Here is a 43,506-nt window from a genome sequence, read left to right as displayed (position 1 = left end):
ATCCATGATCATAAAATTATAACCCTCGATCGTGGCCGAATCCCTGATCTTCTTGATGAGCCGTGCCATGTGCTCTCCAATTGAGGCGGCGCTAATTCACCGGTTTGTCCTGTGCGTCATAGAGCCGTACGAAGAATGCGTCGCCCGCAAGGATGCGGTCGACCGCATATAGTAACGGCCCAATCCACCGTCTTGGAAGGCCCCCCATTCCCGATTCTCACGTGCTGGGATGAGTGAGACGGACAGGTTGACCTTGGTGGGCGAGTGAATCACAAACGACGGGTCATCCGCCGGGCGGTTCTTCTGCCACCACAACCAAGCACCTTCGTACGTACTTGCGAATGGGAACTCATCGCACTGCTCTATGGCAGGGTTCCAGGGAACCGGGGTTCCAGTTCGCCATTTGGTGCCGTTGCTGGCGGCCCGGTAGCGGGCACACGTGTTCACCGGCCGGTCTCGGTTCCGGTTGGTTCTTGCGGCTTCCTGCTTGGCTGATTCAATCGCGCGATGGGCGATCGGGGTGACACTGGGGCGAGCAGAGGCTGTGTGACCGCCGTGGTCGAGGACGGGGCGTGTGCCTCGGCCCAAGAAGGGGTGACCGACAGGCTGACAATCATGGTCGCCGACAGTCCCGCAGCAGCGGTTCGCACCATCCGCCGTCTACGGGTCCTGTGAAGCGGTAAGGAGGGAGACCCAGCGTGCATCCCTGCTGGTGGAGCCAATCAACACCTCTTCGCGTCCTGCGAGTGGCTCGTGCCGGGCACGAGATACTCGTACCCATGTTTGACATGAAGAGGTTATTGATCGATTCGACCAGAAGAAAGAATCTTGACAGGAGTGGGTATTAGTGGTCAAATCGGCTTTTCCGTTCGCGTCCGATGGGTTGGCCGCGTTCGCCGCTACCGGCCCTGACTCCGCCAGGCGGGGGCGCAGGGAAGGTCCGACCGCAAACTGTCGCCATCCTCACCCACGTCCTGATCGTCCACCGGAACCAGGGAACGTCACGTAGCCGCTCACCGCGGGCCGCTGATGCCTCTGGCCAGGGGCGCGCGCCAGCCGTACCGCATGGCGAGGATGCGGAAGGCGAAGGCGAGCACGGCCGACGACAGGGTGGCGATGAATCCCCGCACGTCCAGGGCGTACAGCACGGCCATCGCCGTCGAGCCGAGCATCGCCGGTACGGCGTAGAGCTGGCGGTCGTAGAGCAGGGTGGGGCGTTCGCCGGACAGGACGTCTCGGATGACGCCGCCGCCGACCGCCGTACAGACCCCGAGGAACACGGCGTGCGGCGGCGCGAGGCCGTGGTGCAGCGCCTTGGCGGTGCCGACCGCGCAGAACAGGCCGAGCCCCGCCGCGTCGAAGACCATCACGCCGGGCATCGCCCGCTCGACCTGCGGATGCCAGAAGAAGGCGATGGCGGTGGCCGCGATCGGCACGAGGAGATAACCCATGTCCCGGAACGCGGCGGGCTGCACGCCGATGAACAGATCGCGCATGACGCCGCCGCCGACCGCCGTGAAGAACGCGAGCACCGCCATGCCGACCACGTCGAGCCGTTTGCGCACGCCCTGTAGTGCGCCGGACAGGGCGAAAACGAAGATTCCGGCAAGGTCGAGCAGGGGGGACACGGCTGCTAATTCTCCCACAAGCTCCCATAAGCCGTTTCCCCGCGACCTGGCCGCCGACTCCCTTAAAGGACGGGAGGTGTGCTGCTCGCGGAGGCCGTACGGGCTGAGCGTCCCCCTGTGACGCCCGCCGCCCAGAGCGCTATGCCGATGTAGAGGACCTGCTCGGGGATGCGTTGCCACAGCGGGGTCGCCGCCTCGCCCGCCAGGGTCACCCCGGCCAGCGCGGCGTGGATGTTGGCCGGAAGCATGAGCACGAACAGGAACGCCAGGCAGATCCCGGCAGCCCGCCGGGTGGCCGGGAGCACGAGGCCCACCGCCCCGGCCAACTCCAGGACGCCGGTCAGGTAGACCACGAAGGCGGGGAACGGGACGAACGGCGGGACCATGGCCACCATGTCGGCGTGGTTCGGCATGACGGTCACATCTGACGGGACGAAGTGGGCACTGGCCGTCATCACGAGCATGACGGCCAGGCCGTGCGCGGCGCTTGCGCGCCAGGTGGTGAAGCGGGCCAGACCGAGCAGCGCGCCCGACAGGCGGAAGCACAGCGTGGCCACGACGAGAACAATCAGAGTCATGGAATCCCCCCCTTTGGATAACTATGCTATCCAATATTGGACAGTGAAGCTACCCAATAAATGAGAGACACTCGGCGGCCGTCCATCCGTACGGGCCGGGCGCGGCCTGGCTGCGGGCGGCCGTCGGCGGTGTCGGCCCTGCTCAAGGAGATCGAGGACCTGGGTTTGTGACTCCCAGCTCCCTGGATTTCCTTCGCCTGCGGATGACGGCCGCTGCGGCGACGACGAGGGAGATCAGGAGCAGGAGGAATCCGCCGGCCGAGATGGAGCCGTAGCGGATCAGCGTGGACTCGTCCCACTGCGCGGCCCTGATCGGTGGAGGCGGCGGGCCGCCGAAGCGGGCAGAGGGCTCCACCGCATACGTGCCCGGGACGGCCGAGTCGGGCGAACTGCTCAGCTCGTCGGCCTGCTTGAGCGCTTGGGCGGGGTTGAGCATGCCGTTGCCGACCGTGGGCTGGTATCCGCCACTGGGGCGGTTCCGTACCGACGCTGCGAGGGCCTGAGCCACGGCCCCAGGCGACATCTCAGGATATTTCTCCTTGATCAGCGCCGCCGTGCCGGCCACCCACGCGGCGGCAACGGGCGAACCGTCGATGTACCACCCGCCCTGGTTGCCGTCGCCCGTGGCGTACACCCGTGTCCCAGGCGCCGACAGCAGCACGGTGTCGTTGCGTGCCGACCTCTTGCCGAGCCATCGGCCCTTGTCGTCGGTGGCGCCGACGACGATCACACCCGGAATCGCGGCGGGAAAGGAGAGTGCCTCATGCGGGGCCGGCTTCCCTTCGGAGGTCACCAGTCGCTGCGCACTGGTCACGATGACGACGTTCTTCCGCAGGGCATAGCCGATCGCCCGCATCATTTCGCGGGAGAGGGACCCGCGCTCTTCCTCGACGAGGACGACCTTCGCGCCGTGATCGGTGGCATAGCGGATGCCGGCGGCGACCTTGTCCAGCGAGTCGACCTTGACGAACTTCCGGTGCGTGGCGATCGACGAGGGCCGCACCCGGACCGAGAGGATCGTCGCGGCGGGCGCGATCCCCTTGATCGGCTGCCCCGAGATCGTGCTTCTTCCTGCGATCATCGAGGCGAGCAGGGTTCCGAAGCGTGGGTCGGACTCCGCTCTCTTGACCAGGTCTGGAGCCACCCGCAGCCGGCCGGTCAGCTCGCGGAGCTCCGGATCCACCCCGTCGGACAGGATCGCGATCGTGACGCCCCTGCCGGTGGCGAGGTCGTGCGCGGCCTGCAGATCCCCGGCGAGCTGTCCCAGCACGTCGTCGGCCGCGGCGGGGGTGGCCGGTACGGCGGGCAGGAGGACGGCCGCCGCCAGCAGGAGAAGCACCCGTTTCAGCACGTGACGACCCCCTTCACCGCGCACGGCTCCGCCTCGGTCTGCAACTGCAGGCCTATCTGCGAGGCGATCGGGTTGCCGTACATGAGCGGCCCCGACATGCCCGACTCGCTCTTCGGCCGCCCGTCGGCGTACCCGGCCGCAATGAAGATCAGATAGTTGGCGGACCCCATCGTCATGAGGTGTTGGCGGGCGGCGTCGCGGAATCGAGCCGACAGCGTGCCGGGGAAGGCCGCGGCGCGCACCCCATAGTGCCAAATTTGAGAGGAGAGAGCCTCCGACGCCTTCCGCATGGTCGCCTCGTCGGGAAACACGGCGATGCCGATCGTGGTCACCAGCGTCCGGGTGCTGTCCAGGTAGCTGGCGCGCAGCACGGCCCTGCAGCCGTTGGCGATGGCGACCTCCGCGATCTCCGCGTCAAGGGCCTCCGCGCAGGGCGCCTCCGGAGCGATCCCCACCCGGACGGCCGGCTCTTTCCTTCCGAACAAGCCGGAATACTCGACGGTCGCAGGGAAGATCTCCCCCGCGGGCCGGGTGCGCCATCGCAGCGCGATCTCCTGAACCGACGCGGCGCGCAGCTCGGCGTCGGTCGGCGGCCGATCGAGCTCCCGCTTGACCTCGATCGCGCCGTACACCCCAGCGCTGAGACCGAGAACAGCGGCAAGACCAAGGGCCGGCCACAGCCGCCATGATCTCCTCCCAGGAGGCGGGCCGTCAGGCGGCTCGAAGGAGATGGTTTCGCTCACGGAGGGCGAGAATAGTGATCAACTCTCGGCGACACCAGAGGGGAACCGAGGTTCAGCCCGGTGCCGGGTCGCGTCGACCATCCGACTGAACGTACGGTGACGTGTGCGGCAGGCGGGACGGCCCGGTTTTGTCGGAGTGCTCGGCTACGTTCCGGACTCATGAACGACCGTTCCCCCGACGGCGAAGCCGTGTGGGCGCAGCACAGCAGGCTGCGGGTGGTGCCGCCGGTCCAGCCCCGCAAGCTGGCGAAGGTCCCCTTCGTCGAGCTGGCGGACGGCCGGCTGCAGGGCGTGGTGTCGAGCGGCTCGGATATCAGCCGGGTCTACGTCTCCTCCATCGCCGCCGGCACCCACAACTACAACTGCAGCACCAACAACAACCGCCCCTGCGGGGGGCTGTACGGCTCGCCGTGCAAGCACCTGCGGTCTCTCGCCGCTGAGGCCGTGCTCCAGTACGGCCCCGGCCGGGTGGCCCGTTACCTCCGGGTGGACGTCCCGGACGGCGCCGAGCTGATCGACTGCCTGACCGGTGCGCACGAGCCCGCCCCCGCCGCCATGGTGTTCAGCCGTTTCCTGCGCCACCTGGCCTACCTGGAGGTGCCGACAACCACCATGCCGATCCCCGAGATGCACTGGTTCCCGGCCGAGGAGGCGGTCCGCTGATGCTCGCCGTACAGCTGGCCGAACTGCTCGACCATCACCCGGAGGGCGCGGGGGAGGCGCTCGCCCTGGTTGACGGGTTCGACGACACCCTGGTGCACGGCCTTGCCCGGCTCGCAGACGAGCGGGCCGACGCGCTGGCGGCCCTGGCAGGGGCGTTCGCGACGACCCCGATCGGCGAGCGACTCGCCGAGGCGGCGGCCGAGGTCGCCTCCGGCTCGATCGCCGAGGAGCACCTGACCGCGCTCGCGGGCGGCCGGGCCGCGCTGTTCGGCGCGGTGCACGACGCCCTGCTCGCCGATTTGGACGCGGCGCTGGGACGCGAGCGCGGACCCTGGCAGCCCACCCAGGAGACCGCGCCGGAACCCGGGCCGTACGGCGCCGCCAACCCGCTCGGCGGGGTCCGGTCCTGGCTGCGCGAGCTGGCCATCACCGGGTGGCGCGGCGTCGACCATGACCTCGTCTCCGCCGTGGACCAGATCGTCGAGGCGCTGACGGCCGCACCGGGACAGCGCAGGCTCGCCGTGCTGCTGGACGGTTTCGCGGCCGAGCTGCGCGCATCCTGCCCGATCGCCGCGATGGAGCACCTGCCGGTACGGCGCTGGGCCGACCTGTGGACCCGTGCCGTGCTGCTGGCGCAGGACGGCGTGCCGCCCGGCGAGCCACCGCGGCCGGTCGGCATGGTGTCGGGGCGGCTGCTGGTCCTCGGCGTGGACGTGCACGAGCACGGCACCGCGGTCCAGTTCCAGGTCCACGCCGTCCTCGAACCCGCCGACGGTGGCCCGGCCCGGCTGGTGCGGACCGGCGTCACCGCGGCCAAGGTCGACACCATCGTCGGGCCCGCGCTGTGGAAGCTGGTGCACGAGCACAAGATGCTGCTGGCCGCGCTGGCCGACCGCCGGTCCCTGGAGGTCACCGATCTGCCCCTGCTCGACAGCGGAGACCTGGTCTGGCACGACGACCGGGCGCTTCTGGGCAAGCCGGCCGACCCGTTCACCACCGCACGGCTGCACCTCGCGGGCGCGCTCGCCCCGGCGGCGCCGCCCCTGGACCGGGTCCCGGTACGGATCGCGGAACCCGTGCTGGTGGAGGGCTACAAGGTGACCGGGGACGGCTCGTTCGATCTGGGCGGATCGGTGATCACCGTGGACATCGGGCGGCTGCCCTCCTGCGGCCCGCTCACGCCGAAGCTGGTCGCGGGCTCCTCCGCGTGCGTCGGGCTGGTCCGCTGGGACGGCGGGCGCTGGCTGCTGCAGCCGCTCGCCGTACAGACGAAGGTCAAACGGGAGACGGTCGACGTCGGCACCGGCGACTGGGCCCGGGGTCCCACCGATCCCAAGGTGGTGAAGGCCGAGGCCAGGGCGGGAGACGCGGTCGCGGTGCTGCGTGAGCGAGCCGGACGGTTGCTGCGGAAATGAGTGATCACATCTCGATCGATGACCACGACGGCGCGGAGCGGAACCGGCGTCAGGTGCTGTACTGGCGGCTGCTCGCCCGGCTCTTCGACCACGAGGAGCAGCCCGCGCTGGAGACCGCCAGCATGGCGGTCGTCGGTGATCTCGGCCTGCCTGCCGCGGTGCTCGACCCCTCGGTCTCGGTCGACTCGCTGGTGCAGCGCTTCCCCGAGCTGGCCGCCGAGTTCCGGGACCTGCTCGCGCCGGGCGCTCCAGGTGGCGAGGTGCGCAGGGCCGCGCTGATCTCGAAGCTGCTGCTCAACGTCTTCGCCACCGGTACGGGCGACGTCACCGCCACGCGGCTCGCGACCTGGCAGCAGGACGCCGCCTGGTTCAAGCAGGCCATGTGCGGCGGGCAGGGCCCGGGCGCGGGAACCGGGTCCACTGCTGGGTCCACTGCTGGGCAAGGGGCGGGATTCGCCGCAGGACAGGGCGCGGGATCACCCGCCGGACTCGGGGCCGCCGCGGGGGCGGGCGCCGGATTCGGTGCGGGACCCGGCGCGGGATTCGGTGCGGGGTTCGGCGCGGGCGACGGGATCGGTGCCGAACTGGCCCGCGCGCTGGCCGACCTGGAGGGCGACCTGGTCAGCCGGATGCGGCTGCGTGAGGTTCTGGCGGACCCGGCCCTGGCCAGGCGGCTCACGCCGAGCATGTCGCTCGTCGAGCAGTTGCTGCGGGACAAGTCCAACCTGTCGGGCGTGGCGCTGGCCAACGCCAAGGCGCTGATCCGCAGATATGTGGACGAGGTCGCCCAGGTGCTGCGCACGCAGGTCGAGAAGGCCAGCGTGGGGGAGATCGATCGGTCGGTGCCGCCCAAGCGGGTGTTCCGCAACCTCGACCTGGACCGGACGATCTGGAAGAACCTCACCAACTACAGCCCCGAGGACCAGCGACTCTACGTCGACAAGCTGTATTACCGGCGCACCGCCCGGCGGACCACCCCGGCACGCCTGATCGTGGTCGTCGACCAGTCCGGCTCCATGGTCGACGCGATGGTGAACTGCACCATCCTGGCGTCGATCTTCGCCGGGCTGCCCAAGGTCGACGTGCACCTCGTCGCGTACGACACCCGGGCGCTCGACCTCACCCCGTGGGTGCACGACCCGTTCGAGGTGCTGCTGCGCACCCAGCTCGGCGGCGGTACCGACGGCACGGCGGCCCTGGCCCTCGCGCAGCCGACGGTCGCCGACCCGCGCAACACCGTGGTCGTGTGGATCTCGGACTTCTACGAGTGGAACTGCGACGGCGTCTACGCCGGCCTGGAGGCGCTGCACCGCTCCGGCGTACGGCTCATCCCGGTGGGCTCGGTGAGCAGCGGCGGCCAGCAGAGCGTGAACCCGTGGTTCCGGCAGAAGCTCAAGGACCTCGGCGCGCCGGTCATCTCCGGCCACATCCGGAAACTCGTGTTCGAACTGAAGAACTTTCTTGCTTAGGAGACTTTGATGACCAATGAGATGACCAATGAGATGCTGCGTGCGCCCGCCGAGGTGAAGTACGCGGCGGAGCTCGACTGGCTGGAGTCGATCGACGACGGGCCCAAGCCGTTCTCCTGGCGGCTCAGCCCCCGGATGGTGCGGCTGTTCGTGCTCGGCTCCGAGCGCTCCGACGGCCTGGACCGGGAGATCCCGCAGAAGTGGTTCGGCGACCGCGGTTTCGTCGAGCGCAGCATCGTGACGCTCGCGTCCGACCGCGGCCTGCTGCTGATCGGCGATCCCGGAACCGGCAAGAGCTGGCTGGCCGAGTTGCTCGCCGCGGCGATCTGCCGCAACTCCACGCTGGTCGTGCAGGGTACGGCCGGCACCACCGAGGACCACATCAAGTATTCGTGGAACGTCTCGACGGTGATCGCCAAGGGCCAGTCGCGTGAGTCGATGATCCCCTCGCCCATCATGACGGCGATGGAGCAGGGCGTGATCGGCCGGTTCGAGGAACTGACCCGCTCGACCAGCGACGTGCAGGACGCGCTGATCTCGATCCTGTCCGAGAAGTACGTCTCCATCCCGGAGCTGGACACCGACAACACCGTGTTCGCCAGGCCCGGATTTTCGATCATCGCGACCGCCAACAGCCGCGACCGGGGGGTGAACGACCTGTCCTCGGCGCTGAAGCGACGGTTCAACTTCGTCCGGATCCCCGTGGTGACCAGCAAGACCAGCGAGGCGGAGATCGTCCGCTTCCGCACCGCCGAGCTGCTGCGCCGCCACCGGATCGAGTTGGACGTGCCGCCCACGCTGCTGGACATCCTGCTGCAGAGTTTCGCCGACCTGCGCGCCGCGGCGGCCTCGGCCACCAGCGAGGACGAGAAGCTGGAGTCGGCGCTGTCCACCGCCGAGCAGATCGGCGTGCTGGAGGACGCCATCCTGCACAGCCACTTCTTCGGCGACCGGACGCTGCGCGCCGAGACCCTCGGCGGCTCGCTGGTGGGTTCGCTGGCCCGGCGTGCCCCGGAGGACCTGGCGATCCTCAACAAGTACTGGCATGGGGTCGTCGAACCGCGCAGCCAGAAGGACGGCGGCGAGTGGACGAGCTTCCTCGAGGGTGGCCGCCAGACGATCTCCACCCTGTCATGAGCGCTGACATGAGTCCTGTCGTGACCACGTTCGACGCCCTGCGCGGGCAACTCCTCGACGCCGCCGAGGCGTTCTCCGGCGGCGGGGACACCTTGTCGGGCATCCTGGCGGGCATGGTCGACGACGTCGACCGGATGCTGCGCGAGGAACTCGAGATCTTCCCGGTGTGCCACCACTCCCCGGCATCCGCCCTGGCCATGACCCGCCGGCTGCGCACCAAGCGGCCCAAGGTCGTCTACCTGGAGTTGTGTGAGGATCTGCGTCCGCTCCTGGACGAGCTGCGCAACTGCCGCCTGCCGGTGGCGCTGCAGGCGTTCGCCACCCAGCTCGACGGCTTCCCGCCCGGCTCCGGTCCGCTCAGCGTGGTGGCGCCGGTCACCGAGGCGTCGGCCGAATACCAGGCGATCGCGTACGCGCTGGACACGCCCGGCGTCGAGCTGGTCCTGGTCGACCGTTCGGTGGACCACGTCTTCCAGTGGCTGCCCGGGGAGCCGGACGGCACGGCGTCCTCCGGTGTGGAGGGGGTGGACGGCGAGGAGGCGGCTCTGCACGGGGACGCCGTCGGCGTCGAGATCGGCGACCTGCGGCCCCGCTTCGCCGAACTGGAGGCCCACCTGCTGCACCACGGCAAGGTCCGGCACTGGTCGGAGTGGTGGGACCAGTACGTCGAGCAGCCGCTGACCGGGGCGGACTACGACACCTACCGGCAGGCCATGGCGCTGATCGGCAGCCTGTTCCGGCGGCTGCGTCCCACCGAGGACGACCGGCTGGCGATCGACGAGGAACGCGAACGCTACATGTGGACGCGGATCCGCGAGCACCTCACCGCCTCCGGCGCCGACCCGGCCGACTGCCTGTACGTGTGCGGGGCCTTCCACGCCGTCAGCCGGGTCGCCGAGTTCGGCCTGGCGGCCGACGCGCCGCCGTACGCGATCAGCCCGCGTACCGGAACCCGCTGGCTGTACGGACTCATCCCATCCAGCCACTCGGCCATCGAGGCCCAGTTCGGCCTGGCCCAGGGATCGGTGTCGATCGCAGCCGCGACCTGGGCCAAGGCGGGCAGGCGCGGGGGCGTCACGCCGTACCGGCTGGAGGGGCAGCAGGGCGGGCGCACCCGTACCAAGACCGTCAAGACCGTCAAGGGTTCCGAGCCCCCCGCGACCGCCGGACCGGCCGGCGACCGGCTGTCGGGCTTCCTGGCCGCCCCGCCCGTGCTCGACGGCCTGGACGAGGACGAGCTGCGCGGCTGGTGCGTCGACATCGTGCGGCTGGCCCGCCGGGGCGGCTACCTCGCCAGCACGGCCGACGCCATCGCCGTGTTCGAGACGTCGATCCTGCTCGCCGGCCTGCGCGGCCGGGCCAGGCCCACGCCGTACGACTTCGCGGACGCGGCGGTGACCTGCATCGAGAAGGACGTCGTGCCGGGCCGCCGGGACGTCCGCCGCCTGTGCGAGATCCTGCTGGGCGGCGATCGGATCGGTGCGGTCGGCTACGACGCGCTCCCGCCGCTCGCCCGCGACGTGTACGACCGGCTGGAGCCGCTGGGCCTGGACCTGAGCCGGCGCACCCAGCAGCGGGTGCTGCTCGACCTGAAGGCGAACCCGGAGCTGGAACCGTGCTCGGACGTGCTGTGGAAGCTGCGCTACCTGCTGCCCGACGGCGCGGTCCGGCCGATCATGGGGGTGCGCCGCCTCGGCGAGCGGCCGATCCAGGAGAGCTGGGACCTGGCGATCGGCCGGCACCAGCGGTCGATCATCGAGCTGGGCTATGAGGGCGTCACCGTCGAGCAGGTGCTGGAGCAGCGGCTGCGCCGCACGGTGTGGGAGCCGCAGGCCACCGCCGGGGTCGCGCTCACGGCCGTGGCGGACGCGATCCTCTACCTGGGCGGCCGTCGGTTCGCCGACGAGTTCGGCAACCGGGCGGTCGAGTTGCTGGCCACCGAGCGCACGGTCGACGACGCCCCCGAGGTGCTGCGCCGGATCAGACGCCTGCTGGCCCATTACCGGGCCACGGAGCCGGAGCTGCCGGCCTGGTGCGAGGCGTTCGTCACGGTCGGTTACGCGCACTACTGCACCTTGCTGCCGACCGCGTTCGCCGACGACGACACGGGTGTGCGCCAGGTCGGCGCCATGCTCGGCTTCCTGTTCACGCTGGAGAGCCTCGCGCTGTCGCTGGGCTGCGACCGGGCCCAGCTCGAGCTCGCCGTACGGCAGTCGCACCCGGAGGCCCCCGCCAAGGTCGCGCTGCTATGGGCGGCCAAGACGCAGCTGGGCCTGCTGCCGCGGGACGAGCTGCGGGCCCGGTGCGACGAACTGCTGTCCAACCCGCTCGTCGTCCCCGCTTTCCCGCTCTACCTGAGCGGGTTCGTCCAGGCGCTCGAACCCGTCCCGGCCCTCGCACCGTTCGTGGTCGAGGCGTTGTCGAAGGCGTTCGCGCGACTGCCCGACCCCGTCCTGCTGCCGTGGTTGCCGACGCTGATCATGACGCTGCGCAAGCACGTGCCGGAGCTGGTGCCCGTGCTCGTCCGAGAGGCGGGCCGCACCTTCCCCGGCGGGCTGGCCGAGCTGGACGCGTGGACCCCGCCGTGGGAACGGCCTGCCGTACCGATCCGGCAGGGCCGACAGACCGGGGAGGCCGGGGCGGCACCCGGGCGGAGCGGGCCGGCGGCCGCCCTGCTGGCCCGGCACCCGCAGGCGTGCGACGCCGTGGCGGCCCTGCTCGGCTGCCCCGCGGAATGGCCTGCGGCCGAAGTGCCGGAGCCAGGACAGGTCGAGGTCCGGGAGCTGCTCGCCCGCCATCCGACCACGACGGGCGCGATCGCCGCCCTGCTCGACCGCTGACCTCGGCGGCCGCTGCGCTGTATGGGCCCTCCCTCGAGGTGTGGACGCCTTGGATCGGATGATGGGTTCGGGGCAGGAACGTCGTCTCGCCGCGGATCCGTGGGCTCACCCGTACGACCACTTCCGATCGCGACGAGGGAGGGGCCCGGATGGCCGGTGAGGAGAACAGGGTGTGAGCAGGGGGCATCGGACGGTTCCGCATACCGTCGACACGGTGATTGAGGCGTGGGCGGACACCCGGGAGGAGTGCCTGGCCGAGGTGGTACGGGCGCTGGTGGAGGCCTTCGCCGACATCGGCGAGGTGGTGCCGGACGACAGCGCCGAGTTCGCCTTGGACGAGGAGACCGACGAAGAGCTCCTCCTCACGGTGCTGGATGAGGTGATCTACCAGGTCGAGGTGTACGGCCGGGTCGCGGTGGACGTGTCGGTCGACGAGTGGACGGGCGCGACCGAGGGGCAGATCGAGGTGCGGCTGGCCACCATCCCGATGGGAGCGGTCGATCAGGTGGGCGCCATGCCGACGGCCGTCGCGGTGAACGGGTTGCGGTTCGGGCGGGAGGCCGGGATGTGGCGCGCCCACGTCGTGGTCGACGTCTGACCGCTGCGTCCGTGAAACGCCCGAATCCAGCCCTTGACCACGCCGATCGGCGTCACCTTGGCCGCGTTTCTGGCGAGTCGGGCGTTTCCGGCGAGTCGGCCGGGCCTACGCGAAATCGTCGCGGTCCACATCGGCCTTCGACATCGCCTCCTTGAGCCTGGCGGCCATCTCGGTGTCCTGCTGTCGCTCCAGGTCCTCGGGCCGGGTGCCTGCCGCCTGCTTCGACAGGGCCAGGTCGTTCTGGTCGGTCTTGGGCGCGTTCTCCTCGGGGGTGGTCATCCGCTTTACTCCTCCTGTTATCCGGGTGTTTCGCCTCCTGCGCGTACCCGGAAGGCGACGGGACATGCACACCCGGCGCCATCAGGACCTCGGCAGGAACCAGGCCCTTTCAGGCGACGGGACGCGGGCGGTTGCCCGGTTGATACCCCGGGGGGTACGTTACGGACATGGAGTTGAACGAGGCCATGGTCGGCGATGCGCTGACGCGTCTGCGGCGCGCACACGGTCAGCTCGCCGGCGTAATCGGAATGATCGAGGCGGGGGAGGACTGCGCGAAGGTGCTGACCCAGCTCGCCGCGGTCTCCAAGGCGCTCGATCGGGCCGGCTTCAAGCTGGTCGCCACCGGCCTGCGGCACTGCCAGGCCGCCCAGGAGCGCGGCGAGCAGGCCCCGATGAGCGTGGCAGAGCTGGAGAAGCTGTTCTTGGCGCTCGCATAAGCGGATCTGGTTGGCAAATCCCGCTTTCCTGTGACCTCTGTATACCCCCGGGGGTAATTTCCTCTGCTCCCGCAGCTGTCCTGGCCGCTTCATGTGGCAAAGATACCCCCCGGGGTATGTGAATGAGAGTGAGATAATCAATGACCGCAAATGCCGGGTCCTCCGCGGTTGACGTCACCACGGCCCGTGCGCTGATCGCGTCCAACCCCGATGTGCTCGTCGTCGACGTGCGGACCGCCGCGGAGTTCGAGACCGCGCACATCGACGGCGCGATCAACCTGCCGCTCGACCAGGTGGACGCCCACCTGCGCCAAATCGTCGCCGACGCCGGCGGCCGGTTGTTGCTGATCTGCCAGTCGGGCAACCGTGCCACCCAGGCGCAGAAGAGCCTCTGCGAGGCGGGGTTGCCCGGCACGGTCGTGTTGTCCGGCGGGATGAACTCCTGGATCACCTCCGGAGCGCCGGTCATCCGCGGCAGGCAGAAGTGGAGCCTGGAGCGTCAGGTGCGCCTGGTCGCGGGCGGCATCGTGCTGGCGTCCATCGTGGCCGACCTGTGGCTGCCGGGGGCACGGTTCGTCGGCGCCTTCATCGGCGCGGGCCTGGTCTTCGCCTCGCTGACGGACACCTGTGCGATGGGAATGATCCTGTCCAGATTGCCCTACAACCGCGGCAGGGCCGATGCCGCCGAGGCGCTGGCCTGCATCGTCAAGCCCGCCCGCTCCCGGACCTGACCCTCGCTCCGCCGTGCCGTACGGCGGAGAAGTCTGTCTCCCATATACCCCCGGGGGTAAGAAGGAAAGGCAATGACATGCTCACCGTGACCCTCGCCGGCGCCGTGGTGGTCGGCCTGACGCTCGGGCTGTTCGGCGGCGGCGGGTCGATCCTCACCGTGCCGCTGCTCGTCTACGTCGCGGGCGTCCCGGCCAGGTCGGCGATCGCCATGTCCCTGCTCATGGTGGGGGTGACCAGCGCGGTCAGCGCCGTCGGGCATGCCAGGGCAGGGCGGATCCGGTGGAAGACCGGGCTGATCTTCGGCGCCGCCGGCATGGCGGGCGCCTACGGCGGCGGCCTGCTCGGCCCGCACCTGCCCGAGGCGCTGCTGCTGGCCGCGTTCGCGCTGATGATGGTGGCCACCGCGATCGCGATGCTCCGTGGCCGCAGGACGCCGGAGCATGCCTCGGACCGCGTGGACCTGCCGATCCCGCACGTGCTGGTCGAGGGCGTGATCGTCGGTGTGGTCACCGGGCTGGTCGGCGCGGGCGGCGGCTTCCTGGTGGTCCCCGCGCTGGTGCTGCTCGGCGGCCTGCCGATGAGCGTCGCCGTCGGCACCTCGCTGATCGTCATCGCCATGAAGTCGTTCGCCGGCTTCGCCGGTTATCTGCAAAGCGTCCCCATCGACTGGTCGCTCACCCTGTCCGTCACCGCTGCCGCGGTCGTCGGCGGACTCATCGGCGGGCAACTCGCCGGGCGGATCCAGGCCGACCGCTTGCGTATGGCCTTCGGCTGGTTTGTCCTGGTAATGGGTGCTTTCGTGCTGATTCAGCAGGTGTCACCGTCGCTGCTCCACTCGGCGTACGGCCCGGCCGCGCTGGTCGCCGCCGGACTGCTGGTGCTGGTGGGGGTGGCCGTCGCCGCGCACCTGCGCTTCGCGCCTTGGGGACGCCGTCGGACGTACGAGGGTCCGCCGCCATCTCGCCCGACGGCCGGTGCGGGGCCGAGGACGGACGACACCCGCGATGACCATCTGTGGAATATACCCCCCGGGGTATTGCGTTCACCCGATACAGGAGGAAATTGAATGATCTTCACGCAGTACTATCTGGACTGCCTGTCCCAGGCGTCGTACCTGATCGGCGACGAGACCAGCGGCCGTGCCGTCGTGGTCGACCCCAGGCGCGACGTGTCGGAGTACGTCGCCGACGCCGAGGCGCACGGACTGCGGATCGAGGGAGTGATCAACACTCACTTCCACGCCGACTTCGTCGCCGGACACCTGGAGCTGGCCGCCCGCACCGGCGCCTGGATCGGCTACGGTCACCGCGCCGAGGCCGAATATCCCATCCGCAAGCTCACCGACGGTGAGCGCGTCGAACTCGGCGACGTCGTGCTGGAGATCATGGAGACACCGGGCCACACCCCTGAGTCGATCAGCGTCGTCGTGTACGAGCACGCCGGCGACGCCGTGCCGTACGGCGTGCTGACCGGCGACGCGCTGTTCATCGGCGATGTGGGACGCCCGGACCTGCTGGCCTCATTCGGCGTCACCGCCGACCAGCTCGGCCGGATGTTGTACGACAGCGTCCAGCGCAAGCTGATGGCACTGGACGACGCAGTGCGGGTCTTCCCCGCCCACGGCGCCGGCTCGGCCTGCGGCAAGAACCTGTCCACCGACCGGTGGTCGACGATCGGCCGGCAGCGCCTGAGCAACTACGCGTGCGCGCCGATGAGCGAGGAGGAGTTCCTGGCCATCGTCACCGAGGGCCAGCCGTCCGCGCCCGGCTACTTCGTCTACGACGCCGTGCTCAACCGGAAGAACCGCGAACTGTTCGGCACCGGCGCGGATGCCCGGCCGCTGCCGGTGGAGGAGGTCCTGGCCAGGCGGGCGGCCGGCGCGGTCGTGGTCGACGCCCGGGACGCCCAGGAGTTCGCGCTCGCCCACCTGAAGGGCTCGATCAATGTCTCCGCCGACGGCCGTTTCGCCGAACGGGCAGGCATGGTCGTCGAACCCGGCAGCGAGATCATCGTGGTCGCGCCGCAGGGCCGGGAGGACGAGGTCGTCACCCGCCTGGCCAGGATCGGCTTCGACACCGTCACCGGCTATCTGAGCGACCCGGAGGCCGCGTTCCTCACCGTCCCCGGAGAGATCGCCCACTCCACCAGGGTGACCGTCGCCGGGCTGCGACAGGCCCTGGACGGGGACGAGCCGCCCGTGCTGCTCGACGTGCGCAACGCCGGGGAGGTCGCGGGCGGGGCCATCGAACCCTCGCTGCACATCCCGCTCGCCGAACTGGCCGCGCGCCTGGCGGAGGTCCCGGCCGACCACCCGGTCGTGGTCTACTGCGCCGGCGGCGCCCGCTCGGCCATCGCCGCCAGCCTGCTCACGCACCGCGGGCGGGAGGGGGTGTCGGACCTGCTCGGCGGCTATGACGCCTGGCAGCGCGCCCTCGCCCCCGCATAGGCCCCGTGATCGCATTCCCCGGCGCCCGCCCCGGGGGAGTGGGGGACGACCAGCGGGAATGAGAGCGGAAGGGAGTTTCACCGGGGCGTTTCGCAGGAGGTGACGGGCATGCTCGTCTGTGAGGTCATGAGCAGTCCGGCGGTCACCTTCCGCCCCGGCGACGCGGTGCGTCAGGCGATCCACGCGCTCTACGACAACCACATCACGGCCGCCCCCGTGCTGGGCGACCATGGCGAACTGGTCGGGATGGTGAGCGAGATCGACCTGCTCTGCGGGGAGTTCGCCTCCGGGGCCTCCCCGAAACGGGTTGGGGACGTCATGTCACGCACCCTGGTCACCGTCGCGGAGACCACCGAAGCGGCCACGCTGATCGACCTGATGGTGCACAAGAGAATCAAGACCGTGCCGGTGCTCCGCGATGTCGAACTCGTCGGCATCGTCACGCGCCGGGACCTCATGGCCGTGCTCACGAGGGACCGTGACTGACTTCTCGCCGGCCGCCGGCGATGGCAGGGGCGGCTCCCGGCCGCCGACCGTCACATCGTGAGCTGGTAATCGCGCTCGGTACGCCACTCGACGAGCATTACGGTGGCGTCGTCCTGGAGTTGGCCGCGCTGGTGCAGCAGGATGGAGTGGACCAGTCGCCGCAGGGTCTCCGGTGCGGAGACGCCGTCGACCTCCCGCCGGATGACGAAGTCGGTGAAGCGTTCCAGGCCGAACATCTCTCCCTCGGGGGTCTGCGCCTCGACCACGCCGTCGGTGTACAGCAACAGCCGGTCGCCGGGCTCGAGCTGGCGGCGGGCGAGCACGGCGGCCGGGCCGAGGGCGAGGCCCATCGGGGTGTCCGGCGGGCTTTCCAGCACGGCGGCCAGCCGTCCATGCCGGAGGAGCAGCGGCGGGGGATGCCCCCGGTTCACCCAGCTCAGCCAGCCGGTACGGATGTTCAGATCGGCCAGGATGCCGGTGGCGAACCGGGACCCGTCGAATTGACCGGCGATCGCCTCGTCGGCCGCGTCGCTGGTCGCGAGCAGCCCGATGTCCCGGCGGCGGTTGTTGCGGTAGGACCCGAGCGCGATGGTGGCGGTCAGCCCGGCGGAGAGGTCATGGCCCATGGCATCGAAGATCCCCAGGCGGAGGGTGTCGCCGTCGAGAGCGTAGTCGAAGGCGTCCCCGCCGACGGAGTAGGCCGGCTCGAGCGTGGCGCTGACTATGAACGTGTCGGTGGCGAAGGTCCTGACCGGCATCAGCCGCCACAGCACCTCCGCCGACAGACGCATCTCCTCCGCGCGCACCAGCCGGGTGTAGGCGTCGCTGGAACCGCGCTTGCTCACCACCATCAGGGCGATCAGCCCGCCCAACTCGGCCGCGACCTGCGCGGTGTCCGCATCGGCCACGGGTACGGTCACCCCGAGCACGCCGATCCGTTCGGTGCTGTCGATCATCGGCACCCACAGCCGCCGCGGGCCTTCACCGCCGAGCGGCTCGGCGGCATCGGCGACGGAAGGGTCGGTGGTGGGACGGGCCTGAACGACCTCCAGGTTGCGGAAGGCCCGCCCGGCGATCGTGGTATCGATGGGAATCGGTTTGAGCGGTTGGCCGTGCACGTCGCGCTGGCCGGGCAGCGGCACGAGGTAGAGCGGCCGCAGGCTGGCCACGTAAATCATGATCTCGGAGAAGCCGAGCGGCCGGGCATGCTCGATGACCGACGCCGCCAGATCACCCAGCGGCGTCAAGGGGTGGTCGCGCACCAGACCACCCAGGAGCCGCCCAGCGTCATAGCCGTTCACATGCCGTTCTCCCAGTCGTCTCGCCGCCTACCCGCTGACTACCCGGCCGCGGTTCAGGCGCAGACAGCGCCGGCGGCATGGTTGGCAAATGCCCGCCGTCGCCGGAACAGTCGGCGCGCCTTCATAACGGCGAAGCGCCCACCCCGGGGGGTCGGGGTGGGCGCCAGTGTGCCGCGGGCATCTACTTGAGGATCGGGAGGCGCTTGACCAGGGCCGTGCGACCCCACCGGGTGCCGATGCCCAGGGTGTCGCCGGCGTTCGCCATGGCCAGGCCGGCCAGGACGATCGCGTAGACGATGTGCTCGTCCATGAAGGGGTTGGTGGCCAGAGGCAGTTCGGCGGCCCACATCAGCACCAGCATCAGGCCGCCGGCGACGGCCGCGATCCGCACGCCCGCGCCCAGGATGAGCGCCGCGCCGATGCCGAGCAGGCCGAGCATGAACAGCAGGTCGACCCAGCCCTGACCGGCCAGCCCGGCGAAGAACCCGCCGAGCGCGTTGTCGGCCGTGCCCTTCAGGAAGCCGGTGGTGGGGCTGCCGCCCTGGATCCAGGCCTTGTCGGCGGGGGTGGCGAAGCCCCAGCCGAAGGTCTTGTCGAGGAAGGCCCACAGGAACACCCAGCCGATGGCGATCCGGGCCAGCGCCCAGGCGTAGGCGGCTGGCCGGGCCGTCACGGCGTGTGGAGTGATGTCGACGGTGTGCGGGGCGATGACGGTGTGCGGGGCGATGGTCCGGTCCAGTTCACGCCGGTCGGCTTCGGGGAGGTGATTGCGCTGGTGGCGTCCTTCGATGGTGGCCATGACCGGCCCCTTCCCTTCGCTTTACGATCCCTTTGCTTGGGACGCCTTCATCACATCGCTTCCGGCGTCGGGATCGCAGGGCCGTACGGCACCGCCTCATGGCCCTGACGTCCCGGTCCCCGTGGGACTTTCGGTCCGTGGAGGGGCCGCGTGGCGGTTTCCGGCGCCCGGCCGCGACGGGACCCTCGGGGGAGGGATGGACGGATCATGACCGAGGGCCGATCGGCGCGTGACCGCGGGCCTTTCGTCCCTGCCCGGGGCGGTCCGCCCGGGGAAACCTCGGGATGGAGGAGCTTCGACGATGGAGGCGTGCCATGCCCTCTCCTGTTGCCACGAACCTCGGTGTCCGCAGGCTGCTCACCGCCGCCGGCCAGGCGCCTTCGGTGCTCAACACTCAGCCGTGGCGCTTCCGGATCGCCGGGAGGGAGCACGTTGAGCTGTACGGCGACCGGGACCGCAAGTTGACGGTCAGCGATCCGCGCGGCCGCTCGCTGCACGTGAGCTGCGGGGCCGCCCTGTTCAACCTGCGGCTCGCGGTGCGGGTCGCGGGTTACCGGCCACGGGTGCGGCTGCTTCCGACGCCGGATGGGGAGCGGGACCTGCTGGCGGCCGTTCATATGGCCGAGCTGGGCGCGCCCACGGCCGCCGAGCGTGACCTGTACGAGCAGATCGGCCGCCGGCGCACGAACCGAGAGCCCTTCAGCGAGCGGCATGTCCCCCGCTGGGTGATGTCCGAGCTGCGCAAGGCCGCCGCGCGGGAAGGCGCCCGGCTGGTGCCGCTCGATCACGCCGACACGGCCGACCTGCTGGACTACGTCACGATCGCCGAGGACGGGTTGCTGGCGGACCACGGCTACCTCGCCGAGCTCGCCGCCTGGACGATGCGGGGCGCGCACGCCGACGGGATTCCCGCCTACACGCTCGGTCCGCGTTCGGCAGCTGACCCGTCCCCCGTCCGGGACCTCGGTGCGGCGCACCCGGGGCGGCCGTCCGCCCGTTTCGAGCCGCAGCCCCAGCTCGCCGTGCTGACGACGCCCGGCGACAGGCGGGTGGACTGGCTGCGTGCCGGGCAGGCCCTCCAGCGGATGCTGCTCGTCGCGACCATGCACGGCGTGTCGGCGTCGTTCCTCAACCAGCCGCTGGACCTGCGCGACATGCGACACCGCACGGACCCGTACCACCGGCGCGGACACGCTCAAATGATCATCAGGTTCGGGTACGGCCCGGCCGTACCCCGCGCACCCCGACGCCCACCGGCCGAGCTGATGCCCACCTACTGACCAGGTGCAGGGGATCCCTCAGCTGTGCGCGCGGCCCTTTCCGGCGACGGCCACGTGAGCCACCACAACCGGGGCCACGACATCCGGCCCGCCGGAAACGGCCTCTCGGTACGCCTCGCGGGCGGCGGCGCGGATGTGCTCCGGGCCCGCGGAGGCGGCGGGGTTGACGGAGACGTAGATGTGCAGGGTGCCGTCGACCTCCGCCAGACGCACGTCGTCCACCATGTAGGCGAACGCCTCGTCCAGGGAGTCCCGTACCGCGAGCCGCGCGGCCGGGCCGGCGACCTGTTCTCGGTCCGCTTCGCGGTCCTGCCGCTGGGAGATGGGACTGGGTTCGGTGCTCAGAATCCTCATGATCCGACCATGACGCCGTCCGCCTACGGCAGGGAGAGCAGAAGGTCCCCCGCCCGCACGACGGTAGGCCCCTCCCACCGCTCGCCCGGCTTTCGGACGGAAGGACGAGCCGCGCCAGCCTCGGCAGCGCGACACCGACGGCTACATCCCGGCCTACTGGTTCCGGCGGCAGGAGCTGTGTCGCCCTGGGCCGCCGCCGCGGGTGTCAGTTCACGCACCTTGGTGGTCGGACTTGGTCGCGTCCCGTGATCTTTCTAGCCTGCCGCGGTCACCCAGATGGGGCCTGCTCCACCCCACGAAGCTTCCTCGCAGGCTCGGAACTGCCGCGGGGCCCGGGAAGTTCACCCATAGCTCCGCTATGGGCTCCTCCTCGGCCTTACGCCGCATCCATCTGGCCGATCCTCGCTACGGCAAAAGATCATGGGACACTCCCTGGTTTGGCTATAGGTTAGTTACGACCCGAAAGTGCAGATTGGATCACGTCTGTATGGCACGCCCGGCGCGTATTTCAGAAGTCTTGCGATGTCCGTGGTGGCGTAGCGGTGAGAAATTCGGACTCAATGGGAGAATCGGGATGTCCAGATAGCAGGAATGTGCTAAGGGTGTAACTGGATCAATTGGGATATATTGTTTCCTGTGTAGCCTCCTCCGTGTCGACAGTTGGAGGAGATGCATATGGATCTGGAGATTTCCACCAGGGTCTTTGTCGTGACAGGCGCCTCGGCGGGGATCGGCGAGGCGACCGCCCGACTGCTGGCGCGGGAGGGCGCTCGCGTTGTCGGCGTAGCCCGTAACCCCAAACCAATCGAGGGGATTCACGAGAACATCACGGCTATTTCCGTCGACGTCACCGACCCCGACACGGCACGACGTATCGCTGACGTCGCGCTGGAGCGATACGGACGCATCGACGGGCTTGTCAACAACGTCGGTGGGCTCCGGTCACACAGCGGTTTCCTGGAGGTGACCGACACCCAGTGGAAGGCGACCTTCGATCTCAACCTCCACTCGCTGGTCCGGATAACCCAGGCTGTGCTCCCCCTGCTGCTCGAACAGGGCTCTGGCAGTCTCGTGCACATCGCCAGCGAGGCCGCGAGGTTCCCTGACCCGACGCTGCTGGACTACGCGGCGGCCAAGGCGGCGATGCTCTCTGTCTCGAAATCCCTGGCTGCCGAGTTCGGCCCGAGAGGCATCCGGTCCAATGTGGTGTCCCCGGGCCCGACGCGAACCGCGCTGTTCGACGCCCCCGGCGGCTTCGCCGAGCAGCTTGCCGAGCGGTACGGCATGACAGCCGACGAGGCCGTCGAGCACTTCATCCGCAATGAGCGCCGGCTGCCCAGCGGCAGGATCGGCCACCCTGATGATGTCGCCCGTGTTGTCGCCTACCTGCTCTCTCCCCTGGCAGGCCAGGTCACCGGTGCCGAGTGGGCCGTCGACGGTGGCGCCCTGCGCCAGCTCTGAAGCGGCTGAGGAGACAACGTGCCTCTGGCGATCCTGGCGCTGGCCGTCGGGGCCTTCGGTATCGGCACCACGGAATTCGTGATCGTCGGGCTGTTGCCCGATGTGGCGAACGATCTGTCCGTTTCGATCCCTCAGGCCGGGCTGCTCGTCACCGGCTACGCCCTGAGTGTGGTGGTCGGCGCCCCGCTCATGACAGTCGCGGGAACCCGGATTCCGCAGAAGGCCATGCTGCTGCTCCTGATGGGATTCTTCATCGCGGGAAATCTCACCTGTGCGATGGCGTCCGATTACGGGACGCTGATGGCGGGGCGGGTGATCGCGGCGATCTGTCACGGCTCGTTCTTCGGTATCGGATCCGTGGTCGCCTCCCGAGTGGTCGAACCCGGCCGCGAGGCCAGCGCGGTCGCGCTGATGTTCATGGGGCTCACCACGGCCAACGTCCTCGGGGTGCCCCTCGGAACGCTGCTCGGGCAACACTTCGGCTGGCGCTCGACCTTCTGGGTCGTGGCCGGTCTCGGGGTTGTCGGACTGCTCGGCCTCCAGTTCCTCGTACCGCGCCAGGAACGGGAGCCCGGAAGCGGTGTCGGCCGGGAACTCGCCGTCTTCCGAACTCCCCAAGTCTGGCTCGGCTTGGGCACGACCACCCTCGGGTTCGCCGGAGTCTTCGCCTCGTTCACGTACCTGGCACCGATGATGACCCAGGTGGCCGGCTTCCCGCCCTCGGCGGTCTCCTGGCTGCTGGTTCTCTTCGGCGCAGGGCTCTGCGCCGGGAACATGCTCGGTGGGAAGGCCGCCGACCGGGCGCTGATGCCCACGCTCTACACGGTGCTCGGCGGGCTGGCCGTGGTGCTGCTCCTGTTCACCTTCACGTCCCACACGCGACTGGCCGCAGCCGTCACCGTCACCGTCTTCGGAGCGGTCGCCTTCGCCACCGTCCCCCCGCTCCAACTGCACATTCTGCGGCAGACCAAGGGTGCTCCCGCCCTGGCGTCCAGCGCCAACATCTCCGCCTTCAACCTGGGCAACGCCCTCGGCGCATGGCTCAGCGGCCTCGCCATCGACCACGGTCTGGGCTACACGGCACCGAACTGGATCGGCGCGCTGCTGGCGGCCGCCGGATTGGGTGTCGCGCTCCTCTCCGGCCGCCTGAACCGTCGCGACCCGAAGCATCGGGTCGTACGGGACAGCGTCGCCGGCATCTCCACCTGACGATCTGCTCCCGATTTCCGGAACACGAATCCGTCCAGAGAGGGTATGCATGTCATCCCAGTCAATGAACCGTCGATCCCTGCTGCTCACAGGTGCCGCCGTCGCGGGTGGCAGTGCACTGGCGGCCACGGGTGTGAGACCGGCCGAAGCCTCCGTCAACCGGGCATCCGACGAAGTCGGAGCACTGATCACCGCTGCGGACTCGCGCTACCGGGCTCTCACCACCGGCAACAACCAGCGCTACGAATCCGCTCCCGACTACATCAAAATGATTCGCTCGGCAGCCGACGCGGAGCGCGCCCTGCGGGATGCCTACCGGTCAGGTAAGCGGGTCTCCGTGCGCAGCGGAGGTCACTGCTTCGCCGACCTGGTCTGCAATCCCGATGTCGAGGTCATCCTCGACTTCTCCGAGATGACCCACGTCGGCTTCGACCCCCGGATGCAGGCCTTCTCCGTAGAGCCCGGAGCCCGGCTGCTGAACGTCTATGAGGCCCTGTACAAGGGCTGGGGCGTGACGATCCCCGGTGGAATCTGCTACAGCGTGGGTGCGGGCGGGCATATCTGCGGGGGCGGGTACGGGCTCCTCTCCCGAGCTCACGGCCTGGTGGTCGACCACCTCTACGCGGTGGAGGTCGTCACCGTCGGTGCCCGCGGTTCGGTCAGGACAGTCGTCGCCACGCGGGAGAGGAACGACCCCAACCGCGATCTGTGGTGGGCTCACAGCGGTGGTGGAGGCGGCAACTTCGGGTTGGTGACTCGCTACTGGTTCCGCTCGCCCAACGCACGGCGAGGTAGGCCGGAGGATCTGCTCATCTCGCCGCCCTCCACTGTGCTGGTCAGTGCCGCTGACCTGCCCTGGGATCAGCTGGACGAGAGGACCTTCGCCCGGTTGCTGCAGAACTTCGGCGCGTGGCATGAGGCCAACAGCGCACCCGACTCTCCCTACCGGAACCTGTCCAGTCTCTTCAACGTCAACTCCAGGGCGCACGGCGCGCTGAGCATCTTCACGCAGGTCGACGCCACTGTCCGCGGCGCGAGAAAGTTGCTGGACAACTATCTCGCGGCGCTCACCGAAGGCACAGACCTCAGCCCACGGGACATGAGCAGGGCGTCCGGGGAACTGCCGCACCTGCGGCGACTGGCCGAGCCGCAGGAACTCCCCTGGCTTACCGCGACGCGCATGGTGGGCACCAACAATCCGACGATCACGAATCCTAACTCCAGGGGCGCGCACAAGTCCGGCTACATGAAGAAGAACTTCTCCGACCAGCAGATCTCCGCGCTGTACGAGTACATGACACGCGAAGATTTCACCAATCCCGACACCATGCTGGTGCTGTTCTCCTTCGGTGGCGGAGTTAACGCGGTCGAGTCGGACGCGACGGCCAACGCGCAGCGTAACAGCGCCTTCAAGATGACTTTCCAGACCTTCTGGCCGGACCGGAAGGACGACGCGTTCTACATGGACTGGATCCGCGGCCTGTACGCGGACTTCTTCGCGGAATCCAGAGGCGTACCACTCATCGGGGACCAGATGGAGGGCTGCTATATCAACTACGCCGACAGCGACATGGCGGACCCGGCGCACAACCGGTCCGGAATGCCCTGGCACACGCTCTACTACAAGGACAACTACCCCCGGCTCCAGCGCGCCAAGCGGCGATGGGACCCGGGGAACTTCTTCCGGCACTCGCTTTCAATCGAACCCACCGCGTCCTGATCTGAATGCCAGACATCGCATACGAAGGGGAATTCGCGTGCGTAATCTCGCCGTAGTCGTCGGCACCCGCCCGGAAGTCATCAAGATGGCTCCGCTGATCTGGGCGCTGAAGGAAGACGCTCGATTCAAGCTCGTGGTGATATCGACCGGCCAGCACCAGAAGATGCTGGAAGACGCACTGGCGGCCTTCGAAATCACGCCCGACATCGACCTCGGGATCATGGCCCCGCGCCAGACGCTCACCCAGACCACGTACAGGTCGTTACGTGCGCTGGAGGCACAGATGACCGACCTGAAGCCGGACGCGGTGCTCGTGCACGGGGACACCGCGACCACCCTGGTCGGCGCCCTCTCCGGTTTTCACCACCATGTTCCGATCATCCACATCGAGGCGGGGCTCCGCAGCAAGTTCCTCTGCTCGCCCTATCCAGAGGAGGGCAACCGCAGGCTGGTGGCTCAGATCGCCGCTCTTCACTTGGCCCCCACTCCGGGGAACAAGGCCAACCTCCTGCGCGAAGGGATCACAGAGGAACTGATCGCCGTCACCGGCAACACCGTCATCGACGCGCTCCAGTGGGCCTGCGGCAGGGCGGACAGCTACGGCGACCCGGCGCTGCGCGACCTGGACACCGACAGGCGCCGGATCATCCTCGCGTCCGCGCACCGGCGCGACGCGTGGCCGAATCTGCCGCAGATCGCCCAGGCGTTCGCGGACATCGCGGATGAGCCGCGAGTCCGTGTCGTGGTGCCCCTGCACCGTAATCCAGCCGTACGGGAGGCCATGCTGCCGCGGATCGGGCGCCACCCGAACATCACCGTGGTGGAACCGCTGCCCTACCTAAGCTTCTGCAAGCTCATGCTTCGCGCGGACATCATCCTGTCCGACAGTAGCGGAGCCCAGGAGGAAGGCCCGGCCTTGGGCAAGCCGACCCTGGTGATCAGCAACGTCAGCGAGCGGGCCGAAGCGGTCTCCGCCGGAACGGCCCGGCTGGTGGGAACCCGCTATGACGGCATCGTCACCGAGACCCGTCGGCTCCTGCGGGACGAACGGGCCTACTGGGACATGGCCGCGGTGGCCAACGTGTACGGGGACGGCAAGGCGACGGCGCGCTGCGTGGCGGCCATAGCGCACTTCTTCGGCGACGGGCCGCCGCCCGAGCCATTCCTCCCAGAGATCGGTGAAAAAGGCGGGGACACCGCGCCGTTGGCGGCACTCGCCCAGGCGTCGTGACCACCCGCGACCGGAAAGAACGCGACCGAAAGGATGACAGGTGGAACTTCCCTCTCACCCTGCTTCTCGGCGGTTGAACTTCGCGAACGACCTGATCGAGGCGGATCTGGTGTTCGGCGTGAAGGACTTGGAGATCACCGACCCGGCCGTGGTCGTGAACTTCGGCACCGGGGAGGTGTTCGTCAAGGAGACGCCGCGCAAACCGATCCGCGCGATGAACTCGACCATCCTGCACAACACCCAGATCGAGTCGGCTGACTGCCTGGTGGTCCTGCGCCTCACCAACAAGGGCAGGGCGAATATCGAGGGCGTCACCGGCGTGCCGGGCTGGCGGCTTCTCGCAGACCTCATCGGAGACGGTCCCAGTACCACCGGTGGCCGCCCCTTCGACCCCTCTATCCCCCTGTGGACAAGCGAGCAGGACACGGTGGGGCGCGTCCGGTTCGACGCCGGCGCGCTGCTGGAGGGCAAAGGGGCCGCACGCGGCATTCAGGAGTTCGAGGTGAAGCTCAACCTCTGGTACGCCCCGGCCGGAACAGACTGCTTCATCCACAACCAGCACGCTTTCATCGAGTTCCATACTCAGGTTCACGGCATCGGCAGGATGCAGAAGTTCACGGAGCAGGACCACACCACGCTCTATCAGGACGTGCTGATGAGCCCCGGCTACACCACTCCCGACCCGTTCTGCTCCCTGGGCCTCGCGGGGGACTACGTCTACCCCTGGCATCAGTACTACGCCGACACCGACTGCGTGTGGCTGGCCATCGAGTACCACCCTGTCGCCACCTGACACCGAGGGAGTTACAGCATGCCATCACCGGAGATTCGCATTCCGAAGTTCACTCCAGAGCTGGTGACCGACCAACTGCGGGACGGATACTGGCTGGAGGCCGCCGACCTGGACGGCGACGGCAGGCCCGATTTGTTCGGGTACGGCCTGCGCTTAGGTGAGATCTACTGGTACCAGAACAACGACGAGTGGACGCGTCGGCTGGCTGCCGACGGCTTCCGCATGCCGGTGGGGGCGGACTTCGCCGACATCACCGGCAACGGTGTCGCCGACATCATCGTCTGCCACGAACTGTATGGCCCGATCGGCACAATCGTGGACCCGGACCCAGGAGGCGGGAAGATCTCCTGGCTGGAGAACCCGGGCAGCCCGGCCAAGGACCCGACCCGCTGGCGTAAGCACTATGTCGGTCGTGCCATCGGGATGCACCGGCTCCGGGCCGGTTACTTCACCCAGTCGGAGCGCCTGGAGATCATCGGCCTCCCGATCGTGGCCGTGGCGGACGTCCACGCCGTGCTGCCGGTCGTGATGTTCACCCAGCCGGACAATGTTCTCGACGCGGCGGAATGGCCGATGACGGTTATCGACGATCAGAACTTCCGGATGATTCACGGTGCGGAGAAGAAGGGCGGCCTCATTCCCGGCTCCGACCGCGACTCGCTGGTCCTCGCCTCAGACGAGGGGGTCACCTGGATGTACTACGACACCGACCGGCGGGAATGGATCCGCGAGCTCGTCGGGGAAGGGGAGCGAACCCAGTTCGAGCAGACGGGCTTCCGCGGCAGCGGAGACGTGCACGCGGGCAGACTGGGCGATGATCCGATGGCCTACGTGGCCGCGGTCGAGCCGTTCCACGGGAACACGGTGGCGGTGTACACCAAAGTCGGCGAGGGCGCGGTGGATCAGGTGGCCTGGCAGCGCACGCTGCTGGACGTGTACGGGGATCCCAACGAGAACGGCGAGGGGCCCGGACATCAGATCCTCTGCGCCGACTTCGACGACGACGGGGACGAGGAGTTCCTGGTCGCCCTGCGTGGACCGCGGCCCTGGCAGGGCGTCATGTACTACAAGGCGATCGACGCGGCCCGAGGTGTCTGGGCCAAGTGGCGGGTGTCCGATGAGTCCGTCGCCAGGATCGCCGCTGCGGATTTCAATGGCGACGGGCGTCTGGACTTCGCCACCATCGCCTACTCAGTCCAGAAGTACTACGTGGCCAAGGACGCCAAGCTCATGGTCTACCGCAACGAGACCATCCCGCCGACCGCCCCGTGACCTATGACCCATGAGAGTCCATCAGCCGGGCGGCGCCGTGCTGGCGCCGCCCGGCCGACCCCCTCGGAGAACCCATGTCTGGATCGGCTGTGCCAGCCCGGCTCCCTTCCCTCACCGGTCTGAGATTCTTCGCCGCGCTGCTGGTCTTCCTCTTCCATGCCTCCTTGTCCAACTCTCCGATTCCGCCGAACGACCCGATCAATCCGTTCGCGGATCCCACCCTTGCCGGAACCTATGAGAAGGCGTTACTGAACACCGGTTACATCGGGGTGTCTTTCTTCTTTGTGCTGTCTGGATTCGTGCTCACCTGGTCAGCCGTGCCGGGAGACCGGAAGCCGGCGTTCTGGCGCCGGCGGATAGTCAAGATCTTCCCGAATCACCTGGTGGTGTTCGCAGCTTCGCTACTGCTGTTCGCCGGCGCGAGCATCTCCTCCGTCGCGCACTGGCTTCCGAACATGCTGTTGGTGCACACGTTCTTCCCGCAACCCCAGATCAACCTGAGCATGAACCCGCCCAGTTGGTCCCTCGGCAGCGAGTTGCTGTTCTACATACTCTTCCCCCTGCTCATCATCCCGGTTCGCCGGATACGGGAGGGAAGGCTGTGGGGTTGGGCGGCCGTCATGGTCGTCGGCACAGCGGCCGTGCAGTTGGCGGCGACCTACCTGGTGCCGGACACCCCGAAGTCGGCGATCACTCCGATCTCCGACATGCAGTTCTGGTTCGGGTACCTCTTCCCGCCCGGTCGGCTCTTCGAGTTCGCTCTCGGGATGCTGCTGGCACGGATCGTGCTGATCGGGCGCTGGCCACGCGGCATCGGCATCGGGGTCTCCCTCGCGCTCATGGCAGTCGGCTACGCGGCGGGTTTCTTCGTGCCGTTCCAGTACACCTTCGTCGCGGCGACCATCATTCCGATCGGCGCTCTCATCGCTTCGGTGGCGGCCGCCGACGCCGCCGGCCGCCGCACCTGGCTGCGTAGCAAGACCATGGTCTGGCTGGGAGAGGTCTCTTTCGGCTTCTATCTGGTCCAGGGCGTGACCATCTTCTACGTGCGCTCACTCATGGACGGCGCCACCTTCGGCATCCCCGGGGCACTGGCGGTGATCGTCGGCTTCTTCGTCCTCTCCCTGCTGGCCGGGTGGTTACTGTTCCGCTTCGTGGAAGCTCCGGCGATGCGCCGCTTCGGCCGCGGTCGCTCGGCGTCGCGCCCCGCCCCGAGCCCCGATCAGGAGAAGACCGCCACAGTTGTGGTGACCTGAGCTGTGGAATCCGGCTGGAGGGCAGCGTGGGGCGGCTGCCCTCCAGTCGGGATCCGGTCAGGCCGCCTCGGCCAGCAGTTGGTAGGACCTGAGACGATCGGCGGGATCGGCGGTGAGGGTGTTCACCATGATTTCCTCGACTCCGTGCTCGTCCGCCAGTTCTGCCAGTCGTCTGCGTACGCGCTCTGGAGTCCCCCACACCAGGTGGCGGCGGCGGACGGCGGCCCGCTCGGCCTCAAGCGCGGTCCACTGGTGGCGCACCGCCTCCTCTGGCGACGGCAGAGGGAGATCCTCCCCCAGATCCTTGCGACTACGCCACAGCAGCACGCTCTGGACCAGAGCTTCGGCCCGTTTCTCGGTGTCCGCGGTGACCACCCGCACAGCGAGCACCCCTCCCGCCTCGTCGCCAGCTGGATGTAGCTTCCGATACCTGGCGAAGGCATGGGGTGCGGGGGAAGGAGCGAGGAAGTGCGCGAACGCGAAGTCCGTTCCCAGCTCGCCCGCGAGCTGAGCCGAGGCCAGGCCGGCGCCCAGCAGCCACAATCGGGGAGGGACGACGGCCCGAGGAGTCACATAGGCGTCCGACTCCAGACCGTCCTCGATTCCGACCAGGGCTCGCAGGAGGTGGACCCGCTCGGTGAAGTCGTCCGCGGGCCCTCCGGCACGGCCGATGCCCATGTCTACCCGGCCGGGGAACAACGACGCCAGTACGCCGAAGACCTCGGCGACCTTGACGGGGGAGTAGCGGGGCAGCAGAACCCCTCCCGTACCGATCGAAAGGTTCCGGGTACGCGCCAGTAGCAAGCCGGCGAGGATCTCCGGTGCGCTTCCGGCGAAACTCGCCGAGCCGTGATGCTCCGCGACCCAGACACGGACGTACCCCAGTTCCTCGGCGGCCTGGGCGAGATCCACTGTGCAGTGCAGTGCGTCGGCGGTCGAGAAACCGTCGCCCATAGGGGATTGATCGAGCACGGAGAAGCGCGGGTTCATTGTGCTCCCCCCTGGCGCTGCGGTACGGAGATCTCAGGCACGATCCGGTAGTCACGCTGGAAGACCAGATTGTGCAGGTCTGCCGTGGCGATGGCTCGCAGCACCGGCACCTCGGCGGCGGCCTGCTCGGGCGTGAACACGTTCAGCGGCCAGTCGTGGACCGTGGCTCCACGTAGGTGGGGATGGTGGAAGCCGCGGCCGAAGTAGGCGATGAGAGTGATCGGGCCGATCTCCGTTTCGCGTTGCTCCGGCCAGGACAGAGTCCACGTGGCGACCAGCCCTCCGTCCAGGGCCGCCAGCAATCCGCTGGCGTGCGCCTCTCCGGTGCCCAGGAGCAGGGTCGCGTTGACTTCCTCCAGCACCTGATCGGCATAGGGGTGGAGCAGTTCCACGGCGCGCCTGAAGTGATTTTCCTTGCCCTCGCGGGTCACGGTGTCGCCTTCCGTTCCGTGGGTTCCGTCACGGAGGTCGGCGAAGTGCCGCCGCAGAGCTTCGATGTGGGGTAGTGCGGTGTCCATGACGATTCCTTACTGCGGTGAGCTCTGGTGACTGATGTGGTCATGCAGTGCGTTCCCGAGCCAGCGGCGCATATCGGAGTAGGGAGAGAGGAACGCCGCGTGGAAAGTGTCCGGGAAGACCTGGAGGGTGACGTCGTTCCCGGCCTCATGTAGCGCTCGCGCATAGGCGGTGACGTCGTCGATGACCGGATCGAGTTCGCCGACCGCGATGATGGCCGGGGGGAGGTCGTCGAGTCGCTCCGCCTCGAGCGGCGTGGCGTACAGACGCTCGCCGCTCCGCTCCATCGGAATGGAATCGCCACGGTAGCTCTGCCAGGCCGACCGGAGAAGTTGGGCGGAAGGGAATGCGGTGGGATCTCGCCGATAGGACGGCGCGCGACACTGGGGGTCGAATGGCGGGTAGGCGAGAACCTGTGCGGCCAGCGGCATGCCGCGATCACGCCGGACCAACGCGGCACACGCCGCGATGGTGCCGCCTGCGCTGTCGCCGCCGACAGCCAGGAGCGGGCTCTCCCCATCGTCGTTGGCCTCGGCCCAGGCCAGCGCGGCCAACACGTCGTCGAGCTGGGCGGGGTGACGGTGCTGCGGTGCCAGCCGGTAGCCGACGCTGATCACTGTCCAGCCGGACACGCAGGCGAACTCTGTCGTCGCCCCGTGCCACTGGTCCAAGGAACCCGTGATCCAGCTGCCGCCGTGGGCCCAGACCAGTAGGCCGCCAGAGCCGGCCTCGGGCTGGAAGATCCGGATGGGTATGAAGTGGGTCCCCGCATCGATGGCGAGGTCCGCGCACCGCACTCCGTCGCCCCCCATCAGACCTCCTGATGCGCGGCACGCGCAGAAGTGGGCTTGTGCAGGAAGGCCAGACTGGTGAGGACGCCCACCAGCACGATGGCGGCGTTCACCGCGATGGCCACCTTCAGGCCGCCGAGCATGGCCGCCGCACCGGTGCCGACGATCGCCGACGTGGAGATGGCACTCATGATCGGGGTGCCCATGGTGATGCCGATCTGCTGGGTCATGGTGGCCAGGCCGGTCGCCAGGCCCTGCTCACGGTTGGGTAGGCCGGAGGTGGCGGTGACCATGAACCCGACAATGACCAGCATGTTCCCGACACCGCCGGCGAAGGTGGCCACAAGGAGCAGCCACATCGAGGAACGGTCGTCTCCCAGCCCGAGCAGGGCGGCAGTGAAGATGGTCTGCACCAGACCACCGGTGATGAGCGTGGAGCGGGTACCGATCCTGCCGATCACCTTCGGCGCGATCGAACCGCCGACCACGGTGCCGAGACCGAGCACACCAAAGGAGAGCCCGGCTGCCAGTGGCGAGAAGCCCAGAACGTTCTGCAGGTAGAGCGTCAGCAGGAAGACCAGGGAGGTCTCGGTCAGGAACGCGATAAACCCTGCGATGTTCCCCCAAGCGACTGTGCGCTTGCCCAGCACTCCCAGCGGCACCAGGGGTGCGACGGCCCGCCGTTCGACGAGGTAGAACACCACCAGCAGCAGCCCGCCGACGGCCAGCGGGCCGAGGGCGCTGGTCGCGCCCCAGCCGTGTTCTCCGGCCTGGGTGAGGCCGAAGACGATGGCGAGCAGTCCGAGGGTGACACTGAGCGCGCCGGGAACGTCCAGCTTCGGCCTGCTCGCCGGCCTGGACTCTTTGATCACGGTAGGTGCCACGATGAGCACGAGCGCGGACACCGGTACGTTGATGAAGAACGCCCACCGCCAGGAGAGCAGGTCGGTCAACAGTCCACCCAGGATGGCGCCGGTGGTGAAACCGGCAGACATCAACGCGCCGTTGAGGCCGAGTGCCCGTTCCCGCAGGGGACCCTCCGGGAACGACGTGGTCAGCAGGGAAAGCCCGGCCGGGGTGACCGCCGCGGTGGCCAGTCCCTGGAAGATCCGAGCGATGATCAGTGCTTCTGGACTCTGCGCCAGGCCGCCAATCAGCGAGGCGGCACCCAGGACGACAAGCCCGCCCAGAAAGATGCTGCGGCGGCCGAGGAGGTCCGCCAGTCTGCCGAACAGCAAGGTGAACCCGGCGGCGCAGAGCGCGAAGGCGGTGGCGATCCACTGCAGATGCGCCAACGAGAAGCCCAGCCCTTCACCGATGACCGGCAGGGCAACGTTGAGGATGGAGAAGTCCACGGCCAGCATGAACTGGGCAGCCAGCAGGATGACCAGCACCAGCAGCAGCCGGGGAGTCAGCCGTTGGGGCGCGCTCTGGGACGCGGCCTTGGCGGCGATGTCGGCGGTCGACATGATCGTGAGAGCCTTTCCTCTCGGTAACTATGACGAGAAAAGGTTCATCCGTTTCCCAGTGGTCAACCAGAACCGGGATCAGGCTGGCATCCGGGAAGGTAGTCATTTCATGACCAGGGTTCCGCTGGCACTCCGCTGTTCTCAGCACGCATCATGAAACCCGTGGACAGAGCGAAGGAACTGGGAGACTTTCTCAAGAGCCGGCGGGCCAAACTGAATCCCGAGGAGCTGGGGCTGAAGGCGTACGGCACGCGCCGACGGGTGTCGGGGCTGCGCCGCGAGGAACTGGCGATCCTCGCCGGCGTGAGCGTGACCCACTACACCCGCCTGGAGCAGGGCCGAGCGGCGGGCGCCTCCGATGCCGTGCTCGACGCGCTGGCCCGCGCCCTCCAGTTGACGGAGGACGAAACGGCCTATCTCAAGCATCTCGCCCGGCCCTCGGCGCCCGCGCGGCCGGTCCCGCCGCGGCCCGAACACGCGAGTCGCTCGGCCCGGCAACTGCTGGAAGCGATGGCAGAGGTGCCCGCTCTGGTGCTGGACCGCAGGAACGACATCCTGGCCTGGAACCGACTCGGCCACGCGCTGCTCGCCGGCCACATAGACCCCGCGGCCCCCGACAACGCGTCTGTACGGCCCAACCTGACCCGAATGGTCTTTCTTGATGAGCATTTCCGCGAGCTCTACCCGAACTGGCCTGAGGAAGCCACGCTCGCCGTCGCCTCCCTGCGCCTGGTGGCTGGACGTCATCCGGATGACCGCAGGCTGGCCGAGCTCATCGGCCAGCTTGTCATCCAGAGCGAGGAATTCGCCGCACGCTGGGCCCGGCATCCGGTACGAACGTGCACCTCAGGCATCAAGCAATTCTGTCACCCAATCGTGGGCTCGATGGAGCTCTACTTCGAGAACCTCCTCATCCCCGGCAGTTCGGGACAGCGCATCACCGCCTACAGCGCCGCATCAGGTTCGCCCTCTGAGACCGCACTGCGTCTTCTCAGTCTTTCCGCCCAGGAGTTTGAACCGGTGATGACAGCCAGCGAGCAGGCGGATGCCCGGCGGCAGGACGCGAATCCGCGTTCCGAAATGGGGCTTTAGTCTGCAGCCGAATTCGGAATGTTATGGTCTCCAGCGTATTTTGGTGTACGAAAGGGGCGCTCTTGTTACTCGGCAGCACACGAGATACGGCACCGGTTGACGTACACGCAGTGGATGCCTTGGCCGATGAGGTCTTCGCTTCCCTGTCTCGGGTCGACCAAAGGCGGTGGGCTCGTGTCTATCTACGGGGACTGCTGCTCACCCAGGGAAAGAAGTCCATGCGTCGCCTCGCCGAAACGGCCTCGGGGTCACCGTCATCCTGGCATTCGCTGCAGCAGTTCATCAACGGAAGCACCTGGAGTTGGGATGCGCCGCGCCGTGCGCTGGCCGCGTGGGTGGAGCAGCGAGCCTCTGTTCGCGCGTGGACGATACCGCAGATCACGCTCTCCAAGCGGGGCGATCGGCTGGTTGGGGTGCATCAACGGTTTGACTCCCAAACAGGGCGCACGGTGAACTGCCAGGCGGTGACTACCCTGTTCCTCTCCTGCCCTGGGGCGAACTTCCCAGTGGACTGGCACTTGCACCTGCCCGAGGAATGGGTCAAGGACGACCAACTGAGACAGGAGGCACGGATTCCCACGACGGCTACCTCGGAGCCGAGCTGGCAGCTCGCCCTCGATCTCATCAAACGTTCGGTGCGACGGGCGGGAAGGCCGAATGTGCCCATAGTGGCTGACCTGAGTGAAGCCGGCGAGCTGGGCGCTGCCATATCCACGCTTGAGTCGCTCAAGGCCGGCTTCGTCATCGCGGTCAATCCCCGGTTGAGGGTGGCCGCTGATGAAGTACCCCGGATGCACCGCTCCGGTCATTTTTCTCAACACGGTGCCGCTCTCAGTGCGTCGAGATGCCTGGAGCTGTACCGCCGCCGGTACGTGTACACGGCCACAATGATGGGTGACAACGGTGACTTCCGCCAAACGCAGATCCTGTCAGCATTGATCCGCCTGCCCGCCAGCCCCCGGCATGTCTATCGGTTGTTCGCCGAGCCGGGCGACGATGTTCCCGAGCAGAGCCCCATCTGGCTGACGAATCTCACAGAAAGACGGCTGGAGGAACTCCTCGAACTCGTCGTCATGCACGCAAGCTCAAAGGTGACGGTGAACTGCATGAACGAGCGTTTACAGTACCTCGGCTTCTCTGGCCGCTCCTACCCGGGATGGCACCACCACACGACCCTTGTCTCCGCCGCCTACGCCTACTCGCGCCTCGCTCACCCGGCTCTGCCTGCCAGAGCCGCGGCCTCCCAAATCGCCTGACAAGGTGCCAGGAGAACTCATCCGAACCTGTCAGTTACCCCTGGAGGTGTTCAGGCAGACAGGCATACCGGCGAACGGTCAAGGGCCTGATCACCGATCTTGGTGATCAGGCCCTTGACCTGCAATTCCCGCCGGTTACCCCGCGCCAAGGTCAAGCAGGCCGGAGTTCGCGATGAGTACCCCCAACTGGCAGCGACTGCGGGCACCTAGCTGCTCGTAAACCTTGGATATATGGGCGCGGCAGGTACGTACGCTGATGCCGATGCGCTTCGCGATGACCTCATTCGTCTCGCCGTCGGCCAAAAGCCGAATGATGGACATCCGGATACTGGTCAGCGCCTGCTCGTTCGCGGATGCTCGATTCTCCTCGAGGAACGGCGAACCCAGCTTCCAGAAACACTCGAAGACGCTGACCAGTGAGGCGATGACCGCAGGGTGCTGCACGGCCAGGCCCGTCTCGCGGTCGCCGTAGGCCATCGCGCCCCAGCATGGCAAGGGTCGACGGCCATGCGGCGTCGAGGGCGGCCGCGCCGAGGTCGCCATGTCGGACGAGCGGCTGCATCACTGGCTCGCCCGGCTCGAAGCCTTCGGGCTGCTGTGAGCACAGTCTTCGGGCAACTGCGCTACGGTGCGTCGGACTGACAGCGGATCGATCTGTACGCTCCGGATCCGCCGCCGACCACCTCCGCGGCCGGCTCCGGGCGGCTTCCACCCGCTGTGGTACTGGTCCACGGTGGCTCTGGCGCCACGAACGCACTGCCATGGACCTGGAACCCCTGGCCTGCGCGCTGGTCGAGCTCGGCTACCGCGTCGCCGTGGTGGAGTACCGGCCCTGCTGGGACGGCGGGGCCTGGCCGACCGCGGTCCACGATTGCCGGGACTCCCTGCGGGCCCTCGCCAGCCAGGGGGAGCACTGGGAGGACGCCGTGCTCGTCGGGCATTCCGCCGGGGCACATCTGCTGTTGTCCGCGGTGGCCGGATCCGGCGCCGCATCCATGCTGCTGCTCGCGCCGGTCGCCGAGCTCGAACGGGCGGCGGCTCTGGACGTAGGCAAGGGCGCGGTGGCCGGCTTCCTCGCCGCGCACCTGGCTTCCGGCGGCGGTATCGCCGACGCGACGCCCCGGATCACCGCACGCGACGTCGAGTCGGTGACCGTTGTCGCGGCCGGGTGCGACCAGGCCGTGCCCGCAGAGCTGACGGACCATCAACAGCTATGGCTGGAGTCTCAGGGCGTGCCCGCCCGCCTGGTGCAGGTGGCCGGCGCACGCCACATGCACCTGGTGAACCCCGACCGCCCGGCGCACCGCACGGTTCTGCGGGAACTGGCCGAACTCGCCTCCCGCATTCCGGCCCCGGGAGGAAGACGATGACCGCAAGTACCGTCGAGGAACAGCCGGTTGACGCCAGGGCGGGACAGGGCGTCCGCTCCGCGGTGCCGTCCAGGGCGTTCGACTCGCTGACGGCCGATCCGCGCAAGCAGGCGGCGTACCGGCTGGACACCTACGCTCGCGAGGGGCTCGAACTGTTCCGTTCGCCCGGCGCCCGCGCCTGGCTGCAGGCCACGACCTTCGTCGTCCTCAAGCCGGACGCGGTGGCCGGCCGCCGCTGCGGCCTGATCCTGGACGTGCTGGGGGAGGAGGGGTGGGTACCGCTCGCGGCCCGGCTCTTCACCTTCGACCCGCTGCTGACCCGCGAGATCTGGCGGTACCAGTTCAACGCGGCCTCCCAGCAGCGCATCGCGGTGGTCGATCACCTGCTGGGCTCCGGGCCCTCGATGGTCGTGCTGCTGCGGGACACCAAGCGGGACGCCGGCCTTCCGGCGAGCGTGCGGCTGACCGCAGCCAAGGGCGCCGCGAATCCGCTGGTGTGCGTCCTCCGCCCGCGCCCCCGAAGCACGCCGGCGGTACCGGGACCGGGCCCGCGCGTGGCATGACGGGCTCGCTCGTAGGCTCGAGGCCTGGGAGGAGCGCAACGGCGAGTTGGATCTGGTCGTTCTCGCATACCACCGATGGATCGAGGGTGACCTCCTGACCCGTTACGCGGGCACGATGATCAACCAGCATCCGGCCGACCTCTCCGACCTCGACGACAGCGGCGCCCGCAGGTTCACAGGCAAGGACCCGGTCCGCTCGGCGATGGCGGCAGGCCGCACGACGACACGCACCTCCTGCTTCGCCGTCGACGAGACCCGGGACGGCGGTGCCGTACTGGCCATGGGACCCCAGGTGCCCGTGCAGGGCAGACAGGCGGCCGGTGAACCGGCACCGCGCCGGAACCTCTCCGGCCGCCTGAACCGTCGCGAGTCTTGAACCCTCGTGCGTGAGCGCTCGTGGCACCAGTGCTCCGAAGGAGGCGCAGGGCGTTACAGTCCACCGGCGACGTCGAGCAGGGTCCCGGTGACATAGCCGGCCTCAGGTGAGAGCAGCCAGGAGACGGCTGCGGCGATCTCGGCGGGTTGGGCAGGCCGACGCATCGGGATGGATGCGGCGACTCGCTGGGGCCGGTCGGCGTCTCCGGCACGGGCATGGATCGTGGTGTTGGTAGTGCCGGGGCATACGGCGTTCACGTGGATGCCTGAGGATGCCAACTCCTTGGCCAGGCCGACGGTGAGAGCGTTGATCGCGGCCTTGGTGGCCGCATAGACGACGTACTCATGAGGTGCGCCGGTGCGTGCGGCGATCGAGGACACGTTGACGATGTCGCGACGTTCGCCCGACGGCCGATCGCTCCAGCGTCGTGCTGCCTCGCGGCACAGTCGTGCGGTGGCGACCAGGTTGACCTCGGTGATGCGTCGCAGGTCGTCGTCGCGCAGCGACGTGAACGGGCCCAGCGGTCCGGTCACTCCGGCGTTGTTGACCAGCGCGACCAGTTTCCCCTTCGACTCGGCGAGATCGAACAACCGGGCGGGCGCGTCAGGGGCGGTGATGTCGAGGCGGACTCCCCAAACCGGTGCGCCGACCCCGCAGGCTCGCTCCACTTCGGCCGCATCGGTATCGGACGCGGAGTGGGTGAAGAGCACCGCCCGGCCCTGCCGGGCGAGGCGTTCCACGATCTCGCGGCCGATGCCCCGGCTGCCTCCGGTCACGATCACGACGGGAAACGGGGACGCTGACGTCATGGCTGTCGGCTGTCCTTTCATTGATGGTTCAGGTCCGCCGTGCGATGGCCACGGCGAACAGGCCGAGAACGGTGAAGCCCATGGCCGCGGCCCGATAGGAGCCCAGCGGAATCATGTTGAGGGTCACCGCGTAGAGCCCGAGGGCGGAAAGAGCCAGGGCCAGGCGAGTGTCGCGGAAGAGCCGGCCTCCATGCCCAGCCCGCCTCCGGGAACTCTGTGGTTTCGCGGGCGACCAACAGGTCACCATCACTGTTGTAGGGCCCTCGCGCCAGGCGGTCTTGAACGATTGTGCCGACCAGATGTCGCCTGGTTACGTTGATGATGACCTCAGGCCGTGAACCACAAGCGCAGCTCCATCGCAACCTGTTGCTGTACCGGAGCATGGAGCTGGATCGACAGCAGCAAGGATGGCGACTCCCACCAGAGTCAGCAACCCTGGATGCGGGAGATCGCAAGCATGCTCGAAGGCTCTTCTGCCTTCCGGCGATTATGGTGTCCCGATGAAGGTCATCACGAATGCGGGTCGCTTCTGCGCCACGAATCAAGCAGCGTACGAAGAACATCTCCGCGTCCCATGCCTCAGCCTCGGAACCTACTCGATCCCTGCAGGCCGGCTCGACCCGCAGAAACCCCATACCGAAGATGAGATCTACGTCGTCCTCGCCGGGCACGCCAAGCTATGGACGCCTCGGAGCACCGTCGAGGTCCAAGCAGGCAGCGTCATTTTCGTCCCAGCAGGGGAGGAGCATCGTTTTATCGAGGTCGATCGAGATCTCACCGTTCTCGTGGTTTTCGGTCCAGCCGAGCAGACAGCAAACGAGGCGGATCCAGAGTAAGCAGTCCAGGGATCACGAACAGGGTGAGGACGGAAGGCTGACCCGCCGGGCCATTGCCCGCCGGCCGAGCAGGGCGGGCCCGGCTTCGCCGCGAGAACAAGATCCTCCGCGAGGAGAAGGAAATCCTGCCCTTCTGGCGGCCGATCTGGCCTTTCCGCTCGGCGTCGTCGCGTTGGGCTTCGAGGGTGGGCCGGAACTCGAGGGTGGTGACGAAGAAGGTGCAGGACTCGCAGATCGACTCGTGACTCGTACCGCTGCCCATCACATCTGAAACGGATGGTTAGGATGGGCGAGGTGCGCCGGGAAGCCTGGTCGGCAGGTTGTTGATTCCGACCCTTGCCTGGAGCCGACCATGTCCGACACCCCACGTCCGACGTTTCGTCTTTTCACCCGCGGTTCACAGGCCGAGTCCGGTCGGATCGCCGATATCCTCCGCAAGGAGACCATCGGCGGGACATTGCTGCTGGCCGCCGCACTCCTCGGTATGGCCTGGGCCAACTCCCCCTGGTCGAGCTCCTATGAGTCGCTGCGCGCTTACACGGTCGGGCCCGCTGCGCTGCACCTCGACTTGTCAGTCGCCACCTGGGCTTCCGACGGGCTACTGGCCGTCTTCTTCTTCGTCGCCGGGCTGGAACTCAAACGCGAATTCGTCGCCGGTGACCTGCGCGACCCGCGGCGTGCCGCGGTGCCGATCGCGGCGGCGATCGGCGGAGTGATCGTCCCCGCCGTGCTGTATCTGCTGGTGAACCTCAACGCCGACACCGGATCGCACGAGGGGTGGGCGATCCCCACCGCCACCGACATCGCGTTCGCGCTGGCGGTGCTCGCGGTCGTCGGCCGGTTCCTGCCCTCGGCGCTGCGCACCTTCCTGCTCACCCTCGCCGTGGTCGACGACCTGCTGGCCATCGCCATCATCGCGATCTTCTACACGGCCCATCTGTCCGTGGTCCCGTTGCTGACGGCCCTGGCTCCCCTGGCCGTCTTCACCGTGCTGGTCCAGCGTGGGGTGCGCTCGTGGTGGCTGCTGCTGCCGCTGGCCGCGGCCACGTGGGCGCTGGTGCACTCCTCGGGCGTGCACGCCACGGTCGCCGGGGTGCTGCTCGGCTTCGCCGTACCGGTCCTGCGCGGCGAACGGGCCGGGAGGCCGGACACTGGACTCGGTCTGGCCGAACACTTCGAGCACCGCTTCCGGCCGATATCGGCCGGGGTGGCCGTACCGATCTTCGCGTTGTTGTCCACAGGCGTGTCCCTGGGCGGGGTGGGCGGACTGGGCGCGGCGCTGACCGATCCGGTGACTGTCGGCATCGTCGTCGGGTTGGTCGCCGGTAAGCCCCTGGGAATCATGGCCGCGACCTGGCTGGTGGCCCGCTTCACCCGGGCAGACCTGGACGAGGGCCTGGCCTGGATCGACGTGGCCGGACTGGCGATCCTGGCCGGCATCGGGTTCACTGTGTCCCTGCTCATCGGGGAACTCGCCTTCGGCGCCGACCCCATCCGTGACGCTCAGGTCAAGGTAGCGGTCCTGACTGGTTCCCTCGTCGCGGCACTGCTGGCGGCGGTGCTGCTGCACCTACGCAACCGCGCCTATAGCGGCCCGCAGGACGGCGAAGCGGGTAATGACCAGCGTGCCGCCCCGCCGAGAAGCTCTCGAATGTAAGCGCGGGCTGTATCGCTCAGGTAGAAGCGGGATGGGCGACGAGGGTCACCCGGCACGGAGGCTTCTTGGGAGACCTTTCCGAGCTCCAGACCCGGCGACTTCCCGGTCGGCGAACGCTGGCTCGTGAGACCCAATGTGATCATCGACGATATGGTCGAGCATCCCGCCGTCGGTGAGGTCGGCCGAGTGCTTGTGGAGATCACCCGGCGCGGCCGCGCCGCTGCGCGGGCAGGGCTTGATGAACCTCGTGAACCAGACCCTGCCGCCCATCTGCTCTCGGAGTGGCTATGGGGAGTCTTGGCGCATGTCGCTGCTGCGGGAGCCGCTTGGCCTGGAAGATGACCAACTGGCGGGTCGCTCCCTGTTCTTCATCGGCGTGGGCTACAGAGGTAAAGCCGGGGGTCGGCCGAGCCGCGGTTTCGTGGATTCCGTGCCCCTCATGGCACCGGAGGACACGCACGTCGCCGAGTACAGGTGGCGACTGACTCAACTCGGCAGACGCCACATAGCGGCGTACCTCAACGTCTATCGGCAGCTCTGTCCGCGCGTCAATACCACAGGACTCGATGTGCGCGCGAGCGACATACCATAATTGAATAGCTCCTTCTCCTTGCGGAATATGCCGGGGCCGTGGTGTGGCCCACAGGTCGAGGGCGATTTGGGACGCCAGCATGTTTTGCGCCGCTCGCTCGGTGGCTTTCGTGCTCTCCAACTCGGCGAGCTGGGCCCGGTCGACCGCTTCCCGCGCCTCCGGGGTGCTCCGCAGTACTCTCCCGAATTGCGAGCCGAAGTCGTCATACGTGTTGGAGGACGGGCACACGTGCGCGCAGGCCGCTCGCGATTTCAACCTGGTCGCGGAAACGATTCGCAACCGGGTGAACGTCGAGCAGGAAAGGCGCAAGGCTCGACTTCTTCGCCACTTACCCTGCCTTCCGGGCTCACAAGAACCCTAATTGGGTCCGTGTCCGAAATTCTCTGGGCACCCCACCACGCCCGCCCGGAAATCCACGGTCCACGGCTGTCGCAATCACCCGTCCGGGCACGTCGTCCACGGTCGCCACCAGATGACCGGCGAGCCGCGCGCGGAGAATGGACACCAGAAAACTCCGGTCCCCGGTTGCGCAACAAGCGCTTCTCATGGCAATCTGACTTCACTCTCAACGGAGAGTCGGCACGGACTCTCCTAAGGGGAGAAGTGTATCCGTCCCCCATCCCTATCGTCTTCACGGAGATCACCACGGGTTTGCCGTTGCCCGGTTCGCGCAGTAAAGGTGTTTGCTGGTGAGGACCACGGCGATCTCACCGCCCGGATCGTTCCGCAGTTCGTCGGCTCCATCCTGGACAAGCTCGTAGATCTGACGCTCGCCGTAGCCGCCTTCCTTGATCGAGAGAACGGCAGTAGCGCTTCGACACTATTCGTCACAAAGAAGCAATCGGAATCCGACGTGCAAGTGATTCTCGACGAAGGGCACAGGCTGTTCGGTGAGAACCGCGTACAGGAGGCCATGGGCAAGTGGCCCCGTTTACGCGAACAGTATGGGGACACCGCTCTGGCTCTCATCGGCCCTCTCCAGCGGAACAAGATTCGGGATGCGGTGAAACTGTTCGACCGAATCGAATCCTTGGATCGTCTATCCCTGGCGACAGCATTGGCGCAATATCGCGACGATCACGGAATAGCATTGCCCGAAATGTACATCCAAGTGAACGTCGGCCGTGAAGCCCAGAAGTCGGGAGTTGATCCGGAAGCCCTGTTGCAATTCCACCGTAGCTGTGAGATGGAGCTTGGTCTGGAGATCTCGGGGCTAATGGCAATACCGCCGGCGGCCGAAGACCCACGCTCCTACTTCCGTACTCTCGCAAACCATGCGATGGAATTGGGAGTGCCGAACATCAGCATGGGGATGTCGGGCGACTTTGAGACAGCCATCACTTGCGGGAGCACACAGGTTCGGTTGGGTACTGTCATCTTCGGTGAGCTGAAGAAGTAGACAGGTGCCATTCTTTCTCGCCTTCGCATTCCTGTCGGCATTTGTCGACGTCTTCGTGGCGAACAGGCTCCAAGGCGGATCACCTCTGGCAGTCGCTGCGATCAGCTTTACAGCAGTCATATTGGTGGCCCTTGGGGTTTGCCGATTCACGGGCGGTATTCGCAGGACACAAGCAGCGTGGAGCAAGCATCGGCGCACATACGTCTATTTGAACATAAGCTCGGTCGTAACGTGGGTATCGTTACTCTTTGCGTTACGGTACTCGGAGCCTGCAATAGCGAATGTTATATCGATTGCGTCTACCCCCGCAGC

Annotated in this window: 42 protein-coding genes; 27 read left to right on the top strand and 15 right to left on the bottom strand. The window is 68.0% G+C overall.

Annotation, left to right across the window (positions count from 1 at the left end; genetic code table 11):
• Positions 1–96 precede the first annotated feature (96 nt).
• The 5 genes from Mth01_RS30540 to Mth01_RS24345 form a co-directional block, all read right to left on the bottom strand.
• A complete protein-coding gene (locus Mth01_RS30540; RefSeq protein ID WP_456154382.1) occupies positions 97–588 on the bottom strand; it encodes a NucA/NucB deoxyribonuclease domain-containing protein in 492 nt (163 codons plus the stop codon).
• Between the two features lie 425 nt (positions 589–1,013).
• Positions 1,014–1,628, bottom strand: coding sequence for a trimeric intracellular cation channel family protein (locus Mth01_RS24360; RefSeq protein ID WP_204018267.1), 615 nt, complete (start codon positions 1,626–1,628; stop codon positions 1,014–1,016).
• 62 nt (positions 1,629–1,690) lie between these two features.
• Positions 1,691–2,206 carry a DoxX family protein gene (locus tag Mth01_RS29925; protein ID WP_239089962.1) on the bottom strand — a complete coding sequence of 172 codons (516 nt, stop codon included), beginning with the start codon at positions 2,204–2,206 and terminating at the stop codon, positions 1,691–1,693.
• A gap of 142 nt (positions 2,207–2,348) precedes the next feature.
• The gene (locus Mth01_RS24350; protein WP_204018265.1) at positions 2,349–3,557 is read right to left on the bottom strand and encodes a S8 family serine peptidase; all 1,209 of its coding nucleotides are present in this window, start codon (positions 3,555–3,557) and stop codon (positions 2,349–2,351) included.
• Positions 3,551–4,300: a hypothetical protein gene (locus Mth01_RS24345; protein ID WP_204018264.1), complete on the bottom strand. Its 750-nt coding sequence runs from the start codon at positions 4,298–4,300 to the stop codon at positions 3,551–3,553. Before Mth01_RS24345 ends, Mth01_RS24350 begins: the two co-directional genes overlap by 7 nt.
• A 159-nt stretch (positions 4,301–4,459) precedes the next feature.
• On the opposite strand from Mth01_RS24345, the gene Mth01_RS24340 reads away from it, so the two are divergent.
• The 6 genes from Mth01_RS24340 to Mth01_RS24315 all read left to right on the top strand — a co-directional run bounded on the left by Mth01_RS24340 (position 4,460) and on the right by Mth01_RS24315 (position 12,422).
• Complete coding sequence (locus Mth01_RS24340) at positions 4,460–4,963, top strand: hypothetical protein (RefSeq protein WP_204018263.1); 504 nt, start codon at positions 4,460–4,462, stop codon at positions 4,961–4,963.
• Positions 4,963–6,378 (top strand): hypothetical protein, encoded by a 1,416-nt coding sequence (locus Mth01_RS24335; RefSeq protein ID WP_204018262.1) that lies wholly within the window; start codon positions 4,963–4,965, stop codon positions 6,376–6,378. The genes Mth01_RS24340 and Mth01_RS24335 overlap by 1 nt, the downstream gene beginning before the upstream one ends.
• On the top strand, positions 6,375–7,847 hold the full coding sequence (locus Mth01_RS24330; protein WP_204018261.1) for a VWA domain-containing protein: 1,473 nt from the start codon (positions 6,375–6,377) through the stop codon (positions 7,845–7,847). The genes Mth01_RS24335 and Mth01_RS24330 overlap by 4 nt, the downstream gene beginning before the upstream one ends.
• 21 nt (positions 7,848–7,868) lie before the next feature.
• Positions 7,869–8,984 carry an ATP-binding protein gene (locus Mth01_RS24325; RefSeq protein WP_204018272.1) on the top strand — a complete coding sequence of 372 codons (1,116 nt, stop codon included), beginning with the start codon at positions 7,869–7,871 and terminating at the stop codon, positions 8,982–8,984.
• A gap of 8 nt (positions 8,985–8,992) precedes the next feature.
• The gene (locus Mth01_RS24320) at positions 8,993–11,824 is read left to right on the top strand and encodes a DUF5682 family protein (RefSeq protein ID WP_204018260.1); all 2,832 of its coding nucleotides are present in this window, start codon (positions 8,993–8,995) and stop codon (positions 11,822–11,824) included.
• A 172-nt stretch (positions 11,825–11,996) separates the two neighbouring features.
• Positions 11,997–12,422, top strand: a complete 426-nt coding sequence (locus Mth01_RS24315) for an archease (RefSeq protein WP_275409021.1) — start codon at positions 11,997–11,999, stop codon at positions 12,420–12,422.
• 105 nt (positions 12,423–12,527) lie between these two features.
• Here Mth01_RS24315 and Mth01_RS24310 read toward each other — a convergent pair whose 3' ends face one another.
• Entirely contained in the window at positions 12,528–12,701 is a 174-nt protein-coding gene (locus tag Mth01_RS24310; RefSeq protein WP_204018258.1) for a hypothetical protein, read from the bottom strand.
• 167 nt (positions 12,702–12,868) lie between these two features.
• Here Mth01_RS24310 and Mth01_RS24305 point away from each other — a divergent pair, with 167 nt between their 5' ends.
• The 5 genes from Mth01_RS24305 (at position 12,869) to Mth01_RS24285 (ending at position 16,802) form a co-directional block, all read left to right on the top strand.
• Positions 12,869–13,138 carry a metal-sensitive transcriptional regulator gene (locus Mth01_RS24305; protein ID WP_204018257.1) on the top strand — a complete coding sequence of 90 codons (270 nt, stop codon included), beginning with the start codon at positions 12,869–12,871 and terminating at the stop codon, positions 13,136–13,138.
• Positions 13,139–13,278: 140 nt separating this feature from the next.
• The gene (locus Mth01_RS24300) at positions 13,279–13,869 is read left to right on the top strand and encodes a rhodanese-like domain-containing protein (RefSeq protein ID WP_204018256.1); all 591 of its coding nucleotides are present in this window, start codon (positions 13,279–13,281) and stop codon (positions 13,867–13,869) included.
• Positions 13,870–13,946: 77 nt separating this feature from the next.
• On the top strand, positions 13,947–14,936 hold the full coding sequence (locus tag Mth01_RS24295; RefSeq protein WP_204018255.1) for a sulfite exporter TauE/SafE family protein: 990 nt from the start codon (positions 13,947–13,949) through the stop codon (positions 14,934–14,936).
• The gene (locus Mth01_RS24290; protein WP_204018254.1) at positions 14,937–16,316 is read left to right on the top strand and encodes an MBL fold metallo-hydrolase; all 1,380 of its coding nucleotides are present in this window, start codon (positions 14,937–14,939) and stop codon (positions 16,314–16,316) included.
• A gap of 108 nt (positions 16,317–16,424) precedes the next feature.
• Positions 16,425–16,802, top strand: coding sequence for a CBS domain-containing protein (locus Mth01_RS24285; RefSeq protein ID WP_204018253.1), 378 nt, complete (start codon positions 16,425–16,427; stop codon positions 16,800–16,802).
• Between the two features lie 50 nt (positions 16,803–16,852).
• Here Mth01_RS24285 and Mth01_RS24280 read toward each other — a convergent pair whose 3' ends face one another.
• On the bottom strand, positions 16,853–18,103 hold the full coding sequence (locus Mth01_RS24280; protein WP_239089961.1) for a PP2C family protein-serine/threonine phosphatase: 1,251 nt from the start codon (positions 18,101–18,103) through the stop codon (positions 16,853–16,855).
• Positions 18,104–18,284: 181 nt separating this feature from the next.
• Positions 18,285–18,902 carry a hypothetical protein gene (locus Mth01_RS24275; protein WP_239089960.1) on the bottom strand — a complete coding sequence of 206 codons (618 nt, stop codon included), beginning with the start codon at positions 18,900–18,902 and terminating at the stop codon, positions 18,285–18,287.
• Positions 18,903–19,216: 314 nt separating this feature from the next.
• Here Mth01_RS24275 and Mth01_RS24270 point away from each other — a divergent pair, with 314 nt between their 5' ends.
• Entirely contained in the window at positions 19,217–20,182 is a 966-nt protein-coding gene (locus Mth01_RS24270) for an Acg family FMN-binding oxidoreductase (protein WP_204018252.1), read from the top strand.
• 18 nt (positions 20,183–20,200) lie between these two features.
• On the opposite strand, the gene Mth01_RS24265 is transcribed toward Mth01_RS24270, so the two are convergent.
• Complete coding sequence (locus Mth01_RS24265; protein ID WP_204018251.1) at positions 20,201–20,536, bottom strand: hypothetical protein; 336 nt, start codon at positions 20,534–20,536, stop codon at positions 20,201–20,203.
• 675 nt (positions 20,537–21,211) lie between these two features.
• Between Mth01_RS24265 and Mth01_RS24260 the strand changes: the two genes are divergently transcribed.
• The 7 genes from Mth01_RS24260 (at position 21,212) to Mth01_RS24230 (ending at position 29,478) form a co-directional block, all read left to right on the top strand.
• Positions 21,212–21,997, top strand: coding sequence for an SDR family NAD(P)-dependent oxidoreductase (locus tag Mth01_RS24260; RefSeq protein WP_204018250.1), 786 nt, complete (start codon positions 21,212–21,214; stop codon positions 21,995–21,997).
• Positions 21,998–22,015: 18 nt separating this feature from the next.
• Entirely contained in the window at positions 22,016–23,206 is a 1,191-nt protein-coding gene (locus Mth01_RS24255; protein WP_204018249.1) for an MFS transporter, read from the top strand.
• Positions 23,207–23,270: 64 nt separating this feature from the next.
• Positions 23,271–24,926 carry an FAD-dependent oxidoreductase gene (locus Mth01_RS24250; protein WP_204018248.1) on the top strand — a complete coding sequence of 552 codons (1,656 nt, stop codon included), beginning with the start codon at positions 23,271–23,273 and terminating at the stop codon, positions 24,924–24,926.
• Between the two features lie 37 nt (positions 24,927–24,963).
• Positions 24,964–26,157 carry a non-hydrolyzing UDP-N-acetylglucosamine 2-epimerase gene (gene wecB / locus Mth01_RS24245; protein ID WP_239089959.1) on the top strand — a complete coding sequence of 398 codons (1,194 nt, stop codon included), beginning with the start codon at positions 24,964–24,966 and terminating at the stop codon, positions 26,155–26,157.
• 40 nt (positions 26,158–26,197) lie between these two features.
• Positions 26,198–26,950: a hypothetical protein gene (locus Mth01_RS24240; RefSeq protein ID WP_204018247.1), complete on the top strand. Its 753-nt coding sequence runs from the start codon at positions 26,198–26,200 to the stop codon at positions 26,948–26,950.
• Positions 26,951–26,968: 18 nt separating this feature from the next.
• Complete coding sequence (locus tag Mth01_RS24235) at positions 26,969–28,222, top strand: FG-GAP repeat domain-containing protein (RefSeq protein ID WP_204018246.1); 1,254 nt, start codon at positions 26,969–26,971, stop codon at positions 28,220–28,222.
• Positions 28,223–28,311: 89 nt separating this feature from the next.
• Complete coding sequence (locus Mth01_RS24230) at positions 28,312–29,478, top strand: acyltransferase family protein (RefSeq protein ID WP_204018245.1); 1,167 nt, start codon at positions 28,312–28,314, stop codon at positions 29,476–29,478.
• Between the two features lie 57 nt (positions 29,479–29,535).
• Here Mth01_RS24230 and Mth01_RS24225 read toward each other — a convergent pair whose 3' ends face one another.
• The 4 genes from Mth01_RS24225 to Mth01_RS24210 are packed head-to-tail and all read right to left on the bottom strand — an operon-like array spanning position 29,536 to position 33,244.
• Positions 29,536–30,468: an MsnO8 family LLM class oxidoreductase gene (locus tag Mth01_RS24225; protein ID WP_204018244.1), complete on the bottom strand. Its 933-nt coding sequence runs from the start codon at positions 30,466–30,468 to the stop codon at positions 29,536–29,538.
• Positions 30,465–30,986: a hypothetical protein gene (locus Mth01_RS24220; RefSeq protein ID WP_204018243.1), complete on the bottom strand. Its 522-nt coding sequence runs from the start codon at positions 30,984–30,986 to the stop codon at positions 30,465–30,467. Before Mth01_RS24220 ends, Mth01_RS24225 begins: the two co-directional genes overlap by 4 nt.
• A gap of 9 nt (positions 30,987–30,995) precedes the next feature.
• Entirely contained in the window at positions 30,996–31,796 is an 801-nt protein-coding gene (locus Mth01_RS24215; protein WP_204018242.1) for an alpha/beta hydrolase, read from the bottom strand.
• Positions 31,796–33,244, bottom strand: a complete 1,449-nt coding sequence (locus Mth01_RS24210; RefSeq protein WP_204018241.1) for an MFS transporter — start codon at positions 33,242–33,244, stop codon at positions 31,796–31,798. Before Mth01_RS24210 ends, Mth01_RS24215 begins: the two co-directional genes overlap by 1 nt.
• Before the next feature lie 153 nt (positions 33,245–33,397).
• Between Mth01_RS24210 and Mth01_RS24205 the strand changes: the two genes are divergently transcribed.
• Positions 33,398–34,336, top strand: a complete 939-nt coding sequence (locus Mth01_RS24205; protein ID WP_204018240.1) for a helix-turn-helix transcriptional regulator — start codon at positions 33,398–33,400, stop codon at positions 34,334–34,336.
• Positions 34,337–34,359: 23 nt separating this feature from the next.
• Positions 34,360–35,592, top strand: coding sequence for an IS701 family transposase (locus Mth01_RS24200; RefSeq protein ID WP_239089957.1), 1,233 nt, complete (start codon positions 34,360–34,362; stop codon positions 35,590–35,592).
• A gap of 135 nt (positions 35,593–35,727) precedes the next feature.
• Here Mth01_RS24200 and Mth01_RS24195 read toward each other — a convergent pair whose 3' ends face one another.
• Positions 35,728–36,069: a response regulator transcription factor gene (locus tag Mth01_RS24195; RefSeq protein ID WP_204018238.1), complete on the bottom strand. Its 342-nt coding sequence runs from the start codon at positions 36,067–36,069 to the stop codon at positions 35,728–35,730.
• An 11-nt stretch (positions 36,070–36,080) separates the two neighbouring features.
• Between Mth01_RS24195 and Mth01_RS24190 the strand changes: the two genes are divergently transcribed.
• From Mth01_RS24190 to Mth01_RS24180, 3 genes are read left to right on the top strand one after another with little or no spacing between them, the layout of a single operon-like run.
• Positions 36,081–36,962 (top strand): alpha/beta hydrolase, encoded by an 882-nt coding sequence (locus Mth01_RS24190; protein WP_308440838.1) that lies wholly within the window; start codon positions 36,081–36,083, stop codon positions 36,960–36,962.
• A complete protein-coding gene (locus Mth01_RS24185; protein WP_204018236.1) occupies positions 36,959–37,525 on the top strand; it encodes a nucleoside-diphosphate kinase in 567 nt (188 codons plus the stop codon). The genes Mth01_RS24190 and Mth01_RS24185 overlap by 4 nt, the downstream gene beginning before the upstream one ends.
• A 46-nt stretch (positions 37,526–37,571) precedes the next feature.
• Positions 37,572–37,901, top strand: a complete 330-nt coding sequence (locus tag Mth01_RS24180; protein ID WP_204018235.1) for a formyltransferase family protein — start codon at positions 37,572–37,574, stop codon at positions 37,899–37,901.
• Positions 37,902–37,954: 53 nt separating this feature from the next.
• Here Mth01_RS24180 and Mth01_RS24175 read toward each other — a convergent pair whose 3' ends face one another.
• Positions 37,955–38,710, bottom strand: a complete 756-nt coding sequence (locus Mth01_RS24175) for an SDR family NAD(P)-dependent oxidoreductase (RefSeq protein ID WP_204018234.1) — start codon at positions 38,708–38,710, stop codon at positions 37,955–37,957.
• A gap of 500 nt (positions 38,711–39,210) precedes the next feature.
• Here Mth01_RS24175 and Mth01_RS24170 point away from each other — a divergent pair, with 500 nt between their 5' ends.
• From Mth01_RS24170 to Mth01_RS24160, 3 genes are all read left to right on the top strand, one after another.
• Positions 39,211–39,546 (top strand): cupin domain-containing protein, encoded by a 336-nt coding sequence (locus tag Mth01_RS24170; RefSeq protein ID WP_204018233.1) that lies wholly within the window; start codon positions 39,211–39,213, stop codon positions 39,544–39,546.
• 352 nt (positions 39,547–39,898) lie between these two features.
• Positions 39,899–41,203: a Na+/H+ antiporter NhaA gene (gene nhaA / locus Mth01_RS24165; protein ID WP_204018232.1), complete on the top strand. Its 1,305-nt coding sequence runs from the start codon at positions 39,899–39,901 to the stop codon at positions 41,201–41,203.
• A gap of 1,271 nt (positions 41,204–42,474) precedes the next feature.
• A complete protein-coding gene (locus tag Mth01_RS24160) occupies positions 42,475–43,194 on the top strand; it encodes a YggS family pyridoxal phosphate-dependent enzyme (protein WP_204018231.1) in 720 nt (239 codons plus the stop codon).
• Positions 43,195–43,506: the final 312 nt, after the last annotated feature.

Origin of the sequence: Sphaerimonospora thailandensis, from assembly GCF_016863115.1 — a bacterium.
Taxonomy (GTDB): Bacteria; Actinomycetota; Actinomycetes; order Streptosporangiales; family Streptosporangiaceae; genus Sphaerimonospora; species Sphaerimonospora cavernae.
The sequence above is the reverse complement of the archived record's forward strand: the minus strand, read 5'-3'. Positions and strand labels throughout refer to the sequence as shown.

What these genes read in the sequence shown, in the direction of transcription:
- Mth01_RS24190 (WP_308440838.1), top strand. Translation starts at nt 36,081, where the DNA reads ATGGCAAGGGTCGACGGCCATGCGGCGTCGAGGGCGGCCGCGCCGAGG.
- Mth01_RS24285 (WP_204018253.1), top strand. Translation starts at nt 16,425, where the DNA reads ATGCTCGTCTGTGAGGTCATGAGCAGTCCGGCGGTCACCTTCCGCCCC.
- Mth01_RS24295 (WP_204018255.1), top strand. Translation starts at nt 13,947, where the DNA reads ATGCTCACCGTGACCCTCGCCGGCGCCGTGGTGGTCGGCCTGACGCTC.
- Mth01_RS29925 (WP_239089962.1), bottom strand. Translation starts at nt 2,206, where the DNA reads ATGACTCTGATTGTTCTCGTCGTGGCCACGCTGTGCTTCCGCCTGTCG.
- Mth01_RS24170 (WP_204018233.1), top strand. Translation starts at nt 39,211, where the DNA reads ATGAAGGTCATCACGAATGCGGGTCGCTTCTGCGCCACGAATCAAGCA.
- Mth01_RS24250 (WP_204018248.1), top strand. Translation starts at nt 23,271, where the DNA reads ATGAACCGTCGATCCCTGCTGCTCACAGGTGCCGCCGTCGCGGGTGGC.
- Mth01_RS24265 (WP_204018251.1), bottom strand. Translation starts at nt 20,536, where the DNA reads ATGAGGATTCTGAGCACCGAACCCAGTCCCATCTCCCAGCGGCAGGAC.
- Mth01_RS24175 (WP_204018234.1), bottom strand. Translation starts at nt 38,710, where the DNA reads ATGACGTCAGCGTCCCCGTTTCCCGTCGTGATCGTGACCGGAGGCAGC.
- Mth01_RS24260 (WP_204018250.1), top strand. Translation starts at nt 21,212, where the DNA reads ATGGATCTGGAGATTTCCACCAGGGTCTTTGTCGTGACAGGCGCCTCG.
- Mth01_RS24235 (WP_204018246.1), top strand. Translation starts at nt 26,969, where the DNA reads ATGCCATCACCGGAGATTCGCATTCCGAAGTTCACTCCAGAGCTGGTG.
- Mth01_RS24210 (WP_204018241.1), bottom strand. Translation starts at nt 33,244, where the DNA reads ATGTCGACCGCCGACATCGCCGCCAAGGCCGCGTCCCAGAGCGCGCCC.
- Mth01_RS24205 (WP_204018240.1), top strand. Translation starts at nt 33,398, where the DNA reads ATGAAACCCGTGGACAGAGCGAAGGAACTGGGAGACTTTCTCAAGAGC.
- Mth01_RS24340 (WP_204018263.1), top strand. Translation starts at nt 4,460, where the DNA reads ATGAACGACCGTTCCCCCGACGGCGAAGCCGTGTGGGCGCAGCACAGC.
- Mth01_RS24335 (WP_204018262.1), top strand. Translation starts at nt 4,963, where the DNA reads ATGCTCGCCGTACAGCTGGCCGAACTGCTCGACCATCACCCGGAGGGC.
- Mth01_RS24220 (WP_204018243.1), bottom strand. Translation starts at nt 30,986, where the DNA reads ATGGACACCGCACTACCCCACATCGAAGCTCTGCGGCGGCACTTCGCC.
- Mth01_RS24195 (WP_204018238.1), bottom strand. Translation starts at nt 36,069, where the DNA reads ATGGCCTACGGCGACCGCGAGACGGGCCTGGCCGTGCAGCACCCTGCG.
- Mth01_RS24270 (WP_204018252.1), top strand. Translation starts at nt 19,217, where the DNA reads ATGCCCTCTCCTGTTGCCACGAACCTCGGTGTCCGCAGGCTGCTCACC.
- Mth01_RS24225 (WP_204018244.1), bottom strand. Translation starts at nt 30,468, where the DNA reads ATGAACCCGCGCTTCTCCGTGCTCGATCAATCCCCTATGGGCGACGGT.
- Mth01_RS24300 (WP_204018256.1), top strand. Translation starts at nt 13,279, where the DNA reads ATGACCGCAAATGCCGGGTCCTCCGCGGTTGACGTCACCACGGCCCGT.
- Mth01_RS24325 (WP_204018272.1), top strand. Translation starts at nt 7,869, where the DNA reads ATGACCAATGAGATGCTGCGTGCGCCCGCCGAGGTGAAGTACGCGGCG.
- Mth01_RS24330 (WP_204018261.1), top strand. Translation starts at nt 6,375, where the DNA reads ATGAGTGATCACATCTCGATCGATGACCACGACGGCGCGGAGCGGAAC.
- Mth01_RS24200 (WP_239089957.1), top strand. Translation starts at nt 34,360, where the DNA reads ATGGTCTCCAGCGTATTTTGGTGTACGAAAGGGGCGCTCTTGTTACTC.
- nhaA (WP_204018232.1), top strand. Translation starts at nt 39,899, where the DNA reads ATGTCCGACACCCCACGTCCGACGTTTCGTCTTTTCACCCGCGGTTCA.
- Mth01_RS24320 (WP_204018260.1), top strand. Translation starts at nt 8,993, where the DNA reads ATGAGTCCTGTCGTGACCACGTTCGACGCCCTGCGCGGGCAACTCCTC.
- Mth01_RS24215 (WP_204018242.1), bottom strand. Translation starts at nt 31,796, where the DNA reads ATGGGGGGCGACGGAGTGCGGTGCGCGGACCTCGCCATCGATGCGGGG.
- Mth01_RS24275 (WP_239089960.1), bottom strand. Translation starts at nt 18,902, where the DNA reads ATGGCCACCATCGAAGGACGCCACCAGCGCAATCACCTCCCCGAAGCC.
- Mth01_RS24310 (WP_204018258.1), bottom strand. Translation starts at nt 12,701, where the DNA reads ATGACCACCCCCGAGGAGAACGCGCCCAAGACCGACCAGAACGACCTG.
- Mth01_RS24305 (WP_204018257.1), top strand. Translation starts at nt 12,869, where the DNA reads ATGGAGTTGAACGAGGCCATGGTCGGCGATGCGCTGACGCGTCTGCGG.
- Mth01_RS24185 (WP_204018236.1), top strand. Translation starts at nt 36,959, where the DNA reads ATGACCGCAAGTACCGTCGAGGAACAGCCGGTTGACGCCAGGGCGGGA.
- Mth01_RS24290 (WP_204018254.1), top strand. Translation starts at nt 14,937, where the DNA reads ATGATCTTCACGCAGTACTATCTGGACTGCCTGTCCCAGGCGTCGTAC.